The organism is Shewanella sp. 1180_01 (assembly GCF_052850535.1).
In genome coordinates this window covers 57,672-115,342 of sequence record NZ_VXCT01000009.1, presented here as the reverse complement: position 1 = coordinate 115,342, position 57,671 = coordinate 57,672, and the positions used below count along the sequence as shown (strand labels likewise).

Annotated in this window: 44 protein-coding genes, 3 pseudogenes and 1 riboswitch; of the genes and pseudogenes, 27 read left to right on the top strand and 20 right to left on the bottom strand. The window is 47.3% G+C overall.

Annotated features, from left to right (window positions below; all coding sequences use genetic code 11):
- Positions 1-3: 3 nt before the first annotated feature.
- The 6 genes and pseudogenes from FW758_RS07695 to FW758_RS07670 form a co-directional block, all read right to left on the bottom strand.
- A pseudogene (locus FW758_RS07695) lies at positions 4-1,101 on the bottom strand (calcium:proton antiporter).
- Between the two features lie 140 nt (positions 1,102-1,241).
- A complete protein-coding gene (locus tag FW758_RS07690) occupies positions 1,242-3,554 on the bottom strand; it encodes a toxin-antitoxin system YwqK family antitoxin (protein WP_446445074.1) in 2,313 nt (770 codons plus the stop codon).
- Positions 3,555-3,681: 127 nt separating this feature from the next.
- A complete protein-coding gene (locus tag FW758_RS07685; RefSeq protein WP_432340912.1) occupies positions 3,682-5,397 on the bottom strand; it encodes a toxin-antitoxin system YwqK family antitoxin in 1,716 nt (571 codons plus the stop codon).
- Positions 5,398-5,409: 12 nt separating this feature from the next.
- The gene (locus FW758_RS07680) at positions 5,410-7,707 is read right to left on the bottom strand and encodes a hypothetical protein (RefSeq protein ID WP_446445073.1); all 2,298 of its coding nucleotides are present in this window, start codon (positions 7,705-7,707) and stop codon (positions 5,410-5,412) included.
- Between the two features lie 350 nt (positions 7,708-8,057).
- Positions 8,058-9,266 carry a NupC/NupG family nucleoside CNT transporter gene (locus tag FW758_RS07675; protein ID WP_259527260.1) on the bottom strand — a complete coding sequence of 403 codons (1,209 nt, stop codon included), beginning with the start codon at positions 9,264-9,266 and terminating at the stop codon, positions 8,058-8,060.
- Positions 9,267-9,561: 295 nt separating this feature from the next.
- Positions 9,562-10,509: a LysR family transcriptional regulator gene (locus tag FW758_RS07670; RefSeq protein ID WP_126491273.1), complete on the bottom strand. Its 948-nt coding sequence runs from the start codon at positions 10,507-10,509 to the stop codon at positions 9,562-9,564.
- A 220-nt stretch (positions 10,510-10,729) separates the two neighbouring features.
- Between FW758_RS07670 and FW758_RS07665 the strand changes: the two genes are divergently transcribed.
- Positions 10,730-11,713: a dienelactone hydrolase family protein gene (locus FW758_RS07665; RefSeq protein ID WP_446445072.1), complete on the top strand. Its 984-nt coding sequence runs from the start codon at positions 10,730-10,732 to the stop codon at positions 11,711-11,713.
- A gap of 104 nt (positions 11,714-11,817) precedes the next feature.
- Here the strand turns inward: FW758_RS07665 and FW758_RS07660 are convergent, their stop codons facing one another.
- From FW758_RS07660 to FW758_RS07650, 3 genes are read right to left on the bottom strand one after another with little or no spacing between them, the layout of a single operon-like run.
- Positions 11,818-13,110, bottom strand: coding sequence for a cytochrome c (locus FW758_RS07660; protein ID WP_446445071.1), 1,293 nt, complete (start codon positions 13,108-13,110; stop codon positions 11,818-11,820).
- On the bottom strand, positions 13,110-13,643 hold the full coding sequence (locus FW758_RS07655) for a (2Fe-2S)-binding protein (RefSeq protein WP_006085889.1): 534 nt from the start codon (positions 13,641-13,643) through the stop codon (positions 13,110-13,112). Before FW758_RS07655 ends, FW758_RS07660 begins: the two co-directional genes overlap by 1 nt.
- Positions 13,640-16,537, bottom strand: coding sequence for a xanthine dehydrogenase family protein molybdopterin-binding subunit (locus FW758_RS07650; protein WP_446445070.1), 2,898 nt, complete (start codon positions 16,535-16,537; stop codon positions 13,640-13,642). Before FW758_RS07650 ends, FW758_RS07655 begins: the two co-directional genes overlap by 4 nt.
- Positions 16,538-17,729: 1,192 nt before the next feature.
- Here FW758_RS07650 and FW758_RS07645 point away from each other — a divergent pair.
- The 6 genes from FW758_RS07645 (at position 17,730) to FW758_RS07620 (ending at position 21,775) form a co-directional block, all read left to right on the top strand.
- A complete protein-coding gene (locus FW758_RS07645) occupies positions 17,730-18,260 on the top strand; it encodes a HEPN domain-containing protein (RefSeq protein WP_063883774.1) in 531 nt (176 codons plus the stop codon).
- Between the two features lie 20 nt (positions 18,261-18,280).
- Positions 18,281-18,700, top strand: a complete 420-nt coding sequence (locus tag FW758_RS07640) for a hypothetical protein (protein ID WP_446445069.1) — start codon at positions 18,281-18,283, stop codon at positions 18,698-18,700.
- Positions 18,701-18,783: 83 nt separating this feature from the next.
- Positions 18,784-19,917, top strand: a complete 1,134-nt coding sequence (locus FW758_RS07635) for a DUF262 domain-containing protein (RefSeq protein ID WP_446445068.1) — start codon at positions 18,784-18,786, stop codon at positions 19,915-19,917.
- Between the two features lies 1 nt (position 19,918).
- On the top strand, positions 19,919-20,434 hold the full coding sequence (locus FW758_RS07630; protein ID WP_012088419.1) for a HEPN domain-containing protein: 516 nt from the start codon (positions 19,919-19,921) through the stop codon (positions 20,432-20,434).
- A 429-nt stretch (positions 20,435-20,863) separates the two neighbouring features.
- A complete protein-coding gene (locus FW758_RS07625) occupies positions 20,864-21,295 on the top strand; it encodes a hypothetical protein (protein ID WP_446445067.1) in 432 nt (143 codons plus the stop codon).
- Positions 21,296-21,364: 69 nt separating this feature from the next.
- Complete coding sequence (locus tag FW758_RS07620) at positions 21,365-21,775, top strand: hypothetical protein (protein WP_259542063.1); 411 nt, start codon at positions 21,365-21,367, stop codon at positions 21,773-21,775.
- Between the two features lie 605 nt (positions 21,776-22,380).
- On the opposite strand, the pseudogene FW758_RS07615 reads toward FW758_RS07620, so the two are convergent.
- From FW758_RS07615 to FW758_RS07605, 3 genes and pseudogenes are all read right to left on the bottom strand, one after another.
- Positions 22,381-22,776 (bottom strand): annotated as a pseudogene (locus tag FW758_RS07615) (methyl-accepting chemotaxis protein); the annotation flags it as partial.
- Between the two features lie 150 nt (positions 22,777-22,926).
- Positions 22,927-23,607, bottom strand: a pseudogene (locus tag FW758_RS07610) (PAS domain-containing protein); the annotation flags it as partial.
- Positions 23,608-24,611: 1,004 nt separating this feature from the next.
- The gene (locus FW758_RS07605) at positions 24,612-25,358 is read right to left on the bottom strand and encodes an SDR family NAD(P)-dependent oxidoreductase (RefSeq protein WP_311990547.1); all 747 of its coding nucleotides are present in this window, start codon (positions 25,356-25,358) and stop codon (positions 24,612-24,614) included.
- A 128-nt stretch (positions 25,359-25,486) separates the two neighbouring features.
- Here FW758_RS07605 and FW758_RS07600 point away from each other — a divergent pair, with 128 nt between their 5' ends.
- Positions 25,487-26,479 (top strand): LysR family transcriptional regulator, encoded by a 993-nt coding sequence (locus tag FW758_RS07600; RefSeq protein ID WP_311990546.1) that lies wholly within the window; start codon positions 25,487-25,489, stop codon positions 26,477-26,479.
- 626 nt (positions 26,480-27,105) lie between these two features.
- On the opposite strand, the gene metH is transcribed toward FW758_RS07600, so the two are convergent.
- Complete coding sequence (metH, locus tag FW758_RS07595) at positions 27,106-30,840, bottom strand: methionine synthase (RefSeq protein WP_446445066.1); 3,735 nt, start codon at positions 30,838-30,840, stop codon at positions 27,106-27,108.
- Between the two features lie 453 nt (positions 30,841-31,293).
- Between metH and FW758_RS07590 the strand changes: the two genes are divergently transcribed.
- The 10 genes from FW758_RS07590 (at position 31,294) to FW758_RS07545 (ending at position 41,778) form a co-directional block, all read left to right on the top strand.
- The gene (locus FW758_RS07590) at positions 31,294-32,025 is read left to right on the top strand and encodes a histidine phosphatase family protein (protein WP_446445065.1); all 732 of its coding nucleotides are present in this window, start codon (positions 31,294-31,296) and stop codon (positions 32,023-32,025) included.
- Between the two features lie 203 nt (positions 32,026-32,228).
- A riboswitch (cobalamin riboswitch) is annotated at positions 32,229-32,393 on the top strand.
- Positions 32,394-32,493: 100 nt separating this feature from the next.
- Positions 32,494-33,387, top strand: coding sequence for an ABC transporter ATP-binding protein (locus FW758_RS07585; RefSeq protein ID WP_342900112.1), 894 nt, complete (start codon positions 32,494-32,496; stop codon positions 33,385-33,387).
- Positions 33,388-33,427: 40 nt separating this feature from the next.
- Complete coding sequence (locus FW758_RS07580; RefSeq protein ID WP_446445064.1) at positions 33,428-34,513, top strand: FecCD family ABC transporter permease; 1,086 nt, start codon at positions 33,428-33,430, stop codon at positions 34,511-34,513.
- Positions 34,514-34,678: 165 nt separating this feature from the next.
- Positions 34,679-35,761, top strand: a complete 1,083-nt coding sequence (gene cobT, locus FW758_RS07575; protein WP_126491281.1) for a nicotinate-nucleotide--dimethylbenzimidazole phosphoribosyltransferase — start codon at positions 34,679-34,681, stop codon at positions 35,759-35,761.
- A 106-nt stretch (positions 35,762-35,867) separates the two neighbouring features.
- Positions 35,868-36,656, top strand: coding sequence for an adenosylcobinamide-GDP ribazoletransferase (locus FW758_RS07570; protein ID WP_028759425.1), 789 nt, complete (start codon positions 35,868-35,870; stop codon positions 36,654-36,656).
- Positions 36,653-37,273 (top strand): bifunctional adenosylcobinamide kinase/adenosylcobinamide-phosphate guanylyltransferase, encoded by a 621-nt coding sequence (cobU, locus tag FW758_RS07565; protein ID WP_446445063.1) that lies wholly within the window; start codon positions 36,653-36,655, stop codon positions 37,271-37,273. The genes FW758_RS07570 and cobU overlap by 4 nt, the downstream gene beginning before the upstream one ends.
- A gap of 69 nt (positions 37,274-37,342) precedes the next feature.
- Positions 37,343-39,040, top strand: coding sequence for a cobyric acid synthase (locus FW758_RS07560; protein WP_446445062.1), 1,698 nt, complete (start codon positions 37,343-37,345; stop codon positions 39,038-39,040).
- Between the two features lie 114 nt (positions 39,041-39,154).
- Entirely contained in the window at positions 39,155-39,778 is a 624-nt protein-coding gene (gene cobO, locus FW758_RS07555) for a cob(I)yrinic acid a,c-diamide adenosyltransferase (RefSeq protein ID WP_006085878.1), read from the top strand.
- 114 nt (positions 39,779-39,892) lie between these two features.
- Positions 39,893-40,927: a DUF2235 domain-containing protein gene (locus FW758_RS07550; RefSeq protein ID WP_063883764.1), complete on the top strand. Its 1,035-nt coding sequence runs from the start codon at positions 39,893-39,895 to the stop codon at positions 40,925-40,927.
- A 23-nt stretch (positions 40,928-40,950) separates the two neighbouring features.
- Positions 40,951-41,778, top strand: coding sequence for a cobalamin-binding protein (locus FW758_RS07545; protein ID WP_259503605.1), 828 nt, complete (start codon positions 40,951-40,953; stop codon positions 41,776-41,778).
- 63 nt (positions 41,779-41,841) lie between these two features.
- Here FW758_RS07545 and FW758_RS07540 read toward each other — a convergent pair whose 3' ends face one another.
- Both FW758_RS07540 and FW758_RS07535 read right to left on the bottom strand, forming a co-directional pair.
- Positions 41,842-43,233, bottom strand: coding sequence for an NAD-dependent succinate-semialdehyde dehydrogenase (locus tag FW758_RS07540; protein ID WP_446445061.1), 1,392 nt, complete (start codon positions 43,231-43,233; stop codon positions 41,842-41,844).
- A 238-nt stretch (positions 43,234-43,471) separates the two neighbouring features.
- Positions 43,472-44,587: a glycerol dehydrogenase gene (locus FW758_RS07535; protein WP_446445060.1), complete on the bottom strand. Its 1,116-nt coding sequence runs from the start codon at positions 44,585-44,587 to the stop codon at positions 43,472-43,474.
- A gap of 539 nt (positions 44,588-45,126) precedes the next feature.
- Between FW758_RS07535 and FW758_RS07530 the strand changes: the two genes are divergently transcribed.
- The 3 genes from FW758_RS07530 (at position 45,127) to FW758_RS07520 (ending at position 46,668) form a co-directional block, all read left to right on the top strand.
- Positions 45,127-45,639: an AAA family ATPase gene (locus tag FW758_RS07530; RefSeq protein ID WP_446445059.1), complete on the top strand. Its 513-nt coding sequence runs from the start codon at positions 45,127-45,129 to the stop codon at positions 45,637-45,639.
- A gap of 91 nt (positions 45,640-45,730) precedes the next feature.
- Positions 45,731-46,126: a GNAT family N-acetyltransferase gene (locus tag FW758_RS07525; RefSeq protein ID WP_259542035.1), complete on the top strand. Its 396-nt coding sequence runs from the start codon at positions 45,731-45,733 to the stop codon at positions 46,124-46,126.
- A gap of 158 nt (positions 46,127-46,284) precedes the next feature.
- Positions 46,285-46,668, top strand: a complete 384-nt coding sequence (locus tag FW758_RS07520; protein WP_011847592.1) for an MAPEG family protein — start codon at positions 46,285-46,287, stop codon at positions 46,666-46,668.
- 9 nt (positions 46,669-46,677) lie between these two features.
- Here FW758_RS07520 and pdxR read toward each other — a convergent pair whose 3' ends face one another.
- The gene (pdxR, locus tag FW758_RS07515) at positions 46,678-48,135 is read right to left on the bottom strand and encodes a MocR-like pyridoxine biosynthesis transcription factor PdxR (protein ID WP_446445058.1); all 1,458 of its coding nucleotides are present in this window, start codon (positions 48,133-48,135) and stop codon (positions 46,678-46,680) included.
- A 117-nt stretch (positions 48,136-48,252) separates the two neighbouring features.
- On the opposite strand from pdxR, the gene FW758_RS07510 reads away from it, so the two are divergent.
- Entirely contained in the window at positions 48,253-48,711 is a 459-nt protein-coding gene (locus FW758_RS07510; RefSeq protein WP_115335355.1) for a GNAT family N-acetyltransferase, read from the top strand.
- Between the two features lie 553 nt (positions 48,712-49,264).
- Here FW758_RS07510 and FW758_RS07505 read toward each other — a convergent pair.
- Complete coding sequence (locus tag FW758_RS07505; RefSeq protein ID WP_446445057.1) at positions 49,265-50,221, bottom strand: FRG domain-containing protein; 957 nt, start codon at positions 50,219-50,221, stop codon at positions 49,265-49,267.
- A gap of 131 nt (positions 50,222-50,352) precedes the next feature.
- Here FW758_RS07505 and FW758_RS07500 point away from each other — a divergent pair, with 131 nt between their 5' ends.
- Entirely contained in the window at positions 50,353-50,511 is a 159-nt protein-coding gene (locus FW758_RS07500; RefSeq protein WP_446445056.1) for a hypothetical protein, read from the top strand.
- A 300-nt stretch (positions 50,512-50,811) separates the two neighbouring features.
- Here the strand turns inward: FW758_RS07500 and FW758_RS07495 are convergent, their stop codons facing one another.
- The 3 genes from FW758_RS07495 to pyrC all read right to left on the bottom strand — a co-directional run bounded on the left by FW758_RS07495 (position 50,812) and on the right by pyrC (position 53,525).
- Entirely contained in the window at positions 50,812-51,213 is a 402-nt protein-coding gene (locus FW758_RS07495; protein ID WP_446445055.1) for a nuclear transport factor 2 family protein, read from the bottom strand.
- A 94-nt stretch (positions 51,214-51,307) separates the two neighbouring features.
- Positions 51,308-52,354 (bottom strand): hypothetical protein, encoded by a 1,047-nt coding sequence (locus tag FW758_RS07490; protein WP_446445054.1) that lies wholly within the window; start codon positions 52,352-52,354, stop codon positions 51,308-51,310.
- Positions 52,355-52,493: 139 nt separating this feature from the next.
- Positions 52,494-53,525, bottom strand: coding sequence for a dihydroorotase (gene pyrC, locus FW758_RS07485; protein ID WP_446445053.1), 1,032 nt, complete (start codon positions 53,523-53,525; stop codon positions 52,494-52,496).
- 376 nt (positions 53,526-53,901) lie between these two features.
- Between pyrC and FW758_RS07480 the strand changes: the two genes are divergently transcribed.
- The 4 genes from FW758_RS07480 to FW758_RS07465 all read left to right on the top strand — a co-directional run bounded on the left by FW758_RS07480 (position 53,902) and on the right by FW758_RS07465 (position 57,669).
- Complete coding sequence (locus FW758_RS07480; protein WP_446445052.1) at positions 53,902-55,164, top strand: efflux RND transporter periplasmic adaptor subunit; 1,263 nt, start codon at positions 53,902-53,904, stop codon at positions 55,162-55,164.
- 109 nt (positions 55,165-55,273) lie between these two features.
- Complete coding sequence (locus tag FW758_RS07475) at positions 55,274-55,537, top strand: hypothetical protein (RefSeq protein WP_115335350.1); 264 nt, start codon at positions 55,274-55,276, stop codon at positions 55,535-55,537.
- 69 nt (positions 55,538-55,606) lie between these two features.
- On the top strand, positions 55,607-56,347 hold the full coding sequence (locus FW758_RS07470) for an ABC transporter ATP-binding protein (RefSeq protein WP_006085861.1): 741 nt from the start codon (positions 55,607-55,609) through the stop codon (positions 56,345-56,347).
- Positions 56,348-56,358: 11 nt separating this feature from the next.
- Complete coding sequence (locus FW758_RS07465; protein WP_446445051.1) at positions 56,359-57,669, top strand: ABC transporter permease; 1,311 nt, start codon at positions 56,359-56,361, stop codon at positions 57,667-57,669.
- Positions 57,670-57,671 lie beyond the last annotated feature (2 nt).

Below are 57,671 nucleotides of genomic sequence, written 5' to 3'. Positions count from 1 at the left end.
GATTTAGGCGTGTTCAAACATTAAGAACAAGTAAACGATAAACAGCACTATATGCGTCGCGCCGTGCAGGGCATTGGTGCGACCGCTGCTGAAGCTGACCTTGCAGACCATTAAACTGGTGATTAACAGCACCATGTCGGCGGGTGACAAGCCTAAATGCACTTATTGACCTATCACGCCGCCAATAATTAATACTGCGGGAACGGTAAGGGCAATTGTGGCGAGTACTGAGCCGAAATACAGATTCATCGCCCGCTGTAATTGATTGTTTAATGCCGCCTTAAATCCGCCCACCGCTTCGGGTGACAAGATCAAACAGGCCACGATAAAGCCACCTAATGCCTGCGGTGCGCCTAAGGTAGCGACACTGTAATTGATTGGCATGGCTAAGGTTTTTGCCAATAAGATCACCACCAGCAAGTAACCAATCAATAGCACAGTATGATAGGCATTACTGCGTAATATGCCGTGGTGTTCCTCGTGATCTTCATGGTCTGCATCGACAAAGAAATGACTGTGGCTCTTGGTTTGTACGACTAAAAATACGCCATAGAGCAGAATCGAAATAATGATCAGCATCCAAGACATGGCTTTAGACATGCTGCCAATAGTGCCGCCTTCGGTAAAATTGGGCAGTACTAAACAGAGTAAGGCGAGGGGGATAATGACGACCAAATAGGATTTTACGCCATCTAAATTAAAAAGCTGGGTGTGGTAACGCCAGCCGCCAAGTAATAAGGTGAATCCCACTAAGCCATTGATAATCAACATGACCACGGCGAACATAGTGTCGCGCGCCATCACAGGGTTAGGTTCCCCTGTCAGCATCACGGAGGAGATCATCACCACTTCGAGTGATATGACTGACAGGGTTAAGATTAAGGTGCCATAGGGATCGCCAAGCTTAATCGCTAGCGCATCAGAGTGGCGCACCACTGAGAAGATGGCCCAAGTGACAACGCCCAATAGGGCGAGCGATACGGGAATATAGGTCGAAAGCGCAGTGCCATCGGCGAGTAGGCTATCGCCACCGGTTTTAAAGAATACTAAGGTCAGTATTCCCAGTAGCAGAGCGAACTCGTCTTTCATAAATGTCTTCATAGGCAGTTTGTCCAAAGCGAAAAAAAGGCCGTTAGTATAGACACTTGTTATGGCACACTTTGCATGAAACTTCTTTTAGATTTGGGGTTAAGGATAAATATTTGAGCTAGATCGCTGTAATCCCCAACCCCATTTCTACGTTAGCCGTGGTGCTCGGTTTTAATCAGTTTGCCGAGTTGATCATAGTGATTCCAATCCCCTGATTCTCGGTCGCTGATGTAACTGCCTTCGGTGCGTTTTTCGCCATTAGGCCAAAAGCTTTGCCATAGACCTTCTTTGCGATCCCTCAGATATGTCCCTTGTTCGGCTAGTTTGCCATTGTTGTGATAATAGCTGGCATCGCCTTCTTTTTGGCCTTTTACCCAAGTTTCAACGAGTTGTGGTTTACCGTTCTGGTGATATTGTTTAACCTGACCATCGAACGAGCCTTTGGCATATGTTGCCTCTAGTTTGAGTTGGCTATTACTGTAGTACTCCTTCGATTGACCATGGTTTTGCCCGTCTAAAAACTCAGTGCTGGCCGCTTGTATTCCATCCTCAAACCAGCTTTCCCATAGTCCAGTTTGATTGCCTTTATCCATAGTGCCGCTGAGTTTTAGCTGGCCATTATTGGGATAATATTCGGCATACGGGCCTGTTTTATCATTTTTATCATAGGTTTCGGAGCGGTAAACCACTTGCTTAAAGCTGTAAAACTCCCTAACTCCATGACGCTTGTTTTCCTGCCAATGGCTTTTTTGCTGGATATTCCCTTCTGGAATAGCGCCATAGGTCGGGTCTTTTTCTTCGTAGCGGTAGTCAATCCACAGACCCGTTTTTTGATTATCGAGATATTGCCCAGCAACACGGCGACGCCCGTGGTAATACTCAATATAATCACCATTGAGTTTGCCATCGGCGAAGGTTTGCTCTCGTTGTTTTAGGCCTTCGCTGTACTGGATCCATAAGCCTTGTTTGTTGCCGTTTTGATATTCGCCTTCTTCATTAGGGTCGCCATTGGCATACCAGCGAGCAAAATGGCCATCGAGCGGATAACGGCTGGCATTGTCCTTTTTCTCCGAGGCGTAATGGGCGAGTTCGCGAGGCTTGCCATTGTCATAAAAGGATTCATATTGACCAACCCATTGACCGTTAATGCGTTTGCCCCGCTCATTAACAGTGCCATCCTCAAAGTAGGACTCGGATTTACCCGTCAGTTTACCTTCGACATATTCATCTAAGCTGCGCAGTTGACCATTGCTATGGTAACGGCGTGATTCACCGTGTCGCTGCCCCTGTTGCCATTGCTCAGAAGATTGCAGTTTGCCTGCGCTATAGCGCTCAAATAGTCCATCTCGAATGCCCATGTCGTAGTGGCTTTTTTCGAGTAAATTACCTTCGGCATCATAACGCTCCGATGGTCCATGAAGCGGATATTGGCCATTTTCAGCTAGCTTTGAGTCTTGATAACTGCGCAGTTCCTTAAGTTGGCCATTGTCGTAGAAATACTTTTGCGTACCGGCAAGTTGGTTCTGCTTATAGTTGAGATCGCTGGTGAGGTTTCCTTCGGCATTAAAATATTGCTGCTGCCCATCTAAAGCGTCGTTAACATACTGTTCTTCAACTTGTAATTTACCCGCATCGTTAAATTGCTGACACTTGCCTTGGCGTTGCCCTGCCTTATATTGGCAGAGGCTGGCGAGTTCGCCATTGGGATAAAATGTCCGTTCTTCACCATCGAGCTGATTAAGATTGAACTGGCTGGCACTCGATTTAGTTCCGTCGTCGAAGAAGGTTTCCCACAATCCTTGGCGGCGACCTTCGGCATCGAAGCGGCCAGTCACAGAGGCTTGCCCGTCGGGATTTTGCTCTAAATAGGGGCCGGAGAGTTGGTTGTTCGCATAGCTTTGGCTTTGGGATAAGGTGCCGTTTTCATAGAAACTTTCCCATTTACCGTGGCGCAGGTTGTCGAGGTAGCTTTCTTGGGCTTGCAGTTTACCACTGGCATAGAAGCGTTTTACTTGCTCTTTTTTACCGTCTTTATAGCGCGTTGTTTGGGTAAGCTGGCCGCTGCTGTTGTATTCCTTCCATTCGTCCGTGGGCACGCCTTTGGTAAATTGCTGCTCCTCTGTGACTGCACCGCTTAAATCGAACAGTCGCCAAGTGCCATCTTGATAACCTTGCAGGTAGTTTCCTTCGATAAGCTTGCTGTTATTGGTATGAAATACTTGCCATTTACCATTCGGTATCCCCTGGGAAAATTGCCCTAAGGTATATCCTTGGTTATCGCGGACTATGGCGATATCGCCATTTAAGGGCATGCCAGTGGCGAGGTTATAGTAGCTAGGGATAACGTCTTGCTGACGAATTTCGACCATCATAGAGGAGAGGTTTTGCGCGGCCTGCGCATGGAGACTCACTATACTAGCCCCTGCAATGGCGAGGCTAATCACGCGAAATGGGGTATTGAACATGCTGATTCCTTGTTCTGGGTCTTAAGGCCAAGATATGTGCGGCCTATGTAAGAATCCTAATTTTAAACTGCTTGGTTTATCTATTGCGCTGTGCACTTACATGCAGTGCACAGCGTCTAGGCTTAAGCTAAAACCGAGGGAAAACATCATCAGAAGTGACCACAGGTGGTGGCATTTCCTGATTTAAAAACTGGCCATGATGGTAGCTATTAATCACCCGTATCCAGCCATGATCCTCAAACTCGTATTGTTTACCATCAAGCCTGCCTAGTTCGTCATAATTGGCGATTTGGAGCACATAGTCTTCTGATGAGCGTAATTCCCAATGGCCGACTCGTTTACCTTGGTCGAAGCGACCATACCAATAGCGTCTTTCAGGGTTGGGTATTGGGCGGAAACCGTACTCACCATCGGTAAATATCCAATCGCCATCCTGTTGACCATTGCGGTATACGCCTTTTTCATACACTTGGCCATTATTGGCGTAACGTTGTACTAATCCATCGGGCTTGCCATGTTTAAAGTGAATTGACTCAAGCAACTGGCCTGAGTTGGTCTCGTTATGGTATTCACCGTGGAGCTCACCATTATCATCGTGGCTATAGGTGAGGGTGGCGTCGTCTTGAAATTTCTTCCAAGTGCCTGCTTGTTTATCCTTGGCATATTGACCTTGCTCTACTAGCTGAGTTTTCCCTGTGGCAGGCTCAATTTTTACCGTTTCATAGGCGCCTTCACGCTTACCCGCCTCATAATATTCGCGGGAGAGGGTGATGACATCGTTGTAGTCAAAGGACTTGATCTGTAAACCATTCAATTGCTTATTGAGTCGCTCCTGGCGCTCGATTAACAAGCCTTTTTTGAAGGTTTCGGAGAGTGACCAGTTTTTGAGTTTGTCTTCTTCTTGAGTCTCAATCAATTGGCCATCGCGATAGCGCTGCTGTTTACGATAAACCCAGCTATTACCTTGGTATTTGCTGTCTGTGGTTTTTTTAATTTGCCCTTGGTCATCGTATTCGATGGCTTGGAGGACATCCCCCTTATCGTTGGTCACTTCCTTTAATTTGATCTGTCCATTTTCATAGTAAGTCAGTTGTTCACCGACCTTATAATCAGCTTGATATTGATAGTGGCGCTCGACCTTGCCATCCGGGAAGTATTCAAAATAATCCCCCTGTTTTTTATCTTTAACATAAGCTTGGGTCGAAAGCAGTTTACCAAAGCCCCAACTCGTTTCGTTGCCATGTTTGAGCCCATCTACCATGGGGATTTCGAGGTGTAAGTTGCCATTGTCAAAGTACTGGGTAACACAAGTACCACTGTTGCAGACCTTGTCCCTAAGATTTCCATCCCTATCAAAGTGTTCGCTCATGCCGACCTTTTTGCCATTTTTAATGGTGGTCTTCATGCTGATTTGACCGTTGATATGGTAGAAAATTTGCTCACCTTCGCGTTGATTGTTAACGAATTGACAGTCACAATCGAGCGAGCCATCTTCTTTGTAGATTTTGACTAGCCCTTGGCGTTGGCCTTGTTTATCAAAATGGCCTTCTTCCTGTAGCTTGCCACTGCTAAAACGGAACTGATAGGGACCATGTAGTTGTCCGTCGGTGAAATTGTGGCCCGTTGCCATGCCGCTAAAGTGCATGACCTCGGTATTGAGATAATAGAGCTCAACTTTAAACTGGCCGTCTTTGACTTCAACGGGTTGTTTTAAATAAAAACTGGCTGCTTTTTTATTTTTTACTGGTTCCCAGCTTTCATCCAGCAAAATGAAATCAGCACTCACTTGGGTGCTAATAAATAACAGTGCTCCAAGGAGCCGTTTTACTGTAAATATACGCATAACCGCTCCTTTTTATGGCAAAGGTTTAAAGGTGAATTCATAGGGGATATCGACGGGCTCTTTGGCGATCGTCATATAACTCACCTTGGCGGCGGGGCCTGCAATACTCAAATAGCGACCATCGACCAGCACCTCGTTTATCCGCTGCTCAGTATTTTCGGGGAGTCGAATGGTTAACAGATTGCCTTGGGCATCTTCGACCTTAAAGTAATTTTTAAGATCGCTACTTGGCTCATTGCCATATCCGGTTTGCGTCAGCCAAGACTCTAAATCGATTAACCAAGGGCGGTCGGTTACAGCCAGTTCTAAAGGCTGCCAGTGAATATCACCTTGGCAATGGATCTTGCCCTTGATCTGTTTATCGTAGAAAAACTGCCGCACGCGGTCTGGGGTCATCAAACTATAGGCTGCCCCGTTTGGCGCGTTGGGATCGAACTGCCAAGTGACAGGATTTTTACCCTCATTAAAGCCTTGATCTATTTCAGGTTTGCAGGCGGTTGCCAAGGCAGCTGACATGGGAATATACAGATTATGACCATTGTCAGTTACAGGTTTTATCCCTTGGATCGTACTGAACTCATTTTTTGCAGCATCTAGCGCTGGATTGATAAAGCTACCTAGGCCAGCGTTACCAAACTCGGTGGGAGGATTAGCCAGATTTTTGTTGTAGTCGCTAAATTGTACAAAGCGGATCGTTTTGGTTTGAGTCAACTCCGGCTGGGGTTGTTGCTCAATTAACATCAGGGTTTTAGGAATTTCATCCAGCTTGAGTAACAGTGCGTTGCTGGTGAGGTGATGGCTCTCATCGGCTCCAATCAATTGCTCTAGCAGTTCCTTTTCTGTCGCCGTTAGCCAAGAGGGATAATTACCTTCGCGACGGGCCTCAGCCATCATGCCTTTAAATTGTTGGAAAGGCAGATTAATACTCTGATCCTCACTCTGCTTTGACACGACTTTAAAGAGTTTCGCCTCGGCATCGAGCACTTGGATTGTTAGGCTGGCATCGCCAACCGTGTAAGGTGTTGCCAGCAGTTCATCCCACGACTTTTCGACTATCTTATTCGTCTGTGGGATAAGCGTTAGCTTGGCAGTAATATGGTCTATCTGTTTGAGTTTATTCGCGGTGTTATCCCAACCCGTAGCAATAATATCGGTTGAAGACTCAATCGAGGGATGGTAATTCCTCGCCCAACCTTTGCCATGCTGCCAGAAGTGAATGTCAATCGCTTTGCCGTTTGCATCATAGGCGGTTAAGTCCTCATAACGCACATCGGCTTCCACATATTGCGGACTCATATTGTGGACAAAGCGCAATTGCAGATCTTCAGGGGTATCAGTGCCCCAAGGGTCAAGATTATCTAAAATACCTTGTTGATCAGGTAATAAGGATTGAATAAATGCCTCATTATTGGGGCGATATTCCTGCGGTATATCGCTAATACGGTACAGCTCCTTTTGTCGATCATCCATATCGCGTTCAGCATCAAAGCTATCATCGGCATGCCAAAGCATACTCATGATGTAAGGGCGATCCTTAGGTGTCATAACGGTACGGTGGGTGAAGGTACGCTCTTGGCGCTCTTCCCGTTGAAAAAACGCCATGCTCTCTAACCAACCGGTTTTGCGGTTAACTTCGAACTTGCCATAGGCCTTATACTTGTCTTTCTCCCCTTGTAATACGGCGATCAACTTATCTTCACTGACCTGTTCAACCGTCCAAGTTAAGCGCGCATCTATGGGGGCGTTGATGCTATAACCTACGCTAGGCTCAAGCGCCACAGGCAAGGTTGGGGCTTGTTTAAACAAGTTATTAAGATTTTGCCAGCGCTCAAATAACTCCTTGATATCTTTTTGATCCATCTTGGCAATGGGGGTCAGTTGGCGGACTTCACCATTGTTAAATTCCACATTAAAGCCATCTTTAACCAACTGAACGATTTCATTGGACTTACCTTTAGGGTCGATATTACTCACCGGGATCGGCATGCCATAATCGCTAATTTGCAGCAGGTTAGGTTGGATAAAAAAACGGGCGTTGTTGGTTAACGGTGCTGTTAAGCTGGCCGCCTTACCCTCTGCGTCTTGTAATTGGTAATCCAGCAGTAATCGTGCCTGCAGTACTTTGCGAGTTTCGAAACCATCGTTGAGGCTTATGGTAGAAATAATCTGATACTCGCGATCTGTGGGTATATTCGCCGTAACCGATTCTGAGGACGTCGTTGAGTCATCGCAGGCGGTTAACAAGAGTGTGATACTTGCCACTATCAGTGCGATTGCGGCGTGAACTGCCTTGTATTTCCCTGTGGCCATTTGTGCTCCCTTGGCTACGCATGTTATTGAAATGTAAATATATTAATCTTGGTTTGGCGACATTATACACAAAAACTATCTGAGGCAATAAAACGACGTCATCAAAATGTGAGCTTAAAAGGCGAGCAAGCAAGGTAAAGAGACTGTCCGTACTTATTTGTTTGCGACGAGGTTTAGGTCAGTCTTGCGGCAGTAAAGACGAGCTTAAGCGGAAAATTAAGCGGGGAATAAAACAAAACCCAAACCAAGGCGTGCTTGATTTGGGTTTGCGCTGGGATCAGCTTTTTCTATTTCGATGCTCGATATCAGTGATTGATACTCGAGGACAGAAACATGTTATCGAAAACAAGCTACAGCGAGAGGATCACGCTGGCGATTGCCGCACTCATCAGGTTAGCGAATACGCCAGCGGCAATGGCGCGAAAACCATTACGGGCGATAAATTCGCGGCGCTCTGGCACCATGCTACCCAGTCCACCGATCAAAATTGCCATGGTGGAAATGTTCGCAAAACCACACAGGGCGAAAGTCACAACGGCCTGAGAATGGGCGCTCAGTTGGTCTTCTACTTTCATTAACTGGATAAAGGCCACAAACTCATTCACCACGATTTTTTGGCCAATAAGCGAGCCCGCGGTAATAGCTTCATGCCAAGGAATACCTAGCAGCCACGCCATAGGCGCGAACAGATAACCGAGCAAGAATTCGAAGCTTAACTGGTAACCGAACCATTCACCCACAGCGCCTAACATGCCATTCAGCAGGGCGATAACACTGACAAAGGCTAGCAGAGTGGCACCGATCCCGACTGAGATCCGCATGCCAGACATAGCACCATCGGCTAAGGCTTCAACCACATTGGTGGCGCGTGGCAGTTCGACTGAGGTGATTTCATCTGTGCTGTTTTTGTCATTTTCGTTGGGTGGCATGAGGATTTTCGCCATCAACAGACCCGCAGGTGCTGACATAAAGGCAGCGGCAATCAGATAGTTAAGATCGACACCTAAAGCGGCATATCCCACTAAGGTGCCGCCCGCGACTGAGGCTAAACCACAGCTCATTACCGCGAAGAATTGCGAATCGCTCATGTGCTTTAAATAAGGTTTGATCACCAGCGGCGCTTCAATCATGCCGACGAAGATATTCGCCGTGGCAGATAAAGACTCGGCGCGGCCCGTGCCCAATAAACGCTGCAGACCACCACCAATAATGTTGATCACCTTAGGCATTAACCCAATATGGTATAAGGCAGAAATCAGCGCCGAGAAGAAGATGATGATACCTAATACATTGATCGCAAATACGAAGCCGACTTTACCCGTGGCGAGATCGCCAAACAGGAAACCAATCCCTTCGTTGCCATAGGCTATCACGCTCGACACGCCCGCCGTAACAGATTGCAATACGGCCTTACCCGCAGGGACGTAGAGCACTAACAGGGCAAATATAATTTGTAGGCCTAGGGCTAAAATCACAGTGCGGTAGGGAATGTTCTTGCGGTTCACTGACAGTAGCCAAGCAAAAAACAAGATGCTAATCATGCCTAATATCGCGGTCATAATGGGTTTATTCTTTTGAGTGATAGAAGAAGTCGCGCATTGTAGGCCGAGTCAGCGTAAGGGCAAGTCGAGGGCGTTACTGGGCTGTTACGATAAAAGCGTAGAAAATAGCAACAGTTTAAGTTGCTGTTTATGCAGGATAATAAAAACGATTTTGGCTACTATTGCCCAGAGGAAATAATATTTGTGTCTGCGGCAATAATAGAAATCACGCCACAGACGACTTTAGGCTGGTGCAGTCGTCTGTGCTGGTTTGAAATGCAGCTTAAGTGACTGCAGTTTAAGTGACTGGAGCTTAGGTGACAGTCTTACCTAACCAAGGTTTGAGCTTTTTATCCCAGTAGGGCGGGTGGCCGATATGGGACTTTAAACATTCGATAATTACTTTGTACTTAGTCGGTAAATGGCGCCGCCTTGGGTAAACCACATAAACGGGCATCTGTTGCAGCGGTTTCCAATCGGGTAAGAGTTGGATGAGCTTGCCGCTTTGAAATTCATCACTGAGTAAATACGTGGCCACATAGCCTATGCCTCGCCCTGCAATCACGGCATTACGCACGGCTTCGGCTAAGTCGACACGGTAATTGCCTGCCACATTGACGGTTTGCTCAAGGTCATCCTTAGCAAAACTCCAGCGATCATAATTACGGCTTTTACTTTGATAGATAACACAATTGTGCTGAGCTAACTCCCGTGGATGGTGCGGGATGCCGTGCTTGAGCAAATAATCGGGGGAGGCGACCACCACAAAGTTAGTCTCGGCGAGGTGCTGGGCGATATAGCCTTCGTTCAGCTGTTCATGGTTAGTGATCCACAGATCCAGGCCTTCCTCTAGCATATCGGCCTTATGGTCGAACAGGCTTAGCTCAAATCGTAATTCGGGATATTTTTCCTGCAACACTTCCAGCGCGGGGATGATGTGTAAGGTGCCAAAGGATTGGGAAGAACCGAGGCGAATCGTGCCGCTAATGTCGTCACGGGCATCCAGCATCATGGCATCGGCATTTTGCGTTGCTTCAAACACTTGCTCACAATAACGCGCGAATTGCTGGCCAGCGTCAGTTAACACTAAGGTGCGAGTAGTGCGTTGCACTAACAGCAAGTTCAGCTCAGCTTCCAACGCGCCAATTTGCTTGCTGACATAGGAGGTCGAGGTTTTTAACTTAGCTGCCGCTTGGGTAAAACTGCCACTGGTCACCAGAGTGTGAAATATCACCATCTGGCTAGCTCTATGTTGTATCACGCCAAGCCCTCTAGAATCTAAATCGCTATTTTAAGCTAGCCTAGCCTTAACCGACAGCCGTTTGTGCCAATCGTGTGTTATTTCAAACCAAGCTTACAAAACAGCACACGTTAAAGTCAGTTGCCCTAAGTACGATTCTTCCTTTACTCTTGAGTTAAATCTTAACACCCACAAGCTAGGGAAGTGACCTGTGGTTAGCTTGTTCAACGGAGGAATAACGATGACACAGCAAGACAAGCAAGCCGTAGCAGAAACAAGTCAGATGCATGCCCAGAAAGTGCAGCCGATACCGCAGGAAGCCTTTGACTGGTATGACGAATATGCCCACGGCATTATCGACCGCCGTGAGTTTATGGGGCGGCTCGCAGGACTGGTGGCGCTAGGGTTTACCCTGACAACGCTCACGGGCGCACTCATGCCGAACTATGCCCTTGCCGAACAAGTGTCCTTTAACGACCCGAGTATTCAAGCCAGCTATGTTAAATTTCCCTCGCCCAATGGTTACGGTGAAGGGCGCGGCTATTTAGTGATACCCAATGAATTATTGCTCGCGGGCAGTGCCGCTGGTGAGCCCAAGACTTTAGATCCCACTAAAAAAGCCGCCGTGGTATTGGTGGTGCACGAGAACCGTGGCCTAAATCCCTATATCGAAGATGTTGCTCGCCGATTAGCGGCGCAGGGGTATATCGCCTTCGCCCCCGATGCACTTTATTCCCTCGGTGGTTATCCGGGCAATGACGATGCGGGCCGCGCCATGCAAAGCAGTTTAGACAGAGCCAAAATCGAGCAAGACTTTATTGCCGCTGCGCAGTTTTTAAAAGCCCATCCTCAAAGCAATGGCAAACTCGGTGCCGTAGGTTTTTGCTTTGGCGGCTATATCGTCAATATGCTGGCCGCCACGATTCCCGATGAGCTTAATGCTGGTGTACCTTTCTATGGCACGCCTGCTGCTGCAGAGCTGCGTAGCCGCGTGAAAGGGCCGCTAATGTTGCAGTTTGCTGGGCTCGATCAGCGGGTGAACGACACTTGGGCCGAGTACGAAACCCAACTGAAAACCAATAAAGCCGATTATGTCGCCTATCTTTACCCGAATGTGAATCACGGTTTCCATAACGACTCAACAGGACGATACGATAAAGCCACCGCCGAGCTCGCATGGGCGCGCAGCTTAGCCTTCTTCGATACTCGACTGCGTGGTTATTGAGAATAAACGCCGTTGACTGACAGATTTTCGTGCTCTATATCAATCAAGCAAAAGCCGACGCTAGCGTCGGCTTTTATTTTTAATCTCCCACATATCCATGCGGGTTATTCGTGCTCGAGGATCACTTCTTTCAAGCTTTGGATGGTTTTCACATCGAGATTACCGGGTTGTGTGCTCCAGGTGAGTCTTAGGTAATTGGCTAAGTCTTTAATCTGCTCGTCGCTTAACTCATCAGCATATCCCGGCATGGCATAAAAGCTGGTGGTGAGGTTGTAATGCTGGCTCTTAATGCCTTTTAGCATCACGGCGACGATATTGTGTGGACTCGCTTTATCTAAGGTGGCGTTACCTGCCATCGCGGGGGCGACGTTGGGGCGACCTTCACCATTTTGACCATGGCAACCGGCGCAGTAACCTTTGTAAAGCGTATAACCTGGCAGTTCAGGCTTATGGCCGTTAAAGGTGAGCGCTTGTGGTTTAATATCTTCGTCGGTATCGAGCAGATAACTGCTTACCGCGCGCATATCATCGTCGGTTAAGTGGCTAAAGCTGTGATACACCACGGGATACATGCCGCCAAATACTGTGCCTTTACGGGAATAGCCTTCAGTAAACAGCGACTTAAGATCCTCATGGGTCCAGTTCTGCCTGTTAAGCTCGGCGGGGCGAATGTCCGATGCTTCTAGCCCTTCGATAATCGCGCCTTCAAAGTGCTTGTCCTGCTCCATGGCAAACAGCGTGTCTCTTGGGGTGTGGCATTCACCGCAGTGCCCTAGGGCATTGACTAAGTAATTGCCGCGATTCCAATGCTCGCTTTTTTCCTTGCTCGGGGTAAATTCCTTAGCATCGTGGGCGACTAAGTTCCAGGCTTTTAGGCCAAAACGCAGGTTAAACGGAAAGTACACATCATTGTCGCGATTGGCTTGCTTGATGGGTTTAGTACTCATCAAATAGGCATAAATCGCCTTAGTGTCGTCGTCCGTCAGCAGGCTGTAGGACGTGTAGGGCATAGCAGGGTAGAGGTTGCCGTTGACGCCAACACCGTGGTGCATGGCATCAAAAAAGTCCTCGTAACTGTATTTGCCAATACCGGTTTCTTTATCTGAGGTGATATTGGTCGAGTACACAGCGCCAAAGGGCGTTTCGAACGGCAAACCGCCCGCGAGTTCGCGCCCGCCTACCGCAGTATGGCAGGCCACACAGTCGCCTATCTTCATCAGATACGCGCCGCGTTCGATGTCACTATTTGTTGTATTGCCACCTTCATCGGCAACGCTGCTGGAACAGGCGAGCAAACCTAGCCCTAAACTCAGGAGTAGATTGTGACTCAACAGATTTTTTATCCTGTTAAGGTGCGGGAAATAGCGCGGGAAATGGCGCAGATTGGCTGATGTCATCACAGGGTTAACCCCTTAGTATTGAGGATCAGATCTTTGACCGCCGCATAGTATTTTACGTAGCCAGTACAGCGACATACGTGTTCACTTAAGGCATCTTCTACGACTTTTTCAACTTGATCTTTAGCGATAGGCTGTCGCTCTAATCGCTCAAGCAGCGCAGTCGATTCGTTGACAAAGCCCGAGGTACACCAGCCACATTGAAACGAGAAGTGCTCTAAAAAAGCCTCTTGTACTGGGCTCAGGGCGGTGATTTCGCCAAGGGAGTTTTGTCTAGCATGACCTTCGACAGTGCGGACGCGTTTACCATTAAAACGCTCGACGCCATTGATGCAGGTACGCACCACTTCGCTCATGCCTTGCTCGTCGTCGACGATCACAGTACAGGCGTGGCATACGCCCGCGCCGCAACCAAACTTAGTGCCTGTGAGGTTTAAGTATTCGTGTAGAAACTCAATCATCATCACACCATCGGCGACTTCAATCGGGCCTACGGCTTGGTTATTAATGGTCAGTTTAATAGACTGGCTCATGCCATGGCCTCCTTAATTTTTTTCGCTGTCATAGGTAAATCGTAAAAGCGGACATGGGTCGCTTGATACACGGCTTCAATCAGCGCCGCGACCACAGGGATCATCACCACTTCGGCGATACCACGGCTGGGATCGTTATCAGATAACTGCGGCAATATGGTATGACGTTGATCCCACACGCCCACATGCCGCGCTAACGGCACCTGATAGCGATTGAGGTTCCACGTACCATTGCCAGCGCCGGCTTCAAATGGCGGTAAGCCTTCATGCAGTGCATGGCCAATTCCCATCGCAAGGCCACCTTGAATTTGCCCTTCGACTAATTCTTTAACAATCACTTTGCCCGCTTCTAACCAAGTGTGAGAACTCAGTAGCGTGACTTCGCCATTGCCTTCGTTAACGGCCACTTCAACCAAAGTGGCGCAGGGGGCGTAGTAAGTCACCATGGCATTGTTCAGTTCGGCCTTGGGATAACTCATGGCTTGACGATCGATCAAGTGATAGCCGTTAGACTTCATGCTGGCTTGGCGCGCTTTGATACTCATAGTCGTGTCGGAAGTGGCCGCAAATGTCGCGTTACCTTCGCCGTATTGCAGCGCCAGCGCATCGAGTGCTAAACGTTCTTTAGTGCCAAGAATGTCGAAATCGGCCTCGGCCCAAGCCCAGCGATTAAAGGCATGGCCCATCACGCCGACCACTAAGCCCATATCGTGGGCGCGTTTTGCGAGGATATCGATTGACAGTGGCGGAAAGCCCAAGGCGGTTAACTTGCCATCGACCCAGCGACCATCGCGGGCGTTATGCAAATTAGTTGAGCCCATTGGGGTGTTAAAATACAACTCGTTCCAAATCGATACCGCCGCAGGCCACAGGCCGTGACGATAGATCACGTCGGCGGCGATGCGGGTGACATGGCTTTGATAATAGGCCGACATAGAAGCCGACGATGCCATGGCTTTAACCGGTGTCCAGCGTGGATTGGCCGCCATTTCATCTTGGCGTTGCTGCGAAATAATATAAGGATTATCGGTTTGCACTAATTGCATCGCATCCCAAATATCCACTTCGGCGAGTTTTACCTCATCGGCAAAGTTGCCGAGGGCATCGCTGACCACAACGGCTTGGGAGGTTTGCGTGCCAGTGCCCATTTCGATAAAGCCGATTTCTAGGGTGATTTTACCGTCTTTCGCTAGGCGAATCGCCGCACTTGGCGCCGCTGCACCTGTACCATAATCTTTGGTGGCGATACCAAAACCGACGCCGTAACGCATCCCCGGATGTTTGGCCTCATAGTCCTTTTTATTCACCGCGCGGTTTTGCCACACGGGATCTTGTTCTGCCATGTCGAGCATTTCGCGGTAACGTAAAGTGCCGTTAGGGATCGCGCCTTGCGTATTACGCTGGCCAGATTCCATCACGTTGGCGGCGCGCAGTTTAAAGGGATCAACCTTCAGCTCGTCGGCTATCTCGTGGATCATGCATTCCATCGCTGTCATCGATTGCAGCGTGCCATAACCGCGCATCGAACCCGCATCTGGGTTACGCGACGCATAGGCGGTGGCGATAATATCGTTGCGCGGTGTGTAGTAAATGCTTTGCATCGCCGTCGCGCCAACTGAGGTTACAGACGGAGTGAAGTTGACTCGTCCGCCGCCATCGACTGTCATCTGCGAAGTTAAGGCTTGGATTTTTAAGGTCGATTTATCCACCGCTAAGCGGCTTTTCATGATGAACGGATGACGTTTAAGGCCAGATTGGAATTGCTCGAATCTGTCATTGGCGAGTCGGATTGGACCCTTGGCATAAATGGCCGCGAGCACGCCGTAATAGGGGAATATCGAATGATCTTTCGCGCCAAATCCACCGCCGATATAAGGCGAGTGCACCACTAGATGTTTTACCTTGCCTGCCAGTGGGCCAGATAACAGCATGTGCACTGCCATCTCTTGAAAGTCCTGCGGCGACTGCGAGGTAATCACAGTATGAAATGTTTGGCTAGTTGCGTCATACCAGCCGTTAAAGGCTTCGGGCTCCATCATCATAGGATCGATGATCTGGGTGCGATATTCCCGCTCTAACACTTGCCATTGTTGATTGGCTTGGGCGCTAGCAATCTGCTTATCTATCTCACCCGCATAATAAAGCCCGCGCTCAGATACTGTCCCTTTGGCATTCGGATTGCCTAACCATTCTGGCTTGCGATCTTTTACGCTGGGGAAAAATAGCCCATCGTGGAGCGGGCTATATAAATCTTCCCTTGCGCCATTTTCACCTTCCACTCGAATAAGGCGCCAGCTGGCGTACGGGTCTTTGGTGTCCGACACAAACGGCGTTTGCTCACCAAAGCGCAGTAAGGTCTGGTCAAATTGCAGCAAGGACTTAGCTTGCTTAAAGGCGGGGAAACTGTCGAACAATAATATTGCCACCGCATGACCTAAGTAGTCGGCGGTTTGCCCCTCGGCCAGTAACATGTTGTCACCGTAAAAATCGGGCAGCTTGATTTTATCACGGGCCAGATCGGCCGCAGTGATCACTTTATAGGGCTTAGCCGACGCGGGCAGGTGGTCGAGGGAAAAGCCTTGATAAACATGGGAGGCATCGGCAGCGCGTAGAATAAAAGCGTAACCTTGCTGCTTGGGCCAGCCTTCCATGTCCATAGCGCGGTAATCACGGCCATAGACCTTTTGGCCTGTGACCTTCGCTATGCCGTCGTTACGAAACTTAGGTTTGGATTGACCATTAACCTGAGTTTGCCATTGGGCTGCCAGTTCAGGTGAGACAATCGCCGCATTCGCGCGACTCATTTCCCACAACAAAGGGGCCGAATATACGGCAACCCCGCCAATCACACATTGCTTAATAAAGGTCCGGCGTGACGTATTAGATGGTTCCATATCTCAACCTCAGTTGTGCTTCCGTGTCATATCAGCCGCGCTGCTTGGTATCGCCCGATATAGGCTTGTTGTCGATCGACTTTTTATTGATTGTTGCGACATAGCTTTGATAAACACTGAATGTAAATTTACATTAGCCACGTTAGCATGTAGGGCTGAAAATGCAAATTTAGGCGGTTAATCGTTGCAGTTTTGACCAAGCTAAATCAGAGTGTAAAACCCGTGTTATCAGGCTTCTACAGTGATGTTCGTACTGTGATTCAACTCAGTTACGTTATGGCTGAATTTTGTTCAGTGTCGTTTGCGCTGAGCCCTTGAGCAATGCACTCAATTGGGGCTTATTCGCATGTCGAAATTGGCTCGCTTGCCAAAACCAAACCGCCCGTCACGGTAAGACTTCATTGCCACCGCAAGATCAAGAGATAGTGTTATTTGATGGCGATTGGTTTAGTCACATGTATTCATATCGACATTGTTAAATCAGTGCTTGCTTAATTACTTGATTTGTAATGCTAAAGTTATAGACAAGTGTACGCTATGTCGCTATCTTAGGTTTTTAACAAGGATGAGCTTTAATCGCGTACCCGCGATTCGAGTCACTTGCATCAGGACGATGTGTCTTTTCTCTTTCTTAGATACCCAACTCCTCCTGCAAATTCGTGAATATGCTTTGGCACTTATGCTTGTTGCCATAGTGTTTAGTGGCATTGTGCTCAATGTTCAGCAGTGGACGTTTTGAGCTGGTGCGACCTTGTTTTGATTGATGGCTTGGCTGACGGATGTTGGCGAAGTGCGGTAGCAATGGGGAAGCTTTGTCGGTTCACAAATTAGTTAACTGGTAATTTTGCGGCCTAGCGGCCGAGGTGAATCAAGGTCGTGAGTCTTCAACCCACACCCGACCAAGGAGGACTGCTCGTCCTATCCTCCTTGGATTCTCCAAGACGCCCCTAGCGAAGTTACATGCATTAGTTACTGGCCTAGCGCTTATTCGAAAATCACTAACGCTTCCGATGGTACATCCTGTACCCCGAAAGCTAGCTCGGCATCCATGCCTCGCTCACGTGATTTTCTTCAACGCCCGTCGGCAACTTCGCAGGGTATTGGTGTAACTCTTGGCATTAGTGTTTATTCAAAAAACTTTATTAAAATTCAGATTGTTACTTGTATGGCTACTATTTGGCTAAGGAATAAAATGTCTGTTGCTCTAAATACATTTAAGCGTGCAATCAATGATGCAAGAGCTTTGATCGAATGCTACGACGAACTAAATGTAAAACAGGAATCACAAGCATTGGGTGCATTAAAAAGAGCCGCTTTGATCATGACTATGACGGCTTGGGAAACCTATGTAGAAGATGTTGCTACAGAACTTTTCAACAACAAGTTTGGTGCACTAAAAGGGTGTCAAATTGGAAACTTTATGGAGCAGCAGTTTTCTACCCGCTTGAAAATGTTTCATAACCCAGACTCCGCTAAAACGAAGCAAATTTTTGAAGAGTTTTTCGGGATTGATGTTACAGAGCATTGGAAATGGCCGAATTACATCCCTAAACAAGCGAGAGAAACCCTTAATACTTGGCTAAGAAAGCGTGGAGATGCGGTTCATCGTGCGCAGGTTGAAATAGGAACACCTCAAATTATTAAGCGTGATGAAGTGGATAAGTGTATTCGGTTTATTACTGAATTAGTGACAGCAACAGATAAAGCATTAGGTTCAGTTTAGTTAGGGTTATGTGAGCTGCAATGAAACTAATACTACAAATTACCTTAGGTATCTTGCTAGCGAGCTTAGTCACTTTGTTGGTGCGAATTGGCTATTTGAGTTATGTCGAATACCGCCTGACACAAGGGCTTAATGAGTTTGCTATGCAACAAAAGCAAACGGATCTAGCTCGCCAGCAGGCTGCGAAAGATCGCCAGCTTGCTGAGTATCAGATTCAGCAAGAGTTACAACAAAATGCGGCTGAAAAATCCAGACTAGCCAAGCAAAACGAGGCCGCGCGATTACGCAAAGCCGAAGCATGGCGCAAGTATTATCTAGTCCCCGAAGATTGTAAAAACTTTAAGTCCGACGAACACATGGTCAATTGTATCAACCATAAAGCCGATGCAAAAGCAGAATTTGATAGAGCGTATGATTCAGGGGAATTAGTACTGCCGTAATATTAATTTCGGCATTTAAACTTAACTTATTTTTAGAGAATATTTTTAATCTGAAAATTTATTTTACATTAGGAGCGTTAATTTTGAGTGGAAATGTATTTGTACCTGATTACTTAGATATACCAAGTGACGAGCAGGATGATTTTTATAGTGATGATGATCTTTTTAAAATACAGTCATGGGGGGCTGACTTGAGTTTCAGGGAGTTAATATCTAGGTATGATGAAGATGAGTTAGTTAAACCGGAATTGCAGCGGCATTATGTTTGGGACAAATCTGAAGCATCAAGATTTATTGATTCAATATTGCTTGGATTACCCGTCCCAAGTATTTTCTTGGCTAAGACTCCATCAGAGAAGTTATTGATTATTGATGGTTATCAGCGGCTTATGACGGTTAGGGATTATGTTAAGGGGATATTTTCTAAAGATGGAAAAGTATTCAAGCTTTCCAGAACTGATAAAATACACGAAAGATGGAAAGGGAAAGCCTTTTCGGAGTTACAAGAAGACGAACGACGAAAAATTAGAAATACTACAATTCATGCAATTATTTTTATGCAGAGAAGTCAAGATCCTGAAGATACTAGCTTGTTTCAGGTTTTTGAAAGGATTAATTCTAGTGGTAGAACACTACTTCCTCAAGAAATAAGAAATTGTGTATATCAGGGGCCTTTGAATTCATTATTGTTGAAGTTGAATGAATGGCCTGTTTGGAGGGATTTATTTGGAAAAAAAATCATCGATGAAAGGATGAGAGATGTTGAGTATATATTGCGATTTTATGCTCTTTCTTCAACTGAAATCTTGTTTTCAGATGATGCGCCATCTAGGATCTCTCTTAAAAAATATTTAAATCAATTTATGGGGGAGACTAATAAAGAAAGTTTAATGAATGAAATGGAAGAATCATTTAAAAATGCCATTATTCAGGTGAAAGAGCACTTAGGTAATAGTGCGTTTCACAATATATCTCCTTCTAACTCGGATATATTAGTTGATAGGTTCAGTCCAACTTTATTTGATTCTATATTGATATCTTTTCATTTAGCGATAAAAAATGGGGATATTCATAATTTAAATAATGCCAGCGACAAAAAATATAGATTGTTACAGAACGATAACTTTCAAAATTTATTATCACAAGAAACTATGAAAGTTCATAAAATCAGAGATCGCGTTAATCTCATGTATGATGCGTTGTTTAGAGGTAACTAACATGAATAACTTTGGTGTTAATGGCGTCTTGGACGACTGTGAAGTTGAGCTTGCTAGTATAAAATCTCTTTTAGTTGGCTTAGGTGAGGCCGCAAATCCATCGCCATATGTTAAAAAATATGCAGTTATTCGTGCTACTGGCTCTATTGAAATTGCATTTAAGCAAATAATAGCTGATAAAGTTGACGAAGATAGTCATATACAAGTTAAAAATTTTATAAAAAGAAAAATAAGAGACTCGTCTTGTAATCCGAAGTTACCAATGATCGAATCTATGCTGTCAGAATTTGATTCTAGATGGAAGGAGAAATTTGATGAGTTGTTATCTTTGGAAGATAAGCCTAAGTTGAAAGGTGCATTAACTGAGTTGGTTAATGCGAGAAATGAATTTGCACATGGTGGAAACCCAAATTTAAATATTGATAAAACTATTGAGTATTTTAAAAGTGCACGACGTGTATTAGAGATATTAGATTCAGTTGTTAATTATGAATTTGAGGTCGATGATGAATTATGAATCAACGAGGCCAAGATAGCTAAGTCGATAGTTAGAACATATATGATCATCTCGGAGAAGAAGCAGGACAGGCACAATTCTTTCAATGCGAAAAGTTAGCTCTAATGCCACAGAAGTTCACCGATCCCCTGCGAAGTTGTCGAAATACGCAGATAAAAATGCCGTGGCGACATCATGGATGATGGCGCAGGCTCGGGGGCACATGGATGTGCCATCTGAGCCGTTAGGCGATTTTTATTGGAGTATGAGACAGGTAACTAATGCATGTAACTTCGCTAGGGGCGGCAAGGGGAGATGCAAGAGGGGAATTGCTGTTGATCCCCTTCTTGCCCTGGTGTGGAACGGAATTCCACGATTTTGATTTTGTTATTTATTTCAAAAGATAAGGTTTGCAATAGCTCGAAACTGAGCAGATTTATTGGAGGTAAATTGAAGTTTTTAGTGATTATCTTCGGCATAGCTGTGTCGATATTTATGCATGGAAGTTGGTTGTCTGTCGATAACAAATGGTGGTGGGATTTACTGTTATCTTTCAATGTAAAAGCATTAAGTGAAAACTTGGGGATGGTTGTATTTTGCTTTTGGATACATCTTCCACTGATGATCATATTTTCTTTAGTATGTGCTTTGATTATTAATCGAGTTGGATATCCAAGGTATTTTATTTACTCTGTGTTAGGTACTTCATTTTTTACATTTGTTGTGCTGCCATCACTGCCTGTTTTCGATGTGTTATTAGCTGGCGGGATGAGCCCATTACGTTTTATCGATATCTTTGTAAAAACACTCATGTTTCTGACCTTGTTCTTTGTTTTTAATGGACTTGCAAACAAGTGTAATAGGCTTAATTTATTGGGTTAATTTTCACTTTCAAGATGTTTTGCTGATTGTGTTTATTGATTTATTTTAGGGATGATTTAAGAGTTTTTTATGAAAAAAATTAGTTTTTTGGGTATGAGCATAGTGCTTGCTTTGACACTTGTTATCGGCCTTGCTGTTGATTTTTTGGTTGAATTTAAGTCTGAAACGATTTTTATGCAGATGAATATTTTTAGCTTTAAATTATTGTTTTTGTTACTTAGTATGCTTTGTGTATATATTGCTATTGCAGTCACTTTTAATTTTAAAGTGTTACCTATGCTTATAGGCAAAGATTATCCGTCAAATTATTTTAGGTGGTCTAAGTTTCGATATCTAGAAGTTTTCTTTTTATTTAACTTATGGTCTATGGGGGATCTACAATATTTCACCGTCGTAATAGTTAATTTCGCTTTGGTTGAGTTGATACACTTATATTTAGTTTATAAAAGTATCAATAATAAGCTTGAGTCTACTATATAAATTGGTAAGTTGAGGATAATAAGTCTTGTGGCGTTGGCATAATTCTTTCAATGCGAATAGTTCACTCTAACGCCACAGAAGTTCACCGATCCCTTGCGAAGTTGTCGAAATACGCAGATAGCTCTTAGTTGTTAGAGTGGGGCCGTGGCGACATCATGGATGATGGCGCAGGCTCGGGGGTACATGGATGTGCCATCTGAGCCGTTAGGCGATTTTTATTGGAGTATGAGGCAGGTAACTAATGCATGTACTTAGCTAGGGTGAGTGCTGCGTAGCAGCGTTTCGAACGAGAGCTAGGGATGGCGAACTGGCAGTTAGACATGGACGTTGTTCGGCAAGGGGAGATGCAAGAGGGGGATTGCTGTTGATCCCCTTCTTGCCCTGGTGTGGAATGGAATTCCACGACTTTGATTTTGATTTAAAAAATCAAACGAAGTTTGAATCAGCTTCTAAAACCGCATTAGCGTAATCCAAACCCCGATGGTTATTGCACCTAATAGCGAGAGGCAAGGATTGCCGAACTGGCTTTTGTGTATGGATAATCTGTTCAACCACGTTTATGTAACACCAAAAATGTATTTTTATAGGGCATAAGGATTTTAAAATTAGACAGTTAGCTGGTTGGTGAATTGGCCAACTGCATTAACCACTTTTTGTGCACCATCTTGAATCTCTGACATAACCTCACCCGATTGGGTTGAGAGTGTTAACCCCTGTTGCGCTTGTTGCTTACCTTGCTCAATCATATTGACTGCACTTTCGGTTAACATTTTATTTTTTGATACTACCTCTACAATTTCCTCTGTCGCTTTACTGGTACGTGAGGCAAGTTGTCTGACTTCATCTGCAACGACTGCAAAACCGCGTCCTTGTTCTCCTGCGCGAGCGGCTTCAATTGCTGCATTTAAGGCAAGAAGATTGGTTTGATCGGCGATGCCACTGATACTTTTTACTAGCTCACCAATCATTTGAGATTGCTTATCTAATGCTTCAATGCCTTTGGCTGCATCATTCATTTGCGTCGCTAATTTATTCATCATCACAACTGTTTCTTGTAGCACTAAGCTCCCTTTTTTTGCAAAAGCATCGGTTTGTTGGGATGTGCTATAGGCTATGTCAGCCGCTTCGGATACGGCCAGTTCTCTGTTGACTTGATCTGTGATAACAGTGGCAAATTTTACGACTTTGTAGAGTTCGTTGTAGCTATCAAAAATAGGATTATAAGAGGCTTCTAACCAAACGATACGGCCATAGCTATCCACACGTTTAAAGCGATTCGCGACAAATTGTCCCTTGCATAGCTGATCCCAAAAATGCTTGTATTCTATTGAGTTATATTCTTCTGGTTCGCAAAAAATTCTATGGTGTTTACCAACAATTTGATTCTTAGTGTATCCCATCGCATTTAAAAAGTTATCGTTAGCAGTAATGACTGTACCGTCTAAGTTAAACTCAATAACAGCGGTAGAGCGCTGTAATGCTTGGTTTAAATCTTCATGTTTTTTCGAGCTTTCAATAGTACGGGTTAGATCGTTTGCATAAATAGAAAAGTGTTTTAACTTGCCATTACTGTTTTTGACGGGCTGTAAAATGGCTCGTAACCAAGCTTCCTCACCATCGCCCTTAACAATTTGTAGTGCACCTACCCAATGTTCGCATTGCTTTATGGCATTGCACATTGCTTTATAATGACTTGTGTTTCGAGCTCGCGCTGGCACCATTTCCGTTAAGTGTTTGCCGATAGGTGAGTTTTTTTGAAATAACATGTCGTCAGTAAAATTAGCGTTGATTGCTATAATTTTTCCATCAGCATCTAGCGCTAATACTAACATCTCACTATCAAGGCTTTCCCTAACTTGCCGCATTGAAAATAACTCTTCTTTCAATTGTTCATGTTCAGCCTTTAATTTTTTGTTAAATATGATCATATTGATTTCCAAGAAGTCTTAAAACGTCATTTTTATGATGAGAAACTGAGTATAGTCGATAATTTTTTTTCTACTTATATGATGCAGTCTGCTAATTAGATCAAATTGTTATGCCGATAGCTTTATATATCGTCTTTAGCGTTGAACTAAGGCTATATCACTATAACGTTGTTGTGGAGTCATCATTTAGACTTACTGGTTGGTTTTTTTGAATACTGTGTTTGGATATTTTTTCTCAAGCAGGAAGGATGTTGGATTATTCATGATGTTGAATTTATTGGTTTATTTATTTAGGATTTAAGTGTGATTGGTGTCGGGTGTGTATATCACGGTTTATTGTGGGTTAGTTATTATTTCGGGTCTTAGTATGACTTATGAATATACCGTAATTATTCAGAAAATCACTTTGTGTGGTCTACATTTCGATATCTAGAGTTCTCCACCCACTTCACTAGTCGTTAATGGGTAGCGGCCATATTCCATTATCGGAATAATCCATTTCGCTTTGGTTGAGTTGATCCACTTGTCTTTAGTTTATAGAAGTATCAATAGTCATCTTGAGTCAACAATATAACTTGGTAAGTTGAGGACAATAAGAAGTGTGGAACTGGCATCACTCTTTCACTGCGAAAAGTTAACACTAATGCCGCAGACGTTCACGGACCCCCTTCTTGCCCTGATATGGAATGGTAGTCTACGACTTTGATTTTGATCTTGGTTTCAAAAATGAAGTTTGAGCTATTAGTGCATGTGATTTCGCAAGGCGCGTCTTGGCTGCTGCTGAACAGATAAGCAAGGAGGATAGGGGGCACATCCTCCTTGGTCTAAGTTTGATTTCCATAAGCAGAGCTTAGATTACTCCTTCAAAAATCTTCAGCGTTTCCCTTAACCTCCTACTTGATAATTCGCTACAGTCCAAAGCCACCGTCGATATCTATGTAGGCATTGCGTAGGCCAATACTGGCATCGGAGATGAGATAGTTAATCGCCGGGATAATATCTGCTGGCGTTAATACTCTGCCGACAGGGGTGGTGTTCAATGATTCAAAAAAGCCATTGATGGTAGCGTCATCCATGCCGGCTTTGGCTTGGATTTCGGTTGCGGTCACCCCGGGACGCACTGAGTTAATGCGTATGCCTCGGGCTGCAAGTTCAAGATTTAGCACTCTTGCGAAACCTTCAAATGCGGCTTTGCTGGCGCTATATACGCCAGCGGCAGAAAATGCTTTTTGCACTGCAACACTAGAGATAAATACCACGCTACTGGGGTTGTTTAAACAGGGTAATAAGGCCCGTAGGGTAAATACTGGGCCAGTAAAGTTAATCGCCATTGTGCTGTGAAAGTTATCGGCACTCATCTGCTCAAACGGTGCTGGGTAAAACACGCCAGCGTTTAAAATCAGGCCATCGAGTGTAATCTCATCCCTTGCTAACTGCGCAGCCATTTGCTGGATTTGCGCGATATTGGCGCTGTCACACAGCACTGGGATAACATTGCCGTCAAGTTGCTTTACGGCATGGTATAAGCGGCTTTGGTCGCGGCCTGTGATGATTAACTTCGCACCTTGTTGCAACAAAGCGTGCGCGGTCGCCAAGCCAATACCCGCAGTGGCGCCTGTGATTAAAATTGTTTTATTGTGAAGACTGGTTTGCATCTGTGTGCTCCTGATGAGTGATGAGTCCGTGGTGAGTCGTGAAGCTTGACGCAGAAAAGCATAACTCGGAGAATGGTTTCCAATAAGGTATGTAATAAGAAATGAATTGTTTCTTTACTGGAACCAATATGGCTATCGATACTTCGGCATTGCACCTGCAATTACCTAATTTATATATATTTCGTTGTGTCACTCAGTTAGGCAGTTTTCAAGCCGCTGCTGATGCGCTGCAGTTGCCTCGTTCGTCCGTTAGTAAGAAAATTGCCCAGCTTGAACATCAACTTGGGCTTAGGTTGTTGCAGCGCAGTACGCGCCAGCTCAATTTAACCGATTCGGGTACTGAGTTGCTGGCCATCACCGATTCACTAACAGAATTGCTTAGCAATACCGCTAAGCTCACCGAGCAAGCGCAAGCTAAACCCAGTGGGCGGGTAAAAATCAGTAGCTCAACCATCCTAGGTCAACGCTATCTGCTGCCTTTACTGCCTAAGCTGAAACAACTTTTTCCCGAGATAGTGATAGACATCAATCTTGATGATCGCGTGGTCGATTTAATTGAGCTAGGGATAGATATTGCGCTGCGGGTCGGTGAGTTGCCCGATTCTTCATTGGTCGCGCGCCGTATCGGCACGAAATCATGGGCCTGTTTTGCCAGTCCCGCCTACCTTAAGCAGGCCGCTAAACTTGAGGTGCCCAACGATTTAGCTGCGCACCAATGTTTAATCTTTCGTCATCAAAAGCTCGCCATGGATTGTTGGCACTTTCGTAGCCCAAATGGCGAAATTGAAACTCAACACATTGTGGCATCAAGCTCCACGGATGATGGCCGAACCTTAGTCGAACTTGCTTGTATGGGCATGGGGATCATTCGGGTCGACCCCATGTTAATTCAGCCAGAACTGAGAGCCAGCCAGCTAGTACCAGTGTTAGCCAAGTGGCAACACACAGATCCTGCGCCGATTCATTTAGTGTGTTTAGGAAAAGATGCGCGAAGCCGCGCCGTCAACGAAGTGTGGCAATATTTAAGTGAACACCTCAGTCAAGCACTCGCTGCCGTAGAAAGTGACACCAATCGTTCATCAGTTATGAGGCATAACACTTATCTGTTAGAGGTTGAATAGGCTTAATTTTTTCACTGCGAAAAGTTAGCTCTAATGCCACAGACGTTCACCGATCCCCTGCGAAGTTGCTGCGTAGCTTTCGGGGACGGGGCGAATGGAAATCGGTGATCTTAGTGCTTATGAGCGAGAGGCAGGGACAGCCGAACTGGAGGGCTTTACAGGGATGTAAAGTGGAGCCATCGGAAGCGTTAGTGATTTTCGAATAAGCACGAAACAAGTCTTTTATGTGATTGATTTTTTTAATGAAGCAATCCATAAAAGAGAAAAGATAGGACATGCATAACTCTTTCAATGCGAAAAGTTAACTCTAATGCCACAGAAGTTCACCGATCCCCTGCGAAGTTGCTGAAGGGCGTTGAAGACAATAGCGTGACGCAGACAGGACGTCTGCGTAGCTTTCGGGGGGAAGGGACGCCCCATCGGAAGCGTTAGCTATTTTCGAATAAGCACGAAGCCACTAATCAATGCATGTAACTTCGCTAGGGGCGTCTTGGAGAATCCAAGGAGGATAGGACGAGCAGTCCTCCTTGGTCGGGTGTGGGGTGAAGCCCCACGACCTTTCGGTCGCAAGACCGATTTTACACCGCGTTAGCGTAATAAAGATCCTGATTACTCAGGATCACTTCCTATTCAGGGTCATAATCCAACACTGGCGCCAGCCACTTCTCCGTCTCTGCGACAGTCATCCCTTTACGCTTGGCATAATCTTCCACTTGATCGCGGCCTATGTTACTCACGCCAAAGTAGCGCGATTTCGGGTGAGCGAAATACCAGCCCGATACTGCCGCTGTGGGGAACATGGCGTAGCTTTCGGTGATGTTCAAGTCGATAGTCTCATCGGGCTTGAGCAAGTCCCATAACAAGCCTTTTTCTGTGTGATCAGGGCATGCTGGGTAACCCGGTGCGGGGCGTATGCCTTTGTATTTCTCACGGATTAAGGCTTCGTTGCTTAACTGCTCGTCGGCCGCATAACCCCAAAATTCTTTACGCACCCGTTCGTGCATCCGCTCGGCAAAGGCTTCGGCCAAACGGTCGGCTAAGCACTTGAGCATGATGGCGCTGTAGTCGTCGTGGTTGGCTTCAAAACGTGCCACATGTTCGTCTATGCCATGGCCTGTGGTCACCGCAAAGCCGCCCATGTAATCGGCGACGCCTGAGTCTTTTGGCGCAACAAAGTCGGATAGGCAGAAGTTGTCGTTACCGACACGTTCAAGCTGCATCCGCAGGTGATGTGTGGTCATTTCGACTGTGGTACGCGACTCATCTGTGTAGAGCTCAATGTCGTCGTAATTGACGGTATTGGCTGGGAATAAGCCGATAACTGCTTTTGCCGTGAGCCACTTTTCTTCGATGATTTGTTTGAGCATGGCCTGACCATCGGCGAACAGCTTTTGCGCTTCTTCGCCGACGACTTTATCGGTGAGGATTTCGGGGTAATGGCCATGCAGTTCCCACGAGCGGAAAAACGGTGTCCAGTCGATACGCTCAACTAAATCTTCTAACGGATAATTATCAAATACTTGGCGCCCGAGCACGTTTGGCGTGAATGGGGTGTAGTTCGCCCAATCGTGTTGGCAGCGGTTATCGCGCGCCGCTTCGAGTGACACTATCTCTTTGCGCTTGGCTTGGGATAAACGCTTAGTGCGCATGTCGTCGTATTCGGCATAGGTTTCGTCTATGGTCGCTTGGCGAGTCTCGTTGTTGATGAGCTTACTCACCATAGGCACGGCGCGGGACGCATCGGCGATATAGATAGCGCCATGGGGATAATGGGGCGCAATCTTCACCGCTGTGTGGATTTTAGAGCAAGTGGCGCCGCCGATGATCGCCGGAATGGTTAAGCCTTCGCGGTGGAAGGTTTTCACGTTATGCACCATCTCGTCCAGACTTGGAGTGATGAGCCCCGACATGCCGATGATATCGATATTGTGTTCTTTCACGGCGTCGAGAATTCGCTCCACCGACACCATCACACCTAAATCGAATACCTCAAAACCGTTACAGGCGAGCACCACGCCGACGATATTTTTGCCGATATCATGCACGTCGCCTTTTACCGTCACCATCAAGATCTTGCCGTTAGATTGGCCTTCGACCTTTTCCAGCTCAATGTAGGGGTTTAAGTAAGCCACGGCTTTTTTCATTACTCGCGCCGATTTTACCACCTGCGGCAGGAACATCTTGCCCGAGCCGAACAAGTCGCCGACCACATTCATGCCATCCATCAAGGCGCCTTCAATCACATCCAGCGGACGTTTCGCTTCTTGGCGAGCGGCTTCGGTATCTTCATCGATAAATTCGGTAATGCCTTTGACGAGCGCATGGGATAAGCGTTGGCTCACTGGCCAGCTGCGCCATTCTAAATCTTCTTTCTTACCAACCTGTGCGCCATCACCGCGGAATTTCTCCGCGATTTCAAGTAACTGCTCGGTATTGCTTGAGCCTTCGACTGGGCAGGGCAAGTTAAGCACCACGTTTTCGACCCGTACTTTAAGCTCAGGATCGATATCGTCGTAAATGGCTAACTGGCCCGCGTTGACAATGCCCATGTCCATGCCGACTTTGATGGCGTGGTACAGGAATACCGCGTGAATCGCTTCGCGCACTGGGTTGTTACCGCGAAACGAGAACGACACGTTCGATACGCCGCCCGAAATCATTGCGTGGGGCAGGGTGGCTTTAATCGCTTTAATGGCATCAATAAAATCGACGGCATAGTTGTCGTGTTCATCGATACCTGTGGCGATGGCGAAAATGTTCGGGTCGAAGATGATGTCTTCTGGCGGAAAGCCGACCTTATCGACCAACACCCGATAGGCGCGGGTACAGATTTCGATTTTACGTGCCTTAGTATCGGCCTGACCTTGTTCGTCGAATGCCATGATAATGGCCGCCGCGCCGTAGCGTTTGACTAAGGTGGCTTGCTCAATAAACTTGGCTTCGCCTTCTTTAAGGGAAATTGAGTTAACTATGCCCTTGCCTTGAATACATTTTAGGCCAGCTTCGATCACTTCCCACTTAGAGGAGTCGATCATAATCGGCACGCGGCTGATGTCGGGCTCTGAGGCAATCAAGTTTAAAAACTTGTGCATGATCTCGGCGCCATCGAGCATGCCTTCGTCCATGTTGATGTCGATGATCTGCGCGCCGCTTTCGACTTGCTCGCGGGCCACATCGAGCGCTTGCTCAAACTTACCGTCTTTGATCAGCTTTAAAAACTTGGCCGAACCTGTGACGTTGGTGCGCTCACCCACGTTAACGAACAGGGATTGTGCATCGATAGTCAGCGGTTCCAAACCGGCTAAGCGGCAGGCGACGGGGATATCGGGTAACGCGCGCGGGTTATGTCTGTCGACCGCTTCGCGAATAACGCGGATATGTTCAGGCGTACTTCCACAGCACCCGCCGATAATATTGAGCATGCCTTCGCGCGCCCAATCTTCAATCACGTTCGCCATGTCCTCTGGGGTTTCATCGTAACCGCCAAACTCGTTCGGCAGGCCTGCATTTGGATGCGCCGACACATAACATTCGGCGATACGAGATAATTCTTCGACGTACGGGCGCAGCTCTTTTGGCCCAAGCGCACAGTTAAGGCCGATAGATAATGGCTTGATATGGCGCAGGGAATTATAAAAGGCTTCGGTGGTTTGACCCGTAAGGGTACGGCCTGAGGCATCGGTAATGGTGCCCGAAATCATGATTGGCAATCTGTCTTTAGAATGCTGACCAAATAAGTCATCAAATACCGATTCAATCGCAAACAGTGCGGCTTTGGCATTTAAGGTATCGAATATGGTCTCGACCATAATGATGTCTGCGCCGCCTTCAATCAGCGCCTTAGTGGATTCTCGGTAAGCGCTGACTAACTCATCGAAGCTGACGTTGCGATAGCCTGGGTCGTTCACATCAGGGCTAATCGAACACGTACGGTTAGTGGGGCCTAACACACCAGCGACGTAGCGCGGAATGCCTGTGGCAGCAAACACTTCATCACAGGCTTCACGGGCGAGGCGGGCGCCGGCTAAGTTAATTTCGGCGGACAGCGACTGCATGTCGTAGTCGGCCATGGCGATAGTAGTAGCATTAAAGGTGTTGGTTTCAATGATGTCGGCACCGGCGTTTAAGTAGTCGGTGTGAATCTGTTTGATGATGTGGGGTTGCGACAACACCAATAAATCGTTGTTGCCTTTGACGTCAGTGTGCCAATCTTTAAAGCGTTCGCCGCGATAGTCCTCTTCTTCGAGCTTGTGGTCTTGGATCATAGTGCCCATGGCACCGTCTAAGATTAGAATGCGCTCAGCAAGCTGTTTACGAATGTCTGCCAATATCTGGCCGGCTTTGGTAGAGGGTATCGTCATAAATAATTACCTTAAATACAGCTAAGTTAAGTCCAAGCATCGACCCTTGTTATGCTAAGTGCAGGGTAAAGCGTGTTGTGCAGTCCAGATATTGGCTCTCGTTATCGACCCTAGTGAGTGATCTAAATTAGCTAACTTAGTTAGGCTAAGTGCATTCCATTCTGCTCGGTCGATATTTGACTACTCGTTTTAGTTATTTATCGTTAGAGTTTAGTTTTGGACATTTAAACGTATAGACGTCCATAATACGCGACTTATGATTGTCAGGGCAAGGTCAAAATTGACTAACGACAATTGAGTCCTATCAGCACTTTTCACCCAGTTTAACGACTCTTTTTTTAGGATTAGTTGTAGAGCTAGTTGTAGGGCTAGAGCGTAATTGAGTATATAGGACGACGGGTCTAATGTGGGTTTTCAACAAAATTTGCCACGAGTGATAGACATAGGAATACGATGAAACAAGTTCGATTGTTATTGTTACGCCACGGCGAGTGTGAAGGCGGCGCCATTTTACGCGGCCGTGTGGATGTGCCTTTGAGCGAAAAGGGCTGGCAGCAAATGTCGGCAGCGGTTGAGGCGCAGGCAAGTACCTGCAGCGCGATTTACAGTTCGACTTCACGCCGCTGCGCCGAATTTGCCCAAGCCTTTGCCGCCGAATTGCATTCGACGGCGGCGCTGGTATCTGAGTCAAGGCCATTGCAGGCGCAGTTTTTGTCGGGTTTACAGGAAATTGATTTTGGTGATTGGGACGGTCGTCGGCTCGATGAGCTGTATCAGCAAGAGGGCGAAAGTTTAGCGGCCTATTGGCAAAACCCTTGGCAAACACCGCCGCCCAATGGGGAAACTATGGCCAGTTTCGAGTCGCGGGTGAATGGGGCCATTGACCAGATACTCGCCGCCGAGTTTGAACGATTGAGCGTCGACTCAGATAACGCCGAGCATGCAGTGGGCGCTAGCATGGGTACGGGCTTGAGTGCGGGCGAACTGGCTGCCAAAGTATGGGTCGTGACCCACGGCGGAGTGATCCGTCACTTAATGGCGCGCGCCCTTGGGGTTGAGCGGGCGGTGGGCTTTTACAGTCAACTCGATTTACCCGTGGCGGCCGTGGTGAGCATTAATGTGCTGCAAGATGAACACGGCGTTTGTTACTGGCGTTTAGATTGGCCGAGCGGACGCTGCGAGTGATCCGCGTAGCCCTAAGGTGAAGATTTTTCTTGTCTTACCAGCGTGATTGTCGATTGCCTATTAAGGTAAATATAGGATAATGCTTTTTCCTGACGTCCCCGACGCACACGGCCTTGCAAGGCTGGTGGCAGTGTATCGGATGACGTCACAGAAATAGGTGTTGGGAGTTTTGAGTGGTGCGAGGGTGTTCTGTGGCAGTTATGGCCGAGGCACGCTGAAAAGGCTTGAAATCAATCTCAACATAATAGGGAATTGGGGAGCTGCTTGTCAGTCAGCCCGAACTGTGCCCGCAACTGTGAGTGACTTTTTATATTGTTTTCAATAGAAAAGTGACGAGTCAGGAGACCTGCCTATTTCTGTTATCGCTGCGTGCAGCCTTAGTTCTCGAGCGGGTGACTCGAGGGAGCCGATGACAATGTGCACAACCTTTTTTAATTCAGGTTTGGACTCGCTAGGAGCACCACGTTGGTGAAACTCTCTGCCATCCAAACGAGCCATGCTTTGAATGACAGCGACACTCGCCCGTCAGCGAGCCAGACGGTCGCGCTCGATGTCAGCCAGTTAAGCTGGTGTATCGATGGCAAAACCATTCTTTCCAATATTAACTTTGCGCTGCCAACGGGGCAGATGCTGGGTTTGATTGGCCCTAACGGTGCGGGTAAGTCTAGCTTGCTACGCTGTTTGTATCGCTTTGTTCGCCCGACTCAGGGCAAAATTACCCTGTTTGATCAAGATATTGAGCGTTTATCGCCCAAGGCGTTTGCCTGCCGCGTCGCCGTAGTGCAGCAAGACACGCCGCATTATTTTGACCTAACCACAGAGCAATTGGTCAGCATGGGCTTAACGCCGCACAAGGGCATGTTCGATACCAATTCGAGCTGTGACGGCGAGCGCATTGCAAAGGCTCTAGAGAAAGTCGGCCTGAGTCATAAGATGCACCAACAGTACGAGCACTTATCCGGCGGTGAAAAGCAGCGTGCCTTGATCGCCCGCGCCATAGTGCAGCAGCCGCAACTGTTGATCCTTGACGAGCCAACCAACCACCTCGATGTGCGTTATCAAATTCAAATCCTCGAATTAGTGCGTAGCCTTGGCATCAGCGTGATTGCCTCTATTCACGATCTCAATTTAGCCAGCGCCCTGTGCGACAGTTTGTTGTTGATCCATAACGGTGAAGTCAGCGCTATGGGCACACCAACCGAGGTATTAACCGAGGCGCGAATTGGTGATGTGTTCGGCGTGTGCGCTCAGGTGTCGACCCATCCACAACATAAAAAGCCCTTAATCAGCTATTTTTATGGCTACCATGATTCGACGCACAGCATGGCTGATGCTTTGGCTGAGCGAGGCGAGGGCGGATGATTCAGGGAGTAAATAGCATTTCATCTCACATTTGGGGCGTATGGTGACACCTTTGACGAGACAACAACTGATGCTGGTCGCATTAGGCATAATCACTTTGATAACCCCCATTGCTGCCACGAGTTTTGGCGCGGCGAACATCAGTTTTATGGATGTTATCCAAGTGTTTATCAATAAAATGGCCAACCTCACTCAAGCCAATGGCATGACGGAGCGCATCGTGATGGAGCTCAGACTGCCGCGTATTTTATTGGCCTTTGTGGCGGGTGCGGGTTTGTCCTTGGCGGGCAGTGTGCTGCAAACCGTGACCCGCAATCCATTGGCCGACCCTTATCTGTTTGGCATTAGCTCAGGCGCGTCCTTTGGCGCTGTGGTGATGTTGACGTTATTCACGGGCTCTGGATTTTTTGAGAATGCGGGTATGGCGGCGAACTCGGGGATTTTTAGTGGTTCGAGCGCCTTGTCGGGTTTGCTCTGGTTTAGCTTGCCCTTCGGCGCTTTTATTGGCGCTAGTTTGTCGGTACTGATAGTGCTGGCCTTGTCTGGCCTTGGGCTCAATAGCCAAGTGGAGCGCATGTTGCTCTCAGGCGTGGCGACCTCCTTTATGTTTGGCGCGTTAACAAGTTTGTTGTTGTATTTCGCCAGTCCGCAGGCGACGGCTTCTGTGCTGTTTTGGAGTTTAGGCAGTTTCGCCAAGGCCAGTTGGTCCTTATTAGTACTGCCAACACTGGTGATTGGCGCGAGTTTGTTCATTATTTTAGGCATGAAGCGGCAGATCATGGCGTTGCAGGCGGGGGATGAAACGGCGCATACCTTAGGGGTGAATGTGCCTAAGTTGCGACTCAATATGCTGCTGCTCTGCTCCTTGATTACCGCGATTTTGGTCGCTACCTGCGGCGGGATTGGGTTTGTCGGTTTGATGATCCCCCACACAGTGCGCATGCTGTTTCCCGGTCGTCAGCCGATTCTATTAACGGCGCTGGTGGGCGGATTATTTATGGTGTGGATTGATGTGCTGGCGCGCTGTTTGTTGGGCAATCAAGAGTTGCCCGTGGGCATTATCACAGCGGCCATAGGTAGCATGTTCTTTTTGCTGATTTTGCGTAAACGCAGAGTCATGGCGTAAGCACCTAGTCAGAACGTAATCCTAGAGTCATCTAGCAAGCGCAGACTGGCGGGATAATCAGCATTTTTGTTGATATCTGCCCCGCGATTGGAAATGCAAAATTGGACATGTTAGTCATAGACGCAGGATGCGTTGTGGTTATTTAAGATAATAAGTGGAGTGTGGATGTCTCAGTCAGCCGTGTCTTTTCAAATCAGCCCTGTGAGTAAAGCGCAGGATCCGCTGATCCAGCAAAAAATTGATCTTAAGACTAAGCCGCCCGGCGCCTTAGGTCAGCTCGAATCCTTAGCCTTACAGATTGTCCGCGTGCAAGCGGCTGATTCACAACAAACGGATCAGCCACAAAATACTGTGCTGAAAATCGTTCATCCAACCATGTTAGTGTTTGCGGGTGATCATGGTATTGCCGCAGAAGGCGTGTCGATTGCCCCTAGCGAAGTGACGCGCCAAATGGTGCAAAACTTTGCCCATGGCGGCGCGGCGATTAACGTTTTTTGTCGGCAGGTGGGCTTTACGCTCGAAGTGATCGATTGCGGTATTTTAACGCCAGTCGAAGGGGTTGAAGGCATTATCGATCAGCGTCTTGGCGCGGGCACAGGGGCGATTCATTTAGAGCCCGCGATGGCGCTGGAAACCGTCGATAAAGGCTTTGCGATGGCGCGCGATTTGATTGAACGTCACCATCAAGCAGGTTGTAACTTAGTCGCCTTTGGCGAAATGGGCATAGGCAATACCTCGGCTGCGGCAGCCATTATGGCGGCGATCATGCAGCTTGATGTGATTGATTGTGTCGGCCGTGGCACGGGCATTAATAGCGAAACCTTAGAACGTAAATTGATGCTGATTGAGCTGGCGTTATTGCTGCATCAAAGTGCCTTAACTGGGCCCAAATCAGTGTTAGCTTGCCTAGGTGGCTTTGAAATTGTGCAGATGACGGGCGCTATGTTAGCGGCTGCTGAGCGCAAAATGCTGGTGGTCGTGGACGGTTTTATCGCTACTGCTGCGGCATTAGTCGCGGTGCAAATCGCCCCTAATGTGCGCGATTATTTGATTTTCGCCCACCAGTCAGACGAGCAAGGCCATCAGCGGATGTTAGAATTTTTGCAGGCTAAACCTTTATTATCACTCGGGCTGAGATTAGGTGAAGGTACGGGCGCAGCCTTGGCGTTGCCGCTTATTCAAGCCTCAGTAAATTTTTACAATCAAATGGCGAGTTTTAGTGATGCGGGGATTGAGGCTGTTGTATGATGTGCTCTGCTAAGTCGCTTATTTTACTTATTTAAAATAATAACTTTTTAGCCAACCGTTTTAATCTTAAACCTTGCAGCAAGTGTTAATTCACTAAGGATGCTTTATGTCAGAACGCGAAAGCTGGCACAAAGAGATAGATTTGTTTTTAGTTGCCATGGGCTATTTTACCCGCATTCCTATGCCTAAATGGGTCGAAGTCGATAGCGATAAGTTGAATAAGGCCAGCCGTTATTTCGGTCTCGTCGGTCTTTTGGTCGGCCTGTTAAGTGCCATTGTATTTTGGCTGACGCAGAACTGGCTCCCCGCCGGCGTCTCTGTGCTGTTAGCTATGTTGGTTGGCGTCTTGCTCACGGGCGGATTTCACGAGGATGGCCTAGCCGATACCTTCGACGGTTTTGGCGGTGGTTGGACGGCGGAAGACAAGCTACGGATCATGAAGGACTCGCGCCTTGGCAGTTATGGTGCACTGGCATTGATGTTGGCCCTGCTGCTGAAATGGCAGTTGCTCGTCGAGTTGGCACTGTACGATCCTGTGGTCGCGGGCTCGGCGCTTATCGTCGCACACACAGTCAGCCGCGTGGTATCAGCCAGTATCATCTTTAGTGAAAAATATGTCCGCGATGACGAGACCAGTAAGTCTAAGCCGCTATCGCAACATCAAGGCATTAATGAGCTGCTTATCCTGATCGCCAGCGGCGTATTAGTGTTGTTATTCCTCAAGGGGTTAGCGGCATTGTCATTGCTATTGGTGATGATAGGACTGCGCCGTTTGATCATAGTGATCTTTAGACGCCAGATTGGCGGTTACACGGGTGATACCTTAGGCGCGGCGCAGCAAATATCTGAAATTGTGTGTTATTTTGTATTGCTCGTTGTAGGTAACATACTGTGATCCACCTCGTCCTAGGTGGCGCCCGTAGCGGTAAGAGTCGCTACGGTGAAGCCTTAGTGCGCCAGTACACAGCGCTAGGCTTCGATGCCTGCTATGTGGCCACGGCGCAGGCGCTGGATGATGAAATGGCGACCCGTATCGCCAAACATCAAGCGGGACGAACGGACGATGGTATCGAATGGCAATTGTTTGAAGAGTCGCTCGCCCTTACGGCACTGTTAAAACGCTTAGCAAAACCTGGGCGAGTGATTTTAGTGGACTGTTTAACCCTTTGGTTAACCAATCAATTACTCGCTTCCAGCGCCAAGATTGATGATGAACCGGCGCCGACTGAGTGGCATGCGACAGACTTTATACCGTCTGCCAGTTCAACCTCTAACGATGAAGCTTTGGCGAGTTGGCAGGCAGAGAAAAGCGCTTTTGTGGATTCACTTGCCGAGCTCGAAGGTGTGGTGGTGTTGATCAGTAACGAAGTGGGCTCAGGTATTGTGCCCTTAGGTGAATTGAGCCGACAATTTGTTGATGAAGCGGGCTGGTTAAACCAAGCCGTTGCTGCTTTGGCTGACAATGTCACCTTAGTGGTCGCGGGTTTACCCTTGGCACTCAAACCACTGTAATCTAACTAAGTGATGTTGAGACTGAGCTTTATCTTTATCCCTGCAAACTAGAATAAGTTTTTTAACCCTATGTCCTCTCCAAACACAGACAACACAGGCTGTGCAAATGCACTCGATACCGCTGACGCTTTAGCTATTCATTCTGCTGCTAATCTTGCGGTGAATACGCCTGCGGTTAATTCTGTGGTGAATACGCCTGCTGTTAATTCGCTTCGGCGCGCAAAAGTCTTGATGGTGCAGGGCACAACGTCGGATGCGGGTAAGAGCACCTTAGTGGCGGGGATTTGTCGTTTGCTCGCCCGAGAGGGCGTAAAGGTTGCGCCCTTTAAGCCGCAAAATATGGCGCTCAATAGCGCTGTGACTATTGATGGCGGCGAGATCGGCCGCGCACAGGCGTTGCAAGCCGTGGCCTGTTATCTTGAGCCCCATACCGATTTTAATCCTATTCTGCTTAAACCTAGCTCGGACACGGGCGCGCAAATTATCGTTCACGGCAAAGCCCTGACGACGCTCGAAGCCTCGGCCTTTTTTGGGTCTAAATCTAAGGATTACAAGGCAATGGCACTCGCTGCTGTGCTGGAATCCTTCGAGCGATTAAGTGGCCAGTATCAAACCATAGTGGTGGAAGGCGCGGGCAGTCCGGCGGAGATCAATCTGCGCGAGGGCGATATTGCCAACATGGGATTTGCCGAAGCCGTAGATTGCCCTGTGATCATCATTGCCGATATCGATAAGGGCGGCGTATTTGCCCATTTGGTCGGGACGCTGGCGCTGTTATCTGAGTCTGAACAGGCGCGGGTAAAGGGCTTTGTGATCAATCGTTTCCGTGGCGATATTAGCCTGTTGCAATCTGGCCTCGATTGGCTTGAAGCTTATACGAACAAGCCTGTTTTAGGCGTGTTGCCTTATCTGCATGATTTGCATCTCGATGCCGAAGATGCGCTGATAAGCTCGCCGACTAAAGGCGCTAACAGCCGCTTTAAAGTGCGGGTATTAGTGTACCCAAGGATCAGTAATCACACGGATTTTGATCCGCTGCGGTTGCATCCCGATATCGATTTTGACTATGTGTCATTGCAAACCCAAGCTGCGAGTCACGCCACTCATTTGCCCGCCGCCGATGTATTGATCTTACCCGGCAGTAAGAATGTGCGCGCCGATTTGGCCTTTTTACGCCAGCAAGGTTGGGATAAGGATATCGCTACACATCTGCGTTACGGCGGGAAAGTGCTCGGCATTTGCGGCGGTTACCAAATGTTAGGCCAAAGCATTGCCGATCCCCTAGGGATTGAAGACAGTGCGGGCGATACCGAAGGACTTGGCTACTTACCATTGAGCACAGAACTGAAAGCCGATAAACAGTTACGGCGGGTGAGCGGTGAGCTAACGTTACTTGGGCAAACAGTTGCTGTGCAGGGCTATGAAATCCACTGCGGCGAATCACGTTATCTTATCCCTAGGCTTGAACAAGCGAATGCGCCCTTGCTGTTAATCCCAGAATCGACATTATTAACCGCGCCATCGATGAGTTTTGCCGATGGCCTGCAAACTGATGATGGGCAAATCTTAGGTACTTATTTACACGGGCTGTTTGATAGCCCTGATGCCTGTCAGCTGATCCTGTGCTGGGCGGGATTAAACGATGCTAAGACCATAAATATCAATCAAATACGTGAGCAGCAACTTGAGCGTTTAGCCGATGTGTTAGCCGAGCATCTAGATATGCAAAAATTACAGACTATTTGGGATGCCGCAGTTCAGCGTTGAATTCGGCAAAGAATGGATATTGTGAGAGCGGCATTTAAACACTAACCATTTGCCGCAGTCTATTGAACCATTTATAAAAGCAGACATTTTTAGCAGCAGAGTGAAGAGAAGACCATGACAGCACAGAACGACAATGAACAAGCGCAAATCAAGGCCGAACGCCACAAGGCTCGCCAACAAAAAGTGAAAGCGGGTGTGGATGCTAAAATTGCCGCCGCCCAAGAAGAAAAGGGCATTTTGCTGGTATTAACCGGTAACGGCAAAGGTAAATCGACCTCAGGTTTTGGCACGGTGGCCCGCGCCGTCGGTCACGGTAAAAAAGCGGCAGTTGTGCAATTTATCAAAGGCACCTGGGAGTGCGGTGAGCGTAACTTACTCGAAGGCGCAGGGGTTGAATTCCATGTGATGGGCACAGGTTTTACCTGGGAAACCCAAGATAAAGAAAAGGATACCGCCGCCGCTGTGCTCGCTTGGGAAGCCGCTGAAAAGCTGCTGCAAGATGAGTCGATTGACTGCTTGATGCTGGATGAGCTGACCTACATGGTGAGCTATCACTATCTGGATGTGGAACGTGTGCTTAGCGCACTTAAAAATCGTCCACCGATGCAGCATGTGATTATTACGGGCCGTGCTTGCCACCGTGCCATCATCGAGCTTGCAGATACGGTCAGCGAAGTGCAGCCGCTGAAACACGCCTTCGAAGCGGGTATCAAGGCGCAGCAAGGTTTTGATTACTAATCGAACTTGGTAAAAGTCGGCGCATAAGCGACTATCTGTTATTGGCTGGCAGCTAGGCCTTTAGTCACTTACCGTTCAACGTTCAGTGTTCAAAGTGTTCTCAAGGATGATCCTATGAATAAGCGTATCGTGATTTGTGCCGATGGGACTTGGAATCGGCCCGAGAAAGATCTTAAGGTCGATTTCCCAACCAATGTGCTGCGCCTCGCGCGGGCGATCAGCCCCTTGGCCAGTGACGGCAAACCCCAGCAAGTGTTTTACGATTGGGGTGTTGGTTCCTATTACGATGAAGCCATGGGCGGCGCAACAGGGCGCGGTTTGCATAAAAACATCATGGATGGGTATCGCTACATAGTGCAAAACTATTCTCCCGGCGACGAGATTTACCTCTTTGGCTTTAGCCGTGGTGCTTACACTGTGCGTTGCCTGTGTGGCTTGATTAATAACTGCGGCATACTCAAACGCCCCGATGCGGCATTGATTCAGCAAGCCTTCGACCACTATAAAAAAAGCAGTGCGCCCTTTGCACCTGACGGCGAAAAATCCCTCGAATTTAGAGCTAGATACAGCCACGAATCGCGGGACATCAAGTTTGTTGGCGTGTGGGATACCGTTGGCGCTATGGGGATCCCTATCTCGTTTTTAGGCTTGTTCGAAGATAAAGATGAGTTTTACGACACTAAAATTGGCCGCAATGTGCGCGTTGCCCGCCATGCCTTAGCCATAGACGAACACCGCAGCGACTTTGAGCCCACCATCTGGCAACTGCGCGACAATATGGACATGCAACAGGTGTGGTTTGCCGGTGCCCATAGCAATATTGGCGGCAGTTATAAACCCGATAAAGACGGCGCATTGCTATCCGACAATGCGCTGCTGTGGATGATATCTGAGGCGCAGAAATTTGATTTAAGCTTAGAGCCACACTTAGCCGCGAGTGTGCACCCGAGTCCGTTAGCCACCTTGCATGATTCGAGGCGCAGCTTTTATCGGATAAAACAGGAATATTTACGGCCACTCGATCCTGCATTAGTCCCTGTGCTTTTGCATCATTCGGTCAAGGCCCGCTGGGATCAAGATCCTAAGTATCGCCCCAAGAATCTACAAACCTATATCGAACACTATGGCTGGCCAGAGCAGCTAGTTTAACTCTTTAAAAATTAAGGCATATCATGATTAAGCGCCACTTAGCTGGACTCGTTTTTGGGCTCAGCTTGTTTCTTCCCCACAGCGTGTTGGCCGATCCCGCTAAACGTATTATTGCGCTCTCGCCCCACGCGGTAGAAATGCTCTACGCCATAGGCGCGGGCGATGCCATAGTGGCCGCAACCGATTATGCGGATTATCCCGAGGCGGCCAAAAAAATCCCGCGCATTGGCGGTTACTATGGCATTCAAATGGAGCGGGTGATGGAGCTTAATCCCGATCTGATTGTGGTGTGGGATACGGGCAATAAAGCTGAAGATATCAATCAACTTAAGGCTCTGGGTTTTAACCTATATGGTAGCGATCCCAAAACTTTAGAAGGGGTTGCCAAGGAACTGGAAGAGCTTGGTAAATTAACCGGTCACGTTGAAGAGGCGAGCAAGGCCGCCGCCGCGTATCGCGCCGAACTTATCCGTTTACGGACTGATAATGCCAGTAAATCAGAGCCTAAAGTGTTTTATCAACTCTGGTCGACGCCCTTGATGACGGTTTCTAAAAACAGTTGGATCCAACAAATCATCAGTGTCTGTCATGGCCAAAATGTGTTTTACGATGCCGCCAGTGATTACCCGCAGGTGAGTTTAGAAAATGTGTTGCTGACCTTGCCCGAGGTGATTTTGCAGAGCCAAGAAGAAGGCAATGTTAAAGGTGTCGATTGGAGCCAATGGCCCGAAATTCCCGCCGTTAAAAATCAGCATATTTATCAACTCAATGCCGATTTATTACATCGCGCGACGCCCAGAGCCTTACTCGGCGTTCAAGCCTTATGTGATGCCTTGGATAAAGCGCGTTAAATAAAAACGCCTGACAGATTATTCCGTCAGGCGTTTAGTCAGATGTCGCTATTGTTTAAGGAGTTAGAAAGGTGCGTCTATATCGACCACATCAATCAGCTTGTGATTTACAAACTCTTTCAATCCTAAATCAATCAACTCGCGGCCATAACCTGAGCGGCGCACGCCACCAAAGGGCAAATCGGCCTTGACCATAGTCGGATGATTAACAAACATCATGCCAGTGGAAACCTGCTTAGCGACCGCCAGCCCGCGTTTAGTATCGGCGGTAAACACTGAGCCACCCAGTCCAAAGGGTGAGTCATTGGCGACGGCAATCGCTGCTTGCTCATCCTTCACTTTGTGGATACTGGACACAGGACCGAAGAATTCCCAATAGTAGGCGGGGTTATCTGGCGTCAGGTTTGTCAGTATTGTTGGCTGCACAAAGGCGCCTTGCTGCGGCACTTTTGGCCCCACTTCGGTCGCGGTTGCACCGTGTTTCACGGCATCACGGATTTTCTGCTTCAACTCATCGGCGGCGCCTTGGGAAGACAGCGGTGCCAGCGTGGTGGTGGGATCCATAGGATCGCCCGCTTTTAACGCTTCGATTCCTCTGATATAGCCTTGCATAAATTCATCGTAAATGGCTTCAACTAAGATCATCCGCTTAGATGAGGTGCAGACCTGACCCGCATTCCAATGACGACCAAATACAGCCCAGTCGATGGTTTTGGGGAGCTCGGCGTCTTCAAGTACGATAAAAGCATCAGCGCCACCCAGTTCGAGGGTGGACTTTTTCAGCGCCTTACCGGCCTGAGCCGCAATGTGCGATCCCGCATCTTCTGAGCCTGTGAGGGCGACCCCATGCACTTTGGGTGAGTTGATGATCTGCCCTATTTGTTCTCGGGTGGCGTACAGGTTTTGGAATGCGCCTGCGGGTAATCCGGCATCGCGCATTAGACCTTCAAATGCGGCGGCGCACTGGGGCACGTTGGATGCATGTTTGAGTAGTAAGGTATTTCCGGCAGCAAGCTGGGGCGCGAGAATGCGAGCAATTTGATAGTAGGGGAAGTTCCAAGGTTCGATGGCCAGCAATACGCCCAGCGGCTCGTTAACCAGTATCGCCTCACCTTCGGCGGGATCGGCAACGGGCAGTTTTTGTGGGGCTAACAATCGCTCGGCATGTTCGGCGTAGTATTCGAAAATTTGCGCCGACAGTTCGACTTCAACCTCAGCTTCTGCGGTAACTTTGCCCATTTCTAAGGTCAGCAATTTAGCGTAAGCGGGCTTGCTGTCTCTGAGGATGTGAGCGGCTTTAGTGAGTACGGCGGCCTTGTCGGCAAAAGGCGTGGTTCGCCAACTTAAAAATGCCTGATGGGCGGATTCTATCGCCTGCGTGACTTCGTTATCTGTTGCATTTGGAAATTCTTTAACTAGCTCTCCCGTAAAGGGATTGATCGTTGCATAAGCCATATGTTCCTCCAAGCGTTCAACGAATAGAGAGTAAATGCCAACTCTTGGCATCGAGGGTGGAAATATCGTGTCCGTTGTTATCTCCCTTGCCATCTTGCTGACCATAGAGGTGAGGCAAGGGGTTGATTGATGAGCTTTAAACTCGCGCAGTGGCAGGCTGTGTTTTAGCCGCGTCCGTTAACTTTGATAAAAATATCAAAGGGATGATGGGCGCCTGCCAGAGGCGTTTTTAACTGTTTTAAACCGCAAGCTTTTTATAACGTTCAGCCATGGCATTGGCGGCGATCATGGCTTGATAGACATCGTCGGCAGTTAACTGCATCGGCATATTGCCCATAGTGTCGCCCTCTGCGCAGGCAATCTCAGCCACTTTGCGCCACTCTGCTTCGACAAAGGTTTTTAGCCCCAAATCGGCGAGCGTGAGCGGCAGTCCCGCGGTTTTGATGATGTGAATGACGTTATCGATTTCGGCTTTGGGGGCATTTTCGAGTACTAGCTGGGTGAGCAAGCCAAACACCACTTTCTCGCCGTGCTGGGCTTTATGTAGGTCAGCTACCGCCGACATACCGTTGTTCACAGCATGGGCTGCGGCTAATCCGCCGGCTTCGGCCCCGACACCACTGAGATAAATCGTCGCTTCAATGATTTGCTCAAGTGCGGGAGTGACTATCTTGTTTCTCACCGCATCCATAGCGGCTTCAACATTTTTAGTCAGTAATTGATAGCAAAGTTGCGCTAATCCCAGCCCAGTGCGGGAAGGTTTTTTCAATACGAGATTGACGCCATCGGACTGATAACAGGCGCGGGCTTCAAAGTAAGTGGCCAGTGCATCGCCTATGCCTGCCGCAAAAAATCGGGCCGGAGCCGCGGCGATAATGGCTGTGTCGGCAACAACAGCATCAGGATTTTGTGGCAGAAACAGATAGCGTTCAAACTCACCGGTTTCGGAATAGATCACGGCAAGTGCCGTACATGGTGCATCGGTTGAAGCAATGGTTGGGTAGAGCACCACTGGCCGTTTTTGATAGAAGGCGACGGCTTTGGCGGCATCTAAGGTTTTACCCCCACCAACTCCAACAATTACATTGGTATGATGCTGTTCTGCCAGTGCACCTAAGCGCTTTATTTCTGCTTCGCTGCACTCATAGTTGAATTTTTCGAGATGGCTGCTGATCCCATTTTGATCCAGCCCTGCGACCGCTTCATTCTCAACTCGGCTGAGGATAAATTCATCGCAGATGATAAAAGCATTGTCACCAAAGTCCTTAACATAATCATGCAATTGAGCTAATAAGCCCTTGCCGATAATGAATTTTTTAGGGGAAGTGACGGTACGCGGAACGACAGTGCTCATAGAGCCTCCTTTGCACTTATGACGGTTATCCTTTCATGCTTACCCTAGCATACGCTTAATTTATCGTCACAGCATGAGTGGTGGTAATGTTTTTATTATGCAGCGTAAATTACTACTTTAGTGCTTAATTGTTAGATTAAAAATGTGGTTTATTATTTTATTGGTCGAGTTAAATACTTGTCTGTTTCTTTCTGGTTTTTTCTGGTTTAAGGCAGCGGCGAGGGCTCAGAGAGCGAGGCGAACTCAGTTGGTGAAGAGATGTAAGACTGAGCGGGCGAACAGATTTAAGATTGAGCAGGTGAGCGATGTAAGACATCTAATCAAGTGATGAAGCTAAAACTGGATTGTGGGAATAGCGGAAACGCCTGCTGTGGAAACACTGCATAGTCATTAATTTAATGGGAATTTATTACCTCAAACCCGCCCTAAGCCTTGCTCGCTGTTCATGCTTTATGTGATGCTCTCTACTGTCGTTAATTTGTGTCCTCGCTAGATGAAATCGTTAGTTGAGATAAAAGATATGTAATCAAGGAGTGAAGATGACAGAGCTGAATGCGTTAGGGCAAGAAGCCAGTAAAGGCACGTTAATATTCCTCTGTGGCAAAATGGGCGCAGGTAAATCCACCTTATCGCGACAACTTGCCGAGGCCGAAAACCGCGTTTTAATCTCAGAAGACGAATGGCTGGCGGCGCTGTATGCCGATGAAATTAATGATTTTGATACTTACCTGAAGTATTCCGCTCGTCTTAAGCCCTTGCTTAAAAAGCATGTGCAGGAACTGCTCTGTTCGGGTGTATCTGTGGTGATGGACTTTCCCGCGAATACGGTGAATCAGCGCCTGTGGTTTCGTAGCATTTTTACCGATTGTGGCGCCGCCCATAAGTTGATGCATCTGAATCACAGCGATGCGCTTTGTTTGAGCCAACTCGATAAACGCAGACAAAGCCACCCTGAGCGCGCTATGTTCGATACCGAGGCGATGTTCTGGCATGTGAGCGGTTATTTTCAGCCGCCGACTCTGGATGAAGGCTTTGATCTTGAGGTGATTTAGAGCTAAGTTATTGAAAAATTGATTGAAAGCCAAGCGATTGAAAGCTTAGTGACTGAAGCTTAGTTACAGAATAAAAACAATAGGGAATATCATGTATCAAGTGCTTGAAGACGTTGCCTCAGCCAATGATTTTATCCGTTTACGGCAGATTTCGGGGTTAAGTCCTCGGCCATTGGCGGGCGCTATTAAGGCCTTACCTAGGAGTTTATATGGCGTGCAGATAAAGCTTGCCGATCAAACTGTGGGTATGGGGCGTGTGGTTGGGGACGGCGCGCTGAACTTTGAAATTGTTGATATTGCGGTCGATCCTGAACACCAAGGCAAAGGTTTAGGACGGCTGATTATGCAGCACATTATGGCCTATCTTGACCGTGAAGCTTTTGAGGGTGCGTATATTACCCTGATGGCCGATGTGCCTGAACTCTATGAAAAATTTGGCTTTAAATTCAGCAGCCCCGCAAGTGAAGGCATGTACATAGTAAAATAACGCTGTTAACCCATACACTTTTAACTAAAATTCTCGTAGCGGCACTCGCAACAGGACTCGTCGCTGTAGAGCTTAAATAGCAGTACTCGCAGTCGCAGAGCTAAAACAGTAGAGCTTGAATAACAGAACTCGAACAACAATCAAAGGAAGCTTAATCTATGAATACTTTACTTATTTGCCTATTTGTCGCCATGTTATTGCCGTATCTGGCGAAAGGTCCCGTTGCTTGGGCGATGGCCAAGGCGGGCGGTTATGACAATAATCATCCCCGTGCCCAGCAAGCACAGTTAACCGGTTTTGGTGCTCGCGCCTTGGCAGGGCATCAAAATGCCTTCGAGTCCCTGTTAGTGTTTGGTCTGGCGGTATTAGTGGTTATCGCGACGGGTAAAGTAAACCCCACCACTGAGTGGCTGGCAATTACCCATGTCGCCGCCCGCTTCGTGTACCACATCTTATACCTTGCCAATAAAGGCACCCTACGATCCCTCTCATGGTTTGTCGCCATCTTCAGCGCCTTCGGGATTTTCTTTCAGGCTTTTTAACGATTGATATTAAAGGACTTGGGCGAGCTTTTTAATATTTTCCCGCAGCTCATCGGGCGTATGAGCTGCATAACCCAGTAAGATCGCTTGCCTTGGATAGGGCGCTTGGCAATACCGAGACAAAGGCTGCGCCCCTAAACTGAGTTGGCGGCATTTGTTGATCACTTCGTCTTCGGTTATGTCGCCTTTTAGCCAACACACGAGGTGAATACCTGAATCTGAGGTCTGAACTGACAATTTGTCGGGCAGATACTGCTCAATTGCAGTGATTAACGCCGTTTGGCGCGCTAAGCAGGCTTTTCGAACTCGCCGAACATGCCGCGCGTAATGTCCCTCTGCGATAAACAGCGCCAATGTGGCTTGTTCTAGGTAAGCCGTATGCGAGTCGGCGTAATGTTTGGCAAGGTTAAACGCGTCCACCAGTTTAGGCGGAACGACGAGAAAGCCGAGTCGTAGCTCTGGTAATAACATCTTGGAAAAGGTGCCTGCGTAGATCACCCGCTGTTGTTTATCGAGTCCCTGCAATGCCTGTATTGGGCGGGCGCTATAACGAAACTCGCTATTATAGTCATCTTCTAAAATCCATTTATTTTGCTCAGCGGCCCAATCGAGTAAGGCTAATCGCCGTGGCAGACTCAGGGTTCCGCCGAGGGGGAACTGATGTGAAGGTGCGGTAAAAGCCAGTTTCACCGAGGGCCATTGCTGTATCGCCTCGGCTATCTTTGTGCCTTCATCATCAAGGCTAACTGGGCGGACTTGCAGATTTTGCGAGAGAAAAGCGCCTAAGGCGCCGTCGTATCCGGGTTCATCGAGCCAGACTTCATCTCCCTGTTGTAGCAGTACCTGTGCGGTGAGATTAATGGCTTGCTGAGTGCCATTGACTATGATGATTTGCTCGGGCGTGCAATTTAGCCCTCGGGTTGAACGGGCATAGTCACTGATCGCTTCGCGTAATGGTAAATGCCCAGCACTATGGCTATGTTTCCCCTGCGTTTTGCGCGATTGTCGCCAGACTCTACCTAACAGGCGGCCCCAAAGTTGGTGCGGGAAAAGATCAACACATCCCACGCCAATGTTGAACATGCTGTGGCGGGTATTTCCTTTGTCCCTCAGTCGCGCCATCTCCAGCAACTGTGGATTGAGTTCCAATCCAGAATCAAAGGCTTGAACGCTGACATCACTGCGGTTTGGGATATCGATCAGTTCGTCGGGAATCGTATCAGACACATAGGTGCCCGAACCTGGCTTAGTCAGCAGGTAGCCTTCATCAATTAGGCGATCAAACCCTTGCAGTACTGAGTTTCGCGAAATCTGCATGGTTTCCGATAAGGCTCTGCTGGAGGGCAGCTTCATTCTAGGATGCAAGCGTCCATCGAGAATGGCCTCTCTAAAGGCATGGTAAAGCTGGTCTTTGAGGATGCCATCTTTGAGTTGCAAGTGAGGGAAGTTGGATTGTGATTTTTTCATAAGCCAAACTGGTACTGTAAAAAATACAAAAAGTGTACCTTATGTGGTACCGCAATTGAATCTAGAATCCGGTTTCAGCAAATCTGATGACTATATTCATTTCCAAGGAGCGAGCCTATGTCCAACCCACCACCAACCGTAACCATTGAACAGGTTAAAGAAACAGACTTTTCACTCTGGTTACCACACTGGCGTGATTACCAGACCTTTTACAAAGTGGCACTTTCGGAGGCGATCACCCAAACCACTTGGCATCGGTTTTTTGATCGTCAAGAACCGCTTTATTGCGCCGTTGCGAGGGAGGGCGAAAACCTGCTTGGCTTTGTGCACTTTGTATTTCATCGTTCCACTTGGGCGGAAACTGAGTATTGCTACCTTGAAGATCTGTTTGTCGCCCCAGCGGCGAGGGGCAAGCTTGTCGGTAAGCAACTGATTGAGTTTGTTCAGCAAGCGGCGAATGAGCGAGACTGTGCACGCTTGTATTGGCATACACATGAGACGAATCACACAGCGCAAAAACTCTATGATTGGATTGGCCAAAAGTCGGGCATGATTGAGTATCAAATGCCACTCTAGCTGCCGCGGCATCTATTATCTGCCACTACAATGTGCTAACAAGTGAATCCTAATCCTAATCCTAATCCTAATGCTAAAGGCTTTCAGCATTAGGATTAGATCTCTATGACTTTGGGTTGTCTTTCAATACCTTTTCTATCGCCTTAAATTCCATGTTGTGGAGGGCGTTATCATCCGCTTTATTGAAACTGGAATAAGTTGATGTATTTCAACTATAAAAATCAAAGTCGTGGGGCTTCACCCCACACCCGACCAAGGAGGACTGCTCGTCCTATCCTCCTTGGATGCTCCATGACGCCCCCAACGGAGTTGAAAGCCCCTTGTGCTCATTGGCAAATTTGCTATCGCTTCCGAAGGATGCGTCCCTGCACCTGCGAAAGCTAGCCAGCCATCCATGGCTGGACTCACGCAATTTGCCTATTCGCCCTGCGGCAACTCCGAGGGGATGGTGTATTCCTTTGACTCTGGTGTTATTGGTAAATCATTAAGGCATTAAAGCTCTATAAGTCCAGTTTATTAATTTAGATAGTTGCAAAATATTAGTTAGCTAGAATTACCACTTCTGTTCAAACAGTGAATAATTTTTAATATGTTTTGTTTGATATTCAAGCTCAGGAAATAAAGTTGCTTCGTATATTCCGCAATATTTAAGTTCATTTAATATATCTTCCTTGAACTTAGCTGGGATAATGAAGGAACGTGAAAATTTATCAAATTCATCGTTAACTTTAACATATTGTTGGTTATACAATATTTTACCTGTATGGCAGGTAAAGCAACCTTGCTGTGTGACTAATCTTTTGTTAAGGCGTTTTGGTGTGTACATGAATCCAGCATGTTTTATTAAACGGCCTGTTCCACTGCCTTCGGTGTTAAAACTTAAATTAACTCCTTTATTCGATAATGGACCGTGATACTTTCTCTCTAATGCTAAAAAATCATCAAAACGTAATTCATTAAATAAAATCTGGTCATTTAAAAATTTAAGATGATCTTCGCGGATGGAAGATGCTGCCTGTTCAAAAATATTGTTAAAGTCATCTGCATCGTTATATTCTATTAATTTTGTTAGAAATATTTTGCCAAAATCAAAGTTGTAATAATCGAAATCAAATATATCGTCTACAAAATCGGGTAAAAAAAATATTTTACCATCAAGGTCATTTTCTGTTGAGCACGCAAAATAAAGAGCAACTAATACATTTTCCGTCCAATCAAGAAGCCTTGTAGGTAACCCATAATGCTGGGCATAAGTGAGAAGTTCCAAAACATCAGTATGACGTTCTCTTGCTTCTGGATGCATCCTTACGAACTCATCGATAAGCATGTTTTCATTATAGTATTTGCCGTCTATTGGCCTAAATAAACTAGGTACAAGATTGTGGCGTGCGTTAGATTGACCCCTAAACCACCATTTCTTAGAGTTATGTGAAGTTTCTGTCTTTGCTAATTTAATGGCATCAGCCACACACGCTATTACTTGCTGGTTTTTTGTATCCGAGTTCGACAATTTGTAACTCCTAAACTTGGCTATTTAATAAGAAATACGATGAGTTTACTCATAGAACTCGACAACCGAGCTTTGCAAAAAGATGGTTCTGGTGCAACTTCTTTTAATTATTAAGATGAGTTGTCACTATCTTGAACTACAGGAATACGCAATTCCTTGCGAAGTTGTCGAAATACGCAGATAAAAATGCCGTGGCGACATCATGGATGATGGCGCAGGCTCGGGGGCACATGGATGTACCATCTGAGCAGTTAGGTGACTTTTACTGGGCGTATGATACTGGTTACTAAGGTGTTTACGGAGATATGAGTCATTTAGCTACTGACATACTTAAGTGTTGGCGAAATTAATCACTTGCATGTAAGTGACCGTTGGCGGCATGGATGCCGTCGTCGAGCCCTCAGGGACGAGTTTATGGCGTGTCACTGGAATGAAAGTGATTAATTCTATGCATAAAAGATAAAGCACTAATCACTCATAAAGAGGGGATTGCTGTTAATTCTCTCTTGGTCGACTCTTGATTAACAAATCAGGGGTGAAGCCCCACGACGTTGACTTTTCTTGATAAAAATACTGATAGATGAAACCAATCAATTGGTTGCAAAACTCCACATGGCTTGAATCAACCCATCATTAACTTCAAACACCACCATCACCTCAAAGGGTTCATCTCTAATCCCGCTGATGCGTTCGTGATCGACGACTTTATTGCCCACCGCCATACGGCTGACTATTTCGGCATGGAGATTGGGCAGGTTAAAGCGTTCATTCTGATAGAAGTCACTAAAAGCGGCTTTACCTTGGATGACGGGCGCTGTTGCGGGTGGACGATAGATGCACACATCATCACTGAACTGGGCGACAAAAGTAGCGAGATCGCGCTGGTTGTAGGCTTCAAGCTGGGCTTGCACTAAGGCTTCGGGTGTCGCTATTTTTGCGGTTAAATTGCTCAAGGATGATTCCTTACTGAAATGAATTAGCTCGAAATACATTACTGTGTAGGGAGGGAAAGATCGCTTGCCGTCGCGCTCACTCTCATCGCCATGACTACTTTCTTTCCCTCTAGTATTTTCTCAGTTAAGTATACTATTCCAACAGCTTAAGCTGTGTTTGTCCCCATTGGGTGGCGAAAGGCATCGCCTCCTGCGGACTCAGGACAAACTCCTGTTCGCATCCATCGCCGCGGGGTGTTTCCCAGAATTTGATGGTCTTTGCCTCAAGGGTGAGCTGATAATATCCCGAGCCGTCTGATGAGGGGCATTCAGGATCTAACTCTTTACCTGCAAACAATTTTTCCCTTAATGCTTGGGGTAAAGGATGGCTCATACCATCGAGCATGCTTTGCGGTTTGGTGTCGGCGAAAAACCATTGCCACGGGTGGAAAGGTTTGCCATCGCTAAGGGAGAAGCTGACAAATTCTTGGCTGATGCCATTAGCGCCATAACCTGCGGCCCAGCGATATAGGCGCACACTGAGCCAATGCTGATTAATAAAAATCGGCTCGGCAAAGGTTTCGTCAGTCACAAAACTGCCCATTTGTGCCAGCATTCTGCGGCGAGTGTCAAAGGTTTGTGCTAGCTGGGCTTCATCGGTGAGCTTATGTTCAAGCCATTGATTAATTGCCAAAATCCCCGTTTGTGGGCCTTTAAATTCGATCCCTACTTCTGTGCCAAATGTCAGCGGGCGATACTCAATATTCTCATAGTTTTGCCACTTCCCTCGGCTGAGTTTTGGCGTGGTTTCTAGTGGCAGGTTATAGGCATCGGCGCCGCAATCTTCTATATCATCTGGGCTGGTTTCTCGCTCAAGTTGCACGGGTAACGATTTACTCGCGCTATCTTTAAACCAATGGCTGCTCAGTTTTTGTGGCGTGACAGTATCAAACTGCCAGTTTCCCGTGTTGCCTTCTTCTTTCCACAGTTCATCTTGCTGCTCGAGCCTTATCGGCGTTAAGTAGCGTTGATAGTAATAACTGCCTGTTCCATATTGATTAAAGCAGACTCTGACTTTGCTTTTGCCTAATTGTCCCTGCCAGATCCCCGTCAGTTCATTGGCCGCAAAGGAATGTAATGGGAGCGTAGAAGCAAGCAATAGGCTTGAAGATAAAACCGAGAATAACATCCTTGTGGGCATACTGATTTTCTCTTAAAAGGTCATAGGTTAGGGCTGTATTTTAAGCGAGAGACACTAGCCGATTGTGGTCTAAAAATCAAAATGAATCTGGGGCATAAAAAAGTCGCCCGTAGGCGACTTGATGTTAAAGACTTAAGGCTTACTCAACCTGCCAATCAATGGCTTCGCCTGCACGAATCGGCACTACGTTAGTGTCGCCCAGCGGGTAAGTTGCAGGGACATTCCATGGTTTTTTCACTAGCGTGATCGTGTCGGCGTTACGTGGCAGATTGTAAAAATCTGGGCCATTGAAGCTTGCAAATGCTTCGAGTTTATCTAGCGCATTCACCGATTCGAAGGCTTCGGCATATAGCTCAATTGCGGCATGGGCCGTGTACGAACCCGCACAGCCACATGCGGCTTCTTTCTTATCTTTAGCGTGGGGCGCCGAATCTGTGCCTAAGAAGAACTTCTTGCTACCGCTTGCTGCAGCGGCCAATAACGCCTGCTGGTGGGTATTGCGTTTTAAAATCGGTAGGCAGTAAAAATGTGGGCGAATACCGCCAGCCAGCATGTGGTTGCGGTTATACAGCAAATGGTGGGCTGTAATAGTCGCGGCCACATTATCAGAGGCTTGGGTGACAAAATCGACCGCATCTTTAGTGGTGATATGTTCAAGCACGATTTTAAGTTCTGGGAAATCGGCAACGATTTTGCTGAGGATATTTTCGATAAAGACGCGCTCGCGGTCGAAAATATCAATCGATGAATCCGTGACTTCACCGTGCACTAAAAACAACATACCGACTTCTTGCATGGCTTCGAGGGCTGGGTAGATGTTCTTCAAATCGGTTACGCCTGAATCCGAGTTGGTCGTCGCGCCCGCAGGGTAGAGTTTCGCGGCGACAATTTTACCCGAAGCTTTGGCTTTACGGATTTCATCTGGGCTGGTTTTGTCAGTTAAATACAACACCATCAAAGGTTCGAATTGTGAGCCCGCTGGCACCTGCGCTTTAATGCGGTCGTAATAAGTCAGTGCGGTTTCGGTATCGATAGCGGGCGGCACTAAGTTTGGCATCACGATAGCGCGGCCCATATAGCGGCTGATGTCGCGCACGGTCTCTTTAAGCTGGGCGCCGTCTCTTAAATGAATATGCCAGTCGTCTGGGCGAGTGATTGTTATTGTGGTCATAGGGTTTGGTCTTTTGATCGTTTTTGCTGCGAGGGTGGCAGGATCTTATGTGGCAAGGATTTTACTGTAAAGGGAAACTCGGTAGTTTCGGCCAATAAATCTGTTAGGACATGTAATTGAAACGCTTAGCTGCATGGCTCGCGCTATTTCGCTGTTTTTAGCATCGGACACTTTTGATTAATCTGCTGCGGACACTTTTCGATTTAACCCCCTGTGTCCGCGGACACTTTTATCAACAAACCAAAGTTAACGTTATGAATAATAGTGTGTTTACTGATTTGGCATAGGCTTTGCTATCTCTGTGGTATAGATTTCCAATAGTGTCCGTTGATTGCGCTCCGGCACTGATGATTCCGACAGGGAAGCGAGTAAAGCCATGATTAAAGATACTAGCGGCCAAGATACTGTACTTGTGCCATCGACCACTAAACGTCTTAAGTTACCTCTGTTGATCGGCGGTTGCGCCTTATTAGTCAGCGCCTTAGTGTGGGCGAGCTTGGGCACAGATAGCGTGAGCAAATCCTTAAGCCGCAGCGACATCACTACCGCAACACTCTTTGTTGGAACGTTAACCCGTGATGTTGCGACCACAGGTAAAATTGTGGCGGCGAATGCGCCTATTTTGTATAGCACAGAGGAAGGCACAGTCACTCTGCTGAGTAACCCAGGCGATAGCGTCAATAAAGGCGATGTGGTTGCCAAACTCGATAGCCCAAGATTATCCAATCAGTTAGATCAGGCTAAGTCGATTTTGGCGGGAATGCAGAGTGCGTTAGAGCGCGCCAAGTTGGACGCTAGACGCGGTCAACTGCAAGTGAATCAAACCTTAGACATGGCCGCGGTTGACCTAGAAGCCGCCAACAGAGAACGTCGCCGGGGTGAGTTGTTAATTAAAAATAAGCTGATCAGCGAAATCGATTACGAAAAAGGCAAAGACGAATTGCACAAGGCTAAGCTCAAGTTTGCCCATGCTGAGCAGGAAGTCGCGCTAACAAAAGACACCCTAACCTTTGAAGTTAAAAACAAAGCCTTAGAAGTCGAGCGCCAAACCCTAGCCGTGCACGAACTCGAACGCCAAGTTGAGGCCTTGAATATCAAAGCCCCCGTAGGCGGCATTATCGGCAACTGGATCACAGAGCAGAAAACCCGCCTTAGCGCTAACCAACCGATTCTAACCGTTGTGGATTTAAGCGCCTATGAGGCCGAACTTGCGGTGCCAGAGTCCTACGCCGACGATCTGGGTTTAGGGATGGAAGTTGAGCTCAGTTTCGGCAGCGTGAAGTTAATGGGCAAGTTATCGTCCATCTCCCCCGAAGTACGTAACCGTGAAGTGACCGCAAGAGTGCAGTTCGTTCAAGATAACAGCTTGAAACTGCGTCAGAACCAACGTATCTCCGCCCGAGTCTTGTTAGAGCACAGACCCGATGTGTTGATGGTGAAACGCGGCGCCTTTATGACCAGCGGCGGTGGCGATGTGGTGTACCAAATTGAGGGCGATCTAGCCAGCCGCCGCGCGATCAAACTCGGCAGTACAAGCCTGAGCCAAGTCGAAGTGCTGGATGGCGGCAAAGCCGGAGACGAGTGGGTGATATCCAGTGTCGAGCCCTTTAATCACACCGAACAGGTCAGGATTCATTGATGACCGATATTCGTAAATTACTAAATAACCAATCTGATGAATTTAACAGCGCAGTGATCAAGGTGAATGACGAAACCTGCTGCGACATGGACAAGAATAGGAGCCGAATATGCGTGATACACAATTTGATTTCAGCATGTTGATGTCATCAAAAATGTTTGGCGTGTTGGCCTTACTGCTACTGGTGGTCGCGGTGGAGTTGAGTATCGGTGAAGCCAATAGCTGGTTTTTCCTTGGACTGAATGCGCTGGAATGGACCAATCCTTTGGATGAGGTTCGCCAAGTGGGTGAGGTTTCGGTCGAAAGTGCCGACCTTATATTGGGCGTTTTTGTGTGGCTTGTAGAGTCTGTCGTTGAGCCATTTTTCGGCTGATGACGCTGCCATGCATCGAGTCGTTTAGATGCAGCGTAAAATTGATTTGATTATTTTAAGGAAATTAACATGTTATCAATGAAGAGTGTGAGCAAGGTTTTTAAAACGGATTTAGTGGAAACCCACGCCCTGCGCGATTTTAACCTCGAAGTGAATGAAGGCGAGTTTGTCGCGGTCACGGGTCCTTCTGGCTCAGGTAAAACGACCTTTTTAAATATCGCGGGTTTGCTCGAAGGTTTTACCCACGGTGACTATTTTCTCGATGGCATTAACGTGTCTAACCTGAGCGATAACAAGAGCGCTGCTATCCGTAACGAGAAAATCGGCTTTATCTTCCAAGGCTTTAACTTAATTCCTGACCTTAACTTGGCAGAAAATATCGAAGTGCCGCTGCGCTACCGTGGTTTTAATGCCAAGGAACGCCAACGCCGCGTACAGCAAGCATTAGAACAAGTGGGTTTAGCTTCACGACTCAAGCATTTTCCCACTCAGCTTTCGGGCGGACAGCAACAAAGAGTGGCGATTGCCCGTGCTTTGGCGGGTGAACCCCGCTTCCTGCTCGCCGATGAACCAACGGGTAACCTCGACAGCTTAATGGCGCGCCAAGTGATGGAATTACTTGAAAATATCAACCAAGCGGGCACAACCATCATCATGGTGACACATGATCCTGAACTCGCTCGCCGTGCCCAGCGCAATATTCAAATTGTCGACGGTCAAGTGTGTGATTTTACTATGTATCAGCCCCATGGCAGTGTGCAAACTGCGGCTTCGCACCCATTAGACAAACTTGTCGCCAACGCTGACTAAGGATACGCATTATGTTTTTTTATTATGTTGATTTAGCTTGGCGCAGCATTAAGAAAACCCCCGCGCTGTCGTTGTTGATGGTGTTGGCGATTTCGATTGGTATTGGTATCACAATCACCACGTTAAACGTGTACAAGATGATGTCATTTAATCCTGCGGGTGAACGCTCTGATGAGTTAAATGCGGTTCAACTTTGGAGCCAAGGCCCCGATTCTTGGGATGAGTTTAACTCGTTAGTGACTTATCAAGATGCGATGAATCTGCGCAACAATACCTTACCTAAACGCCAAGCGGCGATGTTTCGTACTGGGATGGCTGTGCAAACGGAGGATGCTAATTTTGCGCCTATTTTAGAAAGCATTCGGGTGACGGACAGTGACTTTTTTAAGCTGTTTGACGTGCCATTTCTGTACGGTAATGCGTGGGATAAAGCCGTCGACACTGAACCTGCTTATCAAGTGGTGATTAACGATAAACTCAATCAAAAGTTGTTTGCGGGTCAAAACAGTGTTGGCAAGGTTATCTATCTTAATCGTAAACCTTATCAAGTGGTTGGGGTGATTAAAGCCTGGGACCCTAAGCCTAAATATTATGATCCCACTAACGGTGCTTTTAACGACACAGAACAAATTTTTGTGCCGTTTTCACTGACACCTATCGAAGAGTTTGATGTATGGGGTAATACCTCGGGTTGGAAGTTTGAGACGATGAATAGTTACAGCGATCGCCTTAACTCTGAAAAAGTGTGGCTGCTGTATTGGGTTGAGTTACCCAATAAAGATGCCGTAACCAGTTACCGTTCTTGGCTCAGTAATTATGTCGCAGAGCAAAAAGCATTGGGCCGCTTTACCGATAAAAAATCTGCCGCAGACTCAGTCAAGGTCTCCGATGTCGCGACTTGGCTTGAATACAATCATGTCGTTCCTGAAGACAATAAAATCTTGGTTGGCTTGAGCGCACTATTTTTAAGTGTTTGTTTAGTCAATATATTAGGTCTAATGCTCACTAAGTTCCTCAAGCGAGCGCCTGAAGTTGGGGTACGCCGCGCAATCGGTGCTAGCCGAGCCCAAATCTTCGCTCAATATATGGTGGAAGTAGGCATGATAGGTTTATTAGGCGGCTTACTGGGACTCGCTTGGGCCTACGCGTCACTTTACGGCTTATCGGCACAGTTTGAGGTCTCGAAGGGGTTAACCCATTTATCGGCGAGTATGTGGATTATCACTCCTAGTATTGCGGTAGGCACAGCCTTGTTGGCTGGCTTGTATCCCGCGTGGGTTGTGTGCCGGACTAAACCTAGCGTTTATCTGAAAAGCCAGTAAGG

Bases quoted from the DNA above. Each gene is read 5' to 3' on its own strand.
- FW758_RS07690 (WP_446445074.1), bottom strand. From the start codon at position 3,554: ATGTTCAATACCCCATTTCGCGTGATTAGCCTCGCCATTGCAGGGGCT.
- FW758_RS07685 (WP_432340912.1), bottom strand. From the start codon at position 5,397: ATGCGTATATTTACAGTAAAACGGCTCCTTGGAGCACTGTTATTTATT.
- FW758_RS07680 (WP_446445073.1), bottom strand. From the start codon at position 7,707: ATGGCCACAGGGAAATACAAGGCAGTTCACGCCGCAATCGCACTGATA.
- FW758_RS07675 (WP_259527260.1), bottom strand. From the start codon at position 9,266: ATGACCGCGATATTAGGCATGATTAGCATCTTGTTTTTTGCTTGGCTA.
- FW758_RS07665 (WP_446445072.1), top strand. From the start codon at position 10,730: ATGACACAGCAAGACAAGCAAGCCGTAGCAGAAACAAGTCAGATGCAT.
- FW758_RS07660 (WP_446445071.1), bottom strand. From the start codon at position 13,110: ATGACATCAGCCAATCTGCGCCATTTCCCGCGCTATTTCCCGCACCTT.
- FW758_RS07655 (WP_006085889.1), bottom strand. From the start codon at position 13,643: ATGAGCCAGTCTATTAAACTGACCATTAATAACCAAGCCGTAGGCCCG.
- FW758_RS07650 (WP_446445070.1), bottom strand. From the start codon at position 16,537: ATGGAACCATCTAATACGTCACGCCGGACCTTTATTAAGCAATGTGTG.
- FW758_RS07645 (WP_063883774.1), top strand. From the start codon at position 17,730: ATGTCTGTTGCTCTAAATACATTTAAGCGTGCAATCAATGATGCAAGA.
- FW758_RS07640 (WP_446445069.1), top strand. From the start codon at position 18,281: ATGAAACTAATACTACAAATTACCTTAGGTATCTTGCTAGCGAGCTTA.
- FW758_RS07630 (WP_012088419.1), top strand. From the start codon at position 19,919: ATGAATAACTTTGGTGTTAATGGCGTCTTGGACGACTGTGAAGTTGAG.
- FW758_RS07620 (WP_259542063.1), top strand. From the start codon at position 21,365: ATGAAAAAAATTAGTTTTTTGGGTATGAGCATAGTGCTTGCTTTGACA.
- FW758_RS07605 (WP_311990547.1), bottom strand. From the start codon at position 25,358: ATGCAAACCAGTCTTCACAATAAAACAATTTTAATCACAGGCGCCACT.
- FW758_RS07600 (WP_311990546.1), top strand. From the start codon at position 25,487: ATGGCTATCGATACTTCGGCATTGCACCTGCAATTACCTAATTTATAT.
- metH (WP_446445066.1), bottom strand. From the start codon at position 30,840: ATGACGATACCCTCTACCAAAGCCGGCCAGATATTGGCAGACATTCGT.
- FW758_RS07590 (WP_446445065.1), top strand. From the start codon at position 31,294: ATGAAACAAGTTCGATTGTTATTGTTACGCCACGGCGAGTGTGAAGGC.
- FW758_RS07580 (WP_446445064.1), top strand. From the start codon at position 33,428: ATGGTGACACCTTTGACGAGACAACAACTGATGCTGGTCGCATTAGGC.
- cobT (WP_126491281.1), top strand. From the start codon at position 34,679: ATGTCTCAGTCAGCCGTGTCTTTTCAAATCAGCCCTGTGAGTAAAGCG.
- FW758_RS07570 (WP_028759425.1), top strand. From the start codon at position 35,868: ATGTCAGAACGCGAAAGCTGGCACAAAGAGATAGATTTGTTTTTAGTT.
- FW758_RS07560 (WP_446445062.1), top strand. From the start codon at position 37,343: ATGTCCTCTCCAAACACAGACAACACAGGCTGTGCAAATGCACTCGAT.
- cobO (WP_006085878.1), top strand. From the start codon at position 39,155: ATGACAGCACAGAACGACAATGAACAAGCGCAAATCAAGGCCGAACGC.
- FW758_RS07550 (WP_063883764.1), top strand. From the start codon at position 39,893: ATGAATAAGCGTATCGTGATTTGTGCCGATGGGACTTGGAATCGGCCC.
- FW758_RS07545 (WP_259503605.1), top strand. From the start codon at position 40,951: ATGATTAAGCGCCACTTAGCTGGACTCGTTTTTGGGCTCAGCTTGTTT.
- FW758_RS07540 (WP_446445061.1), bottom strand. From the start codon at position 43,233: ATGGCTTATGCAACGATCAATCCCTTTACGGGAGAGCTAGTTAAAGAA.
- FW758_RS07535 (WP_446445060.1), bottom strand. From the start codon at position 44,587: ATGAGCACTGTCGTTCCGCGTACCGTCACTTCCCCTAAAAAATTCATT.
- FW758_RS07530 (WP_446445059.1), top strand. From the start codon at position 45,127: ATGACAGAGCTGAATGCGTTAGGGCAAGAAGCCAGTAAAGGCACGTTA.
- FW758_RS07525 (WP_259542035.1), top strand. From the start codon at position 45,731: ATGTATCAAGTGCTTGAAGACGTTGCCTCAGCCAATGATTTTATCCGT.
- FW758_RS07520 (WP_011847592.1), top strand. From the start codon at position 46,285: ATGAATACTTTACTTATTTGCCTATTTGTCGCCATGTTATTGCCGTAT.
- pdxR (WP_446445058.1), bottom strand. From the start codon at position 48,135: ATGAAAAAATCACAATCCAACTTCCCTCACTTGCAACTCAAAGATGGC.
- FW758_RS07510 (WP_115335355.1), top strand. From the start codon at position 48,253: ATGTCCAACCCACCACCAACCGTAACCATTGAACAGGTTAAAGAAACA.
- FW758_RS07495 (WP_446445055.1), bottom strand. From the start codon at position 51,213: ATGTATTTCGAGCTAATTCATTTCAGTAAGGAATCATCCTTGAGCAAT.
- FW758_RS07490 (WP_446445054.1), bottom strand. From the start codon at position 52,354: ATGCCCACAAGGATGTTATTCTCGGTTTTATCTTCAAGCCTATTGCTT.
- pyrC (WP_446445053.1), bottom strand. From the start codon at position 53,525: ATGACCACAATAACAATCACTCGCCCAGACGACTGGCATATTCATTTA.
- FW758_RS07480 (WP_446445052.1), top strand. From the start codon at position 53,902: ATGATTAAAGATACTAGCGGCCAAGATACTGTACTTGTGCCATCGACC.
- FW758_RS07475 (WP_115335350.1), top strand. From the start codon at position 55,274: ATGCGTGATACACAATTTGATTTCAGCATGTTGATGTCATCAAAAATG.
- FW758_RS07470 (WP_006085861.1), top strand. From the start codon at position 55,607: ATGTTATCAATGAAGAGTGTGAGCAAGGTTTTTAAAACGGATTTAGTG.
- FW758_RS07465 (WP_446445051.1), top strand. From the start codon at position 56,359: ATGTTTTTTTATTATGTTGATTTAGCTTGGCGCAGCATTAAGAAAACC.